Origin of the sequence: Kitasatospora sp. NPDC056731, from assembly GCF_040687675.1 — a bacterium.
In the GTDB taxonomy this organism is placed as follows: domain Bacteria; phylum Actinomycetota; class Actinomycetes; order Streptomycetales; family Streptomycetaceae; genus Kitasatospora.
Genome location: NZ_JBFBNR010000057.1, coordinates 1 through 44686, shown reverse-complemented (window position 1 = coordinate 44686; position 44686 = coordinate 1). Strand labels below are relative to the sequence as shown.

The window sequence follows — 44686 nt, the reverse complement described above, 5'->3', positions numbered from 1 at the left end:
AGTACGGCCCAGTACGAGGACGCTTCGCCGGCACGCCCAGCCGGGCGCCCAACGCCGCGCGCTGATCCGCCGCGAATTGTCAGACACGCCCTAGGCGAAGACCCCCCCTTCGAGTCACGCGCCGGCGCCCCGCGCGCCGGCCTGCCACCCCGGGCCCCGCACGCGGGCCCGGGAGGAAGGCGGCACGTCCATGATCCGCTGGAACGCCGACCAGCACGCCCTGCGCGAGGGCCTGGCCCGCTTCGGCGACGACCTGAGCGCCGGCCACATCGAAGGCGACGAACAGGCCGCCTTCTCCCACGACAAGTGGCGCCTCGTCCAGAAGACCGGAATCCTGTCCCTGCCCTTCGAGGAACGCTACGGCGGGCTGGGCCAGTCCCTGCTCACCACCATGTACGTCCTGGAGGGCCTGGGGCAGACCTGCCGCGACGGCGGCCTCAACTTCTCCGTCACCACCTCCCTCGCCTCCACCGGCGTCCCCCTCCAGGCCTTCGGCTCACCCGCCCTCAAAGAGGCCTACCTGCCGCGCATCGCCTCCGGCGAGGCCATCGGCGCCCACGCCATCACCGAGTCCGAGGGCGGCTCGGACGCCATGCAGATGCGCACCCGCGCGATCCGCGACGGCGACCACTTCGTCCTCAACGGCGCCAAGACCTTCGTCAGCAACGGCCCCGTCGCCGACGTCATCGTCGTCTACGCCCGCACCCACCCCCAGGGCGGGGCGCTCGGCGTCACCGCGTTCCTCCTGGACCGCGACATGCCCGGCATCAGCACCGGAAACCCCATCAAGAAGATGGGCCTGCGCACCTCACCGCTGTCCGAGGTCTACCTCGACGACGTCAAGGTGCCCGCCTCCCGGGTCCTGGGCCGCGTCGGCGGCGGCTTCCTCGTCCTGGACCACGTCATGAAACGCGAGATCCTCTACTCCTTCATCGTCAACACCGGCGAGATGCAGCACCGCCTGGCCCGCTGCCTCGACTACGCCAAGACCCGCATGTCCTTCGGCAAGCCCATCGGCTCCTACCAGTCGGTCGCCAACAAGATCGTCGACACCAAGATCCGCCTGGAGACCGCCCGCAAGTGGCTCTACGACACGGCCCAGCGCCTGGAGGCCGGCGAGAACGTCACCGTCGACATGGCGATCGCCAAACTCCTCACCAGCGAATCCAACCTCGCCACCTCGCTGGCCGCCGTCCAGGTCTTCGGCGGCAACGGCTACATGTCGGAGTACGGGCTGGAGAAGGACGTGCGCAACGCCGTCGCCGGCACCATCTACTCCGGCAGCAACGAGATCCAGTACAACCGCATCGCCGCCATGCTCGGACTCGGCAAGTGAGCGCCCCCGCCCCGCCCCGCCCGCTGCCGCCCGCGCGGCCCCGCCACCTCAAGGTGTGCGGGGCCCGCACCCGCGCCGACCTCACCCTCCTCGCCGAATCCGGCCCCACCCTGGTGGGCCTGTGGCACGGCGTGCCCGGCGGCCCCGCCGAACTCTCCGAACAACACCTCGCCCACCTCGCCGCCACCGCCATCCGCCTGGGCCTGGAACCCGTCCTGGTCACCTTCCTCGACGACGCCGACCAACTCGCCCGCCTCGCCCGCGCCACCGGCATCCGCTGGATCCAGCTCCACGCCTACCAGAACCCCGCCCTCGTCACCGAACTGCGCCACCACCTGCCCTACGCCGTCCTCGTCAAAGTCCTCCACCTCTCCCGCGGCCGCTGCCTGGAACGCCCCTTCATCGGCGCCTTCGAACGCGCCGGCTGCGACCTGTTCCTCCTGGACACCGTCACCGACGACGGCCGCGTCGGCTCCACCGGCCACCCCCTGGCCCCCGCCGACGTCCACACCCTGCTGCCCCGCCTCACCATCCCCTTCCTCCTCGCCGGCGGCCTGAACGCCGCCAACCGCGACACCTACCGCACCGTCACCGACCACCCCCTGTACGCCGGCGCCGACATCGACACCGCCGCCCGCAACCGGGCCGGCGACTTCACCCACGAAGCCGTCACCGCCCTCGCCCACGCCTGGCACCCCCGCCCCAAGGAGGCTCACGTATGAGCGCCCCGCGGTTCCTCGACGCCCTGCTGGCCGCGAGACGCCCCCTGATCATGGAAGTCAAACTCCGCGACCCGCACGGCACCGACCTGCTGGGCCCGCGCACCGTCACCGACCTCGTCACCCGCTACGAACAGGCCGGCGCGCCCTGCCTGTCCGTGGTCACCGGCCGCTGGTTCGGCGGCACCCCCCGCCTGCTGCGCGAGGTCACCGACGCCACCGACCTGCCCGTCCTGCAGAAGGACTTCCTCACCCGCCCCGCCCAACTGGAGGCCGCCGCCGCCCTCGGCGCCTCCGCCGTCCTGCTCACCGCCGCCCTGCTGCCCGCCACCTCCCTGCACCGCCTGGTCACCACCGCCCTCGCCCTGGGCCTGACCCCGTTCGTCGAGATCACCGGCGAACACGAACTCGCCCACCTGCCCCAGCCCGAACACTGCGTCATCGCCGTCAACAACAAGGACATCCGCACCCGCGAACGCGACCGCGGCGACCTCGGACGCAGCCTGCGCCTGCTGCCCGCCCTGCACGCCACCGGCACCCGCGCCCCCGTCTCCGCCTCCGCCATCACCGAACCCGCCGACGCCGCCCGCCTCCTGGACGCCGGCTACGCGGGACTGCTCATCGGCACCACCCTGATGCGCCAGAGCGACCTCACCGGCTGGCTCACCGACCTCGACACCGCCCGCGCCGGGACCGCCACCCGCGCCGGGACCGCAGATCGCGCCGCCACCGCCCGCGCCGGGGCCGCCGTATGAACCCCCGCCCGAACCCGCGGCCCAACCCCCGGCTCGCCACCCGCTCCCTCGTCCTGGACGCCGGCGGCATCCCCGTCTCCGCCCTCGTCGCCGAACCCCAGGACCGCGCCCCCAAAGCCGTCCTCCTCGCCATCCACGGCCGCGGCATGCGCGCCGCCTACTTCGCCGGCCCCGCCCACCCCGACACCAGCCTGCTCACCCTGGCCGCCGACCTCGGCTACACCGTCCTGGCCCTGGACCGCCCCGGCCACGGCGCCTCCGCCCACCGCCTGCCCGACGGCCAGCTCATCGCCGACCAGGCCGCCACCCTGCACGCCGCCCTCACCGACTACGCCCGCGCCCACCCCGTCGGCGCCGGCGTCCAGCTCCTCGCCCACTCCTTCGGCGGCAAGATCGCCCTCCACCTCGCCGCCCACTGGCCCGCCGACCCCCACCTGCCCCTGCTCGGCGCCGACATCTCCGGCCTCGCCCAGCACTACGCCCCCGGCGCGTGGGAACGCCCCGACGACCTCGCCGGCGGCGGCCGCCTCAACTGGGGCCCCCTCGGCCTCTACCCGCCCGGCACCTTCCACGCCGCCCGCACCCTGCTCACCCCCGTCCCCGCCCTCGAATCCCGCGAACTGGCCACCTGGCCCGCCCGCTACAGCGCCCTGGCCGCCCGCGTACGCGTGCCCGTGCGCCTCACCCTCGCCGACCACGAGGCCTGGTGGCGCCTGGAACCCTCCCACCGCACCGCCCTCACCGCCGCCTTCCCCCCGGGCCTGGCCCACCTCGTCACCGCCCACCGCGCCGGCCACAACCTCTCCCTGGGCCACGCCGCCCGCCCCTACCACCTGCGCGCCCTCGCCTTCACCGACGAATGCCTCACCCGCCCCCGGCCCCAGCCCGCCACAGCCGCCCCCGAACCGGCCCTGGCCGCCGCCGGCTGACCGCAGGGTGGGCGATCACCCGCCCTGCGGGCGACATCCGAGCTACTGTGGATGTCATGACTGCGGCCTACGAGGACGTGCCCTTCAGTGAACTGCTGCACCACCCCGCCGCGACCGCGCGCCGGCTGGACGCCGTCCGCGCGCTACGACTGCGGCGGCGCGACGCGGGGGACCTGGCCCTGATGCGCGTCGAGCAGATGGAACGCGACGCCTCCGTCGTGGACTTCACCTCGCGCCTGCTGGCGGCGCTGGTACGGACCGGGAACACCGCCGCCCTGCGCCAGGCGCTGCCCGAGGCCCTGCCGTGGAGCACGTTCCTGCCCGCCGAGGACATCGACACCCTGCTCGGCGAGCTCGTGGACACCGCCCGCGGCGCGGTGGCCCTGGACAACCTCGCCCCCATCGCGCTGCTGCTCACCCAGTGGCGCCACAGCGCCGAGGTCCACGCCGACCCCGCCCTGCTCGCCCTGATCACCCGCGAGCCCGACGGCGACCTCGGGCCGGCCGCCATGCCCGAGGCCGCCGAGTGAGCCCCAAGCGCGGCGACCGCGCCGCGCCGCCCCCGAGCGGCGACGAGTACGACCTGCGCTGCGCCACCACCGAGGCCGCCGACGGCTGGGAACACCTGGCCCGTCAGGCAGCGGGAAACCTGCGCCGCGCCTTCGAGAGGATCCGCGCCACCCCTCGCGCCGCCGACCGCCCCGACCGCCAGCACCGTCTCAAGGGCAAGCTCGGCACCGGTGTCTTCAAGGGCCAGGAACTGGAACGCTGGCAGTACGAGGTCACCGGCGCCGGACGCATCTGGTACCTGCTGGACGACGCCGACCGAACCGCGTGGATCACCTACGCCGGCACCGGCCACCCCAAGGCCACGGACTGACCACCCGCCACACCCCGGCCGCGCGAGCCACTTCGCCATCGCCCGCGCCCATCGGTACGCCGCCAGGGCGCGTGAAGCGTATTGCCTTGGCGCCACGACGGCCTGACGTCTCGCCATGGAACAGTGGATCGTCATCGATCGTCTCCGTGGTGAACCTGACCGCCAACGGCACCTGCTGATCCGGCCGCCGTTGCGCAGCGGACGGCTGCATGAGAAGTCGGAGGGGCCGACTTCTCATGCAGGGTGGGACGACGCGACCGCGACCACCTGTGCAACAGCCGCCCCGGACATGGCCGGCCTGGAAGGGAGACGTACCCGCCGGCGGCTGGTCGTCCCTGAACAGCGGCAGCGTCTCCAAGATCAGCCGGGTCTGACAGCAGGCCCCGGCCCGTCCGGCCCTCCTGCCCGGCGCGCCGTCGCGGCGGGCAGGAGGGCCCCACGGGGGCTGAACCTGCAGACCCTGCCCTCGTCGGAGACGACTTGGCCATCTTCGTGATCAGGGCCTTCTTGCGAGAGATCGCGGCCTGGTTCGACAGCCCCCAGATCCAGCCGCCGGCCTGGTGCCGATCGACGGCTGGCGGACTGACTCAGACAGTCACCTCGGCCGACCGCGCCCGAACCTGCTGGAGGGTCTCGTCGGCGCTTCTCTGCCCGGCCCAGCCCTCGGTGAGGGCGGCGCCGGCGGTGCGGCATTCGCCGTGGAACGTGGCGTATCCGCCGCCGCCCGGCAGCATGAAGTGCGCCTTGAACGCGCTTCGCTCCAAGTTGGTGGTCCCGTGGAACTGAGTGCCCATGAAGTCCGCACGCGCGAACCGGCAGTCACTGAGGTCGAAGTCGATCAGAGTGGCGGCGGAAAGGCTGAGATCGACTCCGTCCCAGAACTGTTCGCGCGGCGGGGAATCCGGCGCCGCCCCGGGGTCGTGAGGGCGGAGGTGGTCGGTGAGGAGCTGCTGCGCGGTCCGCCGCAGCCTCAGTTCGGCCACCTGCTCCGCGGTGAGCGCGGCTTCATCGCCGGCCTCGAACGCCAGCGGCGCCCTCAGGAATCCGCAGACCGCGTCGACGATTCCGGCCCGCTGGTCGGCGCGGGCCTGGCCGAGCGCGTCGAGCACGTGCAGTCCGGACAGCCGCACCGCCGGGTCGGCGTCGGCGAGCTGGTGGGCGTAGGGCGCCACGGACTCGTCCGTCACCAGCCGGCCCGGCCCGTTGTCCTCGGGACGCAGCACCCAGCCGAAGGGCCATTGCTGAGGGCTGAACGACTCTTCCGCGTCGTCGGACTCCGAAGCGTCGTCTTCGTCGGCGACAGTGTCCGCGGTCGCGCCGGTGAGATCCACGTTCGGCTGGTCGAGATGGACCTGATCGCCGAACCAGGCGTCGCCGAACTCCGCATCCGCCCCGAACCGTGCCTTCCAGAACCAGGCCGGACCGTGGAATCGCGCGCCGCGAAAGGACACCCGATCCCGGAAGCAGGTGCCGTCGCTGCCCTCGTACCAGGTCTGGTAGTCCTCTTGAAGCACGGCGCTCGGCCAGTCGGGATCGGCCTCGTTCGGCTCGCGCCAGGGGATCTGCACGCCGAACGGATCCGGCTTGCCAGAGGACAGGTCGCAGTCCTCGTCGAACTCTTCGAATCGGGAGTCGTCCTCCTGGACGGACTCCTCACCACGGCCGAACCAGGCCAGATGGTCGAACCGGGCGCCGGCGAAGCCGGCGGGGGAGTGGAACCGCGCCAGCCCGAAGTGGGCGTCTGCGCCGAACCTGACGTCGGCGAACGACGCCTCGCCTTCGAACACGGCCCGCGCGAAGATCGCGTCGTCGCGGAAGTGGGCGCCGTCGAAGACGCAGCGACCGCGGAAGTGGGCGTCCGCGAAGACCGTCGGGCCGAAGGAGCAGCCGCTGAAGTCGACGTCCGGCAGTACGGCGCCTTCCAGGGCGAAGGCGAGGTGGTCTCCGCCCCGCGCCAGCGCGACAAGAAGCGCGACAGCACTGTCGGCAGCTTCCACAACGGTGCCGCGCAGGTAGCGGCACACGGCGTCGGCGGCAGGCTGGCGCAGCGCGGGATGTGCCTGGGCGAGTACCTCAAGCTCCTGCAAGCCGGCGTGGTGCGCGTCGGCGCCCGGTCCCGCCAAGCAGTCGGCTATCCGCTGGAACTCCCCGGAGGCGTCCGGTTCCGTCGGTGATCCCATGCCGTCAGACCCTAGCGCAGCACCGCGTTGATCCTTCGGGGGTTCATGTGGCTTCGAGCGGGGAGCCGTCGTAGGTCCAGCGGTAGGCCTAGTCGGTGCCGAATTCGCCTGCGCGGATGGCGGTGACGAAGGCCTGCCAGGCGGGGGTGGAGAAGAGGAGGGCCGGGCCGTCGGGGTCCTTGGAGTCGCGCACGGGCTGCACGTCGGTGAAGCCGTCGGCGACCTCGATGCACGCGCCGCCGCCTCCGCTGTACGTGCTCTTGCGCCAGGTGGTGTCCATCGCGGTTGTCTCCTGTGGGCGGAGTGGGAAGTCGATGGGAGCGACTTCCCACTCTGGCGCCAGGTAGGCCTAGTTGATGTCGAGTTCGCCGGTACGGATGGCGGTGACGAAGGACTGCCAGGCGGCGGAGGAGAAGAGGAGGGCCGGGCCGAAAGGGTCTTTGGAGTCACGGACCGGCATCACGCCGGTAAAACCGTCAGCGACCTCCACGCAGGTTCCTCCGTTGCCGCCGCTGTACGAACTCTTTCGCCAGCGAGCGTCAGTCAGATTGACGTCCATTCCAGATCCCTCCGTACCGCGCGGATCATGGCCACTGAGTCGGCCTGGTTCATGGCCTCGACCACGAGGCGATCGTAGCTCCTGGTCAGCGCCAAAACTGACTGGATGTCCCGGTCGATGTAACCGCGCTGCTCGATCTCGCCGTAGCTGAGAACTTTGCGGTTCGGCATGGTAAGGAGTTGCACCACGCGCGTGAACGGCCGGTTCTCGCCCAGAGAGTACGGCGCCACCTGGATGACCACGTTGGGCCGATCGGCCAACTGTTCAAGGTGGAGCAGCTGCTCGATCATGACGTCCCGGCCGCCGACGAGTCGCCTCAGGCAGCTTTCGTCCAGCACCGCGTGCAGGACCGGAGGTGGAGTCCGCTCCAGGATGTGCTGTCGGGCAAGCCGGAAGTTGATACGTTCATCGGCCTGTTCCGGGAGTGCGGCGCCCTGCCTCGCGTATCCCGTCTCAATCGCGGTTGCGTACGCGCGAGTCTGCAGGAGCCCTGGGATGACGTTGATCTCGAAGATTCTGATCTGCTCCGCTCGGGCCTCGTAGTTGGTGTACTCCGGGAAGCCCTCCAACAACGCGGTGTGCTTGAGCTGCCAGTACATCAGGACCAGCGTGCCGCCGGTCCTGAGCTCCTGGTCGGCGAGCTCCGCCAGCTGCAGGCTCGGGGGCCGGTGTGCAAGTTCGACGTAGGACAGGTGCGATGCGGTGCACCCGACCTTCTTCGCCAGTTGGACCTGGGTGAGCCCAACTGCTTCGCGTGACCTGCGGAGTTGAACTCCGAAGGCGGCCCACGGGGACGAGGTCGGGTCGATGGTCTTCTTGTTCATGGAGCTTCCCCAACTCACGGCTGGCCTGACTGCAAGTCGCATATCACTTCCGATGCTAGGTGACTCCGGGCCATCATGTGCACAGAACGTGAAACGCTGATTGCGGAAGGTTATTTCCATGGCCGATGCCCAAGTTCCCCGCCTCCACGGCTACGGCGTGCGCTGGGACGCCGGGGCCCGCCTCTACCGGGTCCGCAACGAGGTCACCCGGGAGTGGTTGCGCCAACCGGACGGTGAGCTCAGCGGGTTCAGGTCCTTCTCCGACGCCTGGGGCACGTGGCGCGTCTTCGAGGTCCACAAGCGGCCGGGGGAGTGAGCGCCGGACGCATGACGGCTGAACTACTCGCCCGCCTCCTGTGGTTGGCGGGCTTCTCCCTCGTACTCCTCGCCGCCCTCAGAAGGTGAACCGCCCGATGCGCGACCCCCGCCTGCTCGCCAAGCCGCCGGTGTGCCGGCTCGGCTGCCTCGTCCTCGTGCGCAACCCGCGCGGTGACGTCCTGCTCGTGGACCCGGATTACATGGACGGGCTGATCCTGCCCGGCGGCGCAGCGCAGCCGAACGAGCCCCCGCACCTCGCCGCCGCCCGCAACCTGCACGCCGAGACCGGGCTCGACCTGCGCCTCGCCGACGTCCTCGCGGTCGACTTCACCCCCGCCGACCGGTACCTGGAACGCCTCAACCTGGTCTTCGACGGCGGCACCGTGCATGACGACACCCGCCTCGCCGTCCCGCCCCGGCACCGCAGCGGCCTGTTCGGCGCCCGCTTCGTCCCCGCCCACGAACTCCCGGACGTCATGGCGCCCTCCCAACTCGCCCGCGTCAGCGAGGCGTTGGCGGGCCGCGCGCTGCCCGTCCTCCTCCACGGCCAGCGCGCGACCTGAGGACCGCGCCGCCCTGGTTCACCGCGCGCCGGCGGACTCCAGGATCGCGGACAGCCGCGCCAGGCATTCGTCGACGAAGCCGGGATAGGTGCCCCAGTAGTACGACAGCCCGCCGATCCCGACGCCGGCCGCCCACGCCCGGGCCCGCAGCCACGTCACGTCGTCGAGGCCGAGGGCGTCCCAGTACGCCTGGCGGGCCGGGGAGGGAAGGTCCCACACCGTGGCGTGCTCGGCGTCGGGAAAGCCGACCGACAGGCATCCGAAGTCGATGACCGCGTGCAGCCTGCCCTGCCGGACCAGCAGGTTGGAGGGTTTCAGGTCGCCGTGCAGCCACACCTGGCGCCCGGACGGCCCGGGCAGGTCGAGCGCGCTCTTCCACAGGTGCAGCAGGTGCTCGATGTCGAGGTCCAGGCCCGGGATCGTCCGGCACTTCTCGAAGCATGCGCTGATCGACTCGTTGCTGTCCCGCAGGTCGCCCCCGCGGTACCAGTCGAGCGCGCCGTGGCGGGCGGCCCCCATGAGCGGGACGCGGTGCAGGCCCTGGACGACCGCCGCCAGGTCGGCCCCGAAGGCGGGCCAGTCGGTGACCGACCCCGGGCCGGGCTCCTCGCCGTCGATCCAGCGGTACACCGACCAGGGGAGCGGGAACACGGCACTCGCTGTCCCGGCGTGCACCGGCTCCGGGACGCGGCACGGCAGGTGCGGTGCCAGCCGCGGCAGCCACGTCTGCTCCTTCCGCACGGACTCCGCGCTCTGCGCGGTGCGCGGCAGCCGCACGAGCAGGTCGTCGCCGAGCCGGTACATCGTGTTGTCCGTGCCCGCGCCGGCCGGCGAGACGGACAGGCCGGCCCAGTGCGGCCGCTGCTCCCGGAGCAGGGAGCGGACGACCGCCTGGTCCGCGAAGATCTCGTTCTCGTGAAGGGCCACGGTGCGAGCCTTCCGGCCGGGCGCCACCGCCGCCAGCGATTTTCCCGAGACCGCTGCTGTCCGGGTCCCGTCGAAGAGCAGGACGCCGCCGGCCGGGACCGGCACCGGGACGGCCTGGCCGGAGAGGCCGGAGAGGCCGGAGAGTTCGGGGTGCTCGTCCATCCAGGTGCCGCCGCCGTCGGGCTGTGGGACGCCTGCGTAGGGGGCGCGGTGGGAGCCGGGGGCGATCCAGGTGCAGCCGGTCTCCACGGTGGCGTCCTCGAAGTACCCGACGGCGGTGAGCAGACCGCGGGTGGGCTGGGATGCCGGCCCGCCCGTACGCCCCGGGTCAGAGGAGCCCGAGGCGGTCCAGGGCGAGGTAGGCGGCGGCGGTGTCGGTCATCTGGCCCCTGCGCAACACGGTGGAGCGGAACTCGGGCAGGGGCAGGGTGACCACGTCGATGAACTCGGTGCGCTCCGGGGTCGGCTCGGTGACCTTGGCGCAGCCGGTGGCGTAGAAGGCGAAGCGCAGGGCGGTGGAGTAGGCGTCGTGCCAGTACGGTCCGGCCGCGTGGACCTCGCCCTGGTAGCCGGTCTCCTCCAGCAGTTCGCGGGCGACGGCCTCGGCTGCCTCTTCTCCGGGTTCGATGAAGCCACCGGGTAGTTCGTACAGCACGCGGTCGGGGCCGGGCCGGTACTGGCGGGCGAGGACGACGTGCTGGTCGGGAGTGAGGGCGAGCACGGCGCCGGTTGGGCGCTCGCGTTTGAGGTAGAACTCCTCCGTCCGTCCGTCGGGCAGCTCGAAGTCGACGCGTTCCACGGACCGGCCGAACTTGCTGAACATGGTGGTGCGTTCGATCTCGCGCCATGACGCGGCGGGGTGGGTCATGGCTGGACTGTACGGCTCCGGCCTGACTCCGGGCGCTCGTTGGAGCCGCCCAGGCCTCCGCGCTCGCTGCCGCCGTCGGCTCCGCCCGCCTGGCCTCCGCCCTCACCGACATGCGCAACAGCGAAAAAGGGGGCGCGCGCGGAGCCGGGCGCCGACCCGGCTCCGCGCGCAGGGGGGCCGCGGCTCAGGCGGCGGTCAGGCGGGCGGTCCTGCGGTGTTCCGTCATGCCGGAGACCAGCTGGTCGCGGATGCGGGCGGGGACCTGGGGGGCGAAGCGGGCCAGGTAGTGGGCCAGGTGGGCCTCGTCGTCGACGAGGAAGGGCAGGTCGAAGACGAGGAGCTTGCGCACCGCCAGCAGCGGCACGGGCGCGCGCAGCGGCCTGAAGGAGCGGTTCCACAGGCCGCCCTCCTCGCAGACGGGGTGGAACTGGCCGATCATCAGGCCCTGTTCGACGAACTCGTCCTTGGCCTTGCGCTGCGCCTCGTCCAGCGCGGTGGAGTCGGCGCGGTCCAGGCCCGGCAGCACCAGCAGGACGGTCAGCAGCTCCCGGTCCGACTCCTCCGTCAGGTCGGCCAGCAGCCGCTCGTACCAGGCGCGCAGCTCGCCGACGAGTGCGGGCAGGTCGCCGCCCGCGCGGGTGTCGGCGACGGCGATGTGGAACAGGCCGCGGCGCAGCGAGGGCTGGGTGTAGGGGCAGACGGGGCCGCTGCGCCCGAGGTCGGGGTGGGCGGTGGTGAGGAAGCGCCGGCTCCAGGCGAGGATCTCGGCGGCCTCGGGGTGGTGGTCGGCGGCGCCGGCGTCGATCTGCTCGGCGGAGTAGACGCGCAGCGCGGTGTCGAGGGTGTGGGTGGTCATCGGGGGCCCCGCCACACGGGGGTCAGGCGGGGGCCGCCGGCGGGCAGGGCGATGGCCTCGCCGAAGCGGGTGAAGCCGCCGGCGCCGCAGACCCGGGCGCCGCCGGGGGAGCTGGTCTCGGCGTAGGCGGCCTGGCCGTCGTGGTCGACGCGGGCCAGGAAGGCGCGCAGGAGGGCGGTGCCGGTGCCGGTGTGGCGGGCGTCGGGGTGGGCGCCGACGAACGCCAGGTAGTGGTGGGGGCGGTGGCGCGGGTGGCGGCGGGCCTGGAGGCGGGTGATGGCGGCCAGGCGGCGGGCGGATTCGGGGTGGGCGTCGGCGTCGACGGCCGCGTCCAGGGCGCGGGCGGCCGCCTGGTCCTGCTCCCCGGGGTGTTCCCACACGCCGGGGGGCAGGAAGAGCAGCGCGCCGACGGGGGCGTGGTCGTCGGGGTGCTGGGCGGTCAGGGCGCCCTGGTGGGCCAGGCACTGGTCGACGTGGACGCGGAAGAAGGCGGGCAGGATGCGGGCGCGGTGGGCGTCGTCGGGGAAGGCCCAGCGGGTGAGCGGGTCGTCGTGGAAGGCGGCGGCGAGCACCCGGGCGAGGGCGGGGGCCTCCTCGGGTCGGGCGGGGCGGACCGCGGGGGCCGCGAGGGCGGCGCCCGGCGGGACGGTGGCGGTGGTCAACGGACACTCCTCGGCAGACAGGGGGCGGGCGGCGGGGCGGTCGTACGGGGGGTGCACTCGTACAGCGGGGCGACGGGCGGGTCAGGGCCGGGCGGTGGCGAGCGAGGTCAGTCGCGCGTGCAGGGCGGGCAGGTGGTCCTCCGCCTCGGGCTTGATCAGGACGCTGCGCAGCACCGAGGCCCCGTCGGCGTCCGCCGCCGCTGCCGGGTGGCGGCGGGTGAAGTCGGCGGCGTCCACCCGCAGCAGGCTCAGGTAGAGCGGGTCCTGCTCGTCGGCCATGCCCTGGCGCAGCACGTGCCGGCTGGCGGCGTCGACGGCGGACATCGGCGTCCCGCCGGGGGTGGGGTGGTAGGTGACGATGTCCAGTTGCGGGCGCTGGTGGAGGGTCAGGTGCGGGCTGTCCTCGATCAGGTCCGCCCAGGCCAGGGCCGCGCGCCGCCCGCCGGCCAGGACGGCGCCCAGGCCCTGGGGGGTGAGCGGCAGCAGTTGCAGGGTCAGCCACAGGGCGGCGGCCGCGGCGCCGGCGCGCGAGCATTCCAGGCTGATCTCGCCCAGGTGCAGTTCGGCGTCGGTGAAGTAGGTGTAGGGGGAGTCGTGGGCGAAGTGGCGGCCGATGTCGGGGTCGGCGAACAGCACCGCGCCGCAGCCGTAGGGCTGCAGGCCGTGCTTGTGCGGGTCGACGGTGACGGAGTCGCAGCCGGCGATGGCCCGCCACGGCGCCGGGTCCAGGCGCAGGGCGGCGGCCTGGGCGTCGTCGGTGGCCAGCAGGGCGAAGAACCCGCCGTAGGCGGCGTCCACGTGCACCCGCACCCCGTGGCGGCGGGCCAGTGCCAGCACCTCGTGCACCGGGTCGACGGCGCCGAGCCCGGTGGTGCCGGCGGTGACGACCACCGTGCCGACGCGGCCGGTGGCGAGCAGGTCGGCCAGCGCGTCGACGTCCATGCGCCCGTCCGCGTCGGCGGCCACCGCGTGACCCTCGACGCCCAGGACGTGGCACATGCGGCTGTGCGTGTAGTGGGACTGCGCGCTGTAGGCGACGCCGCGCCCGGGGTGGCTCTGGCGGGCCACGTACAGGGCTTCCAGGTTGGCGATGGTGCCGCTGCTGGTGAGGTGGCCGACGTGGCGGGGCAGGCCGAACATGGCGGCGAGCTGGGCGACGCACTCGCGTTCCATGTCGTTGGTGGCGGGCCCGCCCTCGTAGGCGTGGTTGTTGGGGTTGAAGCGCATCGCCGTCAGGTAGCCGACGACGGCGGCCGGGTGCGGCGGCTTGACCATCTGCCCGGCGTAACGGGGGTGGAAGAACGGATAGTTGTGCTCCAGGCGCTTGGCGAAGCGCTCGAACGCGGCGGCGAAGTCCGCGTCGTCCACCTGGTGCGAGGGGTGCGGGCTGTACGGCCCGAACCGCTCTCCCCACTGCTCGGCGACCTCGGCCGCCCTCGGCAGCCAGTACCGCAGGTCCACGCTCCGGCCCTTCCCTTCGAGGGATCCTCCAGTGTTCTGCGAGCCACGGTGGCCGCCCGCCGCAAGCGGCCCGCAACACCCGCAGCTCACCGCGCGCCCCGCCCGCAACCCGCCTCGCGCGCTCCACCGGGCCTCAGCCGGACCCCAACCGGGCGCAAGGATCCGCTGCTGCAATCACCCCCGGAACCCGCCCCCGCCCCACCCGCCGGGGCCGCACGGGCACACCGCCACACCGGGCCGGCAGCAGGAGGACGCGCGATGGTGACCAGACGCAGGATGATCGGCGCCGCCCTGGCGACCGGGGGAGGGGTCCTGCTCATGCGCACCACCCTGCGCCCGGCCGCCTCCGTGGAGACCGCCGCCGCCGCGGCCGCCCACACCCACCCGGGCGCCACCGCCCCCGCCGCCGAGGCCGACCCGGGCCCCGACGCCGGCCCCGCCCTGGCACCGAAGTTCACCGCCGCGATGCCCCTGCCCCCGGTGCTCGCCCCCGTCTCGACCGACGGCGCCGCCGACACCTACGCCGTCACCATGCTCAAGTCCTACGCCCGCATCCTGCCCGGGCACCGCACCGACGTCCTCACCTACAACGGCGCCTTCCCCGGCCCCGTCATCCGCGCCCGCTCCGGACGCCCGGTCGTGGTGCGCCAGACCAACCTGCTGGACGACCCCGTCTCCGTCCACCTGCACGGCGCCCGCGTCCCCGTCGCCTCCGACGGCGGCCCCATGAACCTCCTGGACACCGGCGCCACCCGCACCTACACCTACCCCAACGACCAGCCCCACGCGAGCCTGTGGTTCCACGACCACGCCCACCACCTGGAGTCCGAGCACGTCTACCGGGGCCTGGCCGGCACCTACCTGATCACCGACGCCACCGAAGCCGCCCTGCCGCTGCCCGCCGGCCGCTACGACCTGCCCATCGCCCTGCGCGACGCCCGCTTCGACCCCCAGGGCCGCCTCGTCTACCGCATGGACGACCCCCTCAACCGCACCACCATCCTCGCCAACGGCCGCCCCTGGCCCAAGGTCGAGGTCGCCGCCCGCAAGTACCGGCTGCGCCTGCTCAACTCCTCCAACCTGCGCTTCTTCTCCCTGCGCCTGGCCGACGGCGGCCCCCTCACCCAGATCGGCTCCGACGGCGGCCTGCTGGAACGCCCCCACGTCACCGACACCGTCGACCTCTCCCCCGGGGAGCGCGCCGACGTCGTCGTCGACTTCTCCCGCTACCCGGTCGGCTCCAGCATCGTCCTCACCAACTCCATGCCCCCCGGCCCCGCCGAACACGTCGGCCAGGTCCTGCGCTTCGACATCACCCGCGCCGCCGACGACCCCAGCCGCGTCCCCGCCCAGCTGCGCACCCTGCCCGCCCTGGGCGCGGCGGCCCGCGAGCGCACCGTCGTCCTGGAGTACCAGGAGAAGCCCGGCGCCGCCCCGCTGGGACTGATCGACGGCAAGGTGTACGACCCGGCGCGGGTGGACGCCTCGGTGGCGTTCGGCACCTCGGAGATCTGGACGGTCGTCAACGCCAACAAGGACGTCCCGCACAACTTCCACCTGCACCTGGTGCAGTTCCGGGTGCTGGCGCGCAACGGCGCCGCGCCCGGCCCGGCGGAGTCCGGCCTGAAGGACACCGTGCGCCTGCTGCCGGGGGAGAGCGTGCGACTGCAGGCCCTCTTCGACTCCTACCGCGGCCGCTACCCCTACCACTGCCACCTGCTGGACCACTCCGCGATGGGCATGATGGCGCAGCTGGAGATCACCTGACCACCTTCTATCTGCCCCCCCGCCGGGCCGCCCGCCCCCCGCAGGCGGCCCGGGGGCCCGGCCGTCAGCCGGCGTGGATGCCCTGGCCCGGCGCCAGGATCCCCGCCGGATCCCACCGCCGCTTGGCCCGCTCCACCCGCTCCCACAGACCGCCGTAGTGGCGCCGCCAGTCCGCCCCCGTCATCCCCGGCACCGCCCCGATCAGGTAGCGCTTGCCGCCCAGCTCCACCGCCCGGTCGTACAGCCGCCGGTTGCGCTCCAGCATCGCCGCCGTGTCCGCCCCCGGCGCCGGGAACGCCAGCAGGTCGAAGTGCCAGCCCACCGGCTCCTGCGGCAGCACCGCCAGCGGCGCCCCCACCCGCGCCCGCGCGTACGGGTAGAACAGCAGCAGCCCCGCCCCCAGGTCCTCCGCCGTCAGCAGCGCGGTCGCCTCCCGCATGAACACCCCCACCGTCGAGGCCGGCAGGAACAGGCTCAGCCACGGCTTCGGCAGCCCCCAGAACCCGGCCGCCCGCAGGTACCCCGCGAACGCGTCCACCCGGAACGCGTACTCGCGCCAGCTCTGCTCCACCACCGTCGTCTCGCCCGCCACCCCGTGCAGCCCCGCCAGCAGCGCCTCCCGGTCCACCGCCCGCCCGGCGTCCCCGTAGGCCACCAGCTCCGCCGTGTAGCGCCACCGCTGCCCGTCCGCGCTGCGCACCACGTTGCCGACCTGGAGGTCGAAGCGGCCCTGGGCCAGCACCTTCTCCTGGTCCGCGCGGTAGAGGTCCGCGTCGTCGTAGGCCAGGGTGAATACGGTGGCGCGCTCGCGCGCCGGCACCAGGGCGAGCGTGGCCCGCACGATGATCCCCACCTGCCCGCCGCCGGCCAGCACCGCCTCGAACAGCTCCCGGTTGTGCTCGCGCGAGGCCGTCACCAGCTCGCCGGTGCCGGTCACCACGTCCAGCGACCGCACGGTGTCCGCCTGCAGCCCGTGGCGCTGCACCGCCCCGCCGATGCCGCCCACGCTCAGCGTCCCGCCCACCGACAGGTGCAGGTAGTCCGTCAGGCACGGCGGCATCCAGCCCGCCGCCAGCGCCGCGTCCGTCAGCTGCGCCCAGGTGGCGCCCGCCTCCACCACGGCCCGCCCGGGTTCGACGGAGAGGATCCGCGACAGCCCGCGCGCGTCGATCGCGATGCCGCCGCGGGGGTTGGCCTGGCCGTAGCTGGAGTGCGACTCCAGCCCGCTGTCGCCGCCGACCGCCTGGTCGCCGCTCTGCCCGTTGACCGCCACCGGGATGCGGTGGCGGCGGGCGAAGGCCACCACCTTCTGGACGTCGCGCACCGAGGCCGGGCGCAGCACCGCGCGGGGCGAGGCGGTGACCAGGTGCCCGAAGTCGGAGGAGAACCGTTCCACGTCGGCGCCCCGCAGGGCCACCGTGCCGTCCAGGGCGGGCAGTTGATCCACGTTCTCGCCCGGCTCGGCGGCCCAGGCGCGGGCGGCGGTGTTCCAGCCGACGACGGCGGCGCCGGCGCCGGCGATCAGTGCGCGGCGGGACAGACCTGAACTGCTCATATCAGCGTTTCTCCGATCAGTCGTCAAATAGGGATTGTTGTACCGCAACCACCCCGCGACCACCTACCTCCCCGCACGCCCCTCCTGCTCCAGCCCCGCCAGCGCGGCCGCGATGTACTCCGGCATCCGCATCTGGTAGGCCGGGGCGCCGGCGGGGATGTGCGCGCAGGCGGCCCGCGCCTCCTCCAGCAACGCCCGCCGCGCCTCGGGCAGATGGGCCACCCGCGGCGAGTCGGCCGCCGTCCACAGCACGTAGGCGAGCTTGTAGGCGTACACGGGCGGGCTGACCGGGAACAGCGCCCGGTACACCCACAGCCCCTCCGGGGCGTCCAGGATCCACTCGTTGTGGCTCAGCAGCCGCACCCGCGCCTTGAGCACCAGGTCCCTGTGCGCCGTGTCCCTGTGCACCGTCATCCTCGCGTCCCCCTTCGTCCGTTCACTGTTCACCGCCCACCGCCTCCGGCGCCGTACGGCCCGTGCGCAGCACGGCGCGCGCCCCGGCCGCCCTGGGCAGGGGGCCGGCGCGTGGCCGAAGGAGTGGATGCGGACGAGTCTGCGGGCTGCGCCCGCCGCCCGGCAAGGTGTGATCCGGGTGCTCTGCGTCCTACCGAAACCCCCCGCTGAACTGGCACAATGGGGCTCGGTACACGCCGGGATCCCCGGCCGCGAGGCCCCTGCCGTGCGGGGCTAGCCTGGTCGCATGTTCGTACTTGAGCTGACGTACACCGCCCCGCTGGAGCGCATCGACGCCGCCCTGCCGCAGCACGTCGAGTGGCTGCGCGGGCACTACGAGGCCGGCACCTTCCTCGCCTCGGGCCGCAAGGTGCCGCGCGAGGGCGGGGTGATCATCGCGCTGGGCGAGGACCGCGCCGCGGTCGAGGAGCTGACCCGCACCGACCCCTTCGCCCGCGAGGGCCTGGTCGCCTACACGGTGACCGAGTTCCTCGCCACCACCACCGCCCCCGCCCTGGACGCCTACCGCCAGCAGCTGCCCGCCTGAACCCCGGCCCCTGAACCCCGGCCCCGCCGTGCCCCGCCCCGCCTCGCGGTTCGGGGCACGGTCGCGTTCTGGCTACGATCGGTGGCACGGGGCAAGGACGCGTACGGGAAGTTGGCGGGAGAAGACGGATGGCACACGCACGGGCCGGGCAGTTGGCACAGCCGGATGACCTGGTGGATGTGGCGCGGCTGGTGACGGCGTACTACGCGCTGAACCCGGACCCTCAGGAGGTCGGCCAGCGGGTGGCGTTCGGCACCTCGGGCCACCGCGGGTCCTCGCTGGACGCCGCGTTCAACGAGGACCACATCGCCGCGACCACGCAGGCGATCTGCGAGTACCGGGCCCAACAGGGCATCGCAGGACCGCTGTTCCTGGGCGCCGACACGCACGCGCTCTCGGAGCCGGCGAAGGTGACGGCGGTGGAGGTGCTGGCCGCCAACGGCGTGCAGGTGCTGCTGGACGCGGCCGACGGCTACACCCCCACGCCCGCGGTCTCGCACGCGATCCTGGCCCACAACCGGCGCAGCCCCCGGGCGCTGGCGGACGGCATCGTGGTCACCCCCTCGCACAACCCGCCGCGCGACGGCGGCTTCAAGTACAACCCGCCCAGCGGCGGCCCGGCCGGCTCGCAGGCCACCGGTTGGATCCAGGACCGCGCCAACGAGCTGATCCGCGAGGGCCTGCGCGGCGTCAAGCGCGTCCCGTACGCGCGGGCGCTGGCGGCGGCGACCACCGGGCGCCACGACTACCTGGGCACCTACGTCGATGACCTGCCTGCCGTCCTCGACCTGGACGCGGTGCGCGCGGCCGGGCTGCGCATCGGCGCGGACCCGCTGGGCGGGGCGTCGGTGGCGTACTGGGCGCGCATCGCCGAGACGCACCGCCTGGACCTGACGGTGGTCAACCCGGTCACCGACCCGACCTGGCGGTTCATGACGCTGGACTGGGACGGCAAGATTCGCATGGACTGCTCCTCGCCGTCCGCGATGGCCTCCCTGATCGGGCGCCGCGACGAGTACGCCATCGCCACCGGCAACGACGCGGACGCCGACCGGCACGGCATCGTCACCCCCGACGGCGGCCTGATGAACCCCAACCACTACCTGGCGGTGGCCGTCGACTACCTGTACCGCCACCGCGCGGACTGGCCCGCCGACGCCGCGGTCGGCAAGACGCTGGTGTCCTCCTCGATGCTGGACCGGGTCGCCGCCGACCTCAAGCGCGAACTGGTCGAGGTGCCGGTGGGCTTCAAGTGGTTCGTCGACGGGCTCGCGGAGGGCTCGATCGCCTTCGGCGGCGAGGAGTCGGCCGGCGCCTCGTTCCTGCGCCGCGACGGCGGGGTGTGGACCACCGACAAGGACGGCATCCTGCTGGCCCTGCTGGCCTCCGAGATCACCGCCGTCACCGGCGCCACCCCCAGCGCCTACTACCGGGAGCTGACCGAGCGCCACGGCGCCCCCGCCTACGCCCGCGTGGACGCCCCGGCCGACCGCGAGCAGAAGGCCCGCCTGGCCCGGCTCTCCCCGCAGCAGGTCACCGCGGGCGAACTGGCCGGCGAGGCGGTGACCGCGGTGCTGGCCGAGGCGCCCGGCAACGGCGCGCCGATCGGCGGCATCAAGGTGTGCACCGACAACGCCTGGTTCGCGGCCCGCCCCTCGGGCACCGAGGACGTCTACAAGATCTACGCCGAGTCCTTCCTCGGCACCGGCCACCTGGCCCGGGTGCAGGAGGAGGCCCGCGCCCTGGTCGGCGAGGTCCTCGGCGCCTGATCCCCGCGCCCGCGGGTGCCCCGGACCGGTTCCCCGGCCCGGGGCACCCGCGTTTTCCGGGCCCTCGCCCTCACGGCGCTGTCCCGCGCGCCGCTTAGCTCCGCCGCCCCTTAGCCCTTTCGCCGCGTGCTCAGCCGAACGGGCCCTGCTCGGTGAAGCGCCGCAGCGACCGGGCGAACGCCTCGGCCTCCCCGGGCGGCCAGGAGGCGAGCGCCTCCTCGATGCCGCCGGCCAGGCGCCCGCGCATCACCGCCACGGTGCGCTCGCCCGCGCCGGTCAGGGTCAGCAGGGTGGCGCGCTGATCGTGCGGGTCGGCCTCGCGGCGCAGCAGCCCGGCCTCCTCCAGGCGGGTGGCACGGCGGCTGACCCCGGAGCGGTCCAGGCCGATCTCGGCGGCCAGGTCGGCGGCGCTGCGCGCCCCGGTGCGGGCCAGGCCGGAGAGCACGGGGTAGGTGACCTCGTCCACCGCCTCGCCCAGGCCCTCGGTCAGGCGCCGGTAGAGCGCGGCGCGGGCGGGGCGGCGCAGCAGGACGGCCAGGGCCTGGGCGACGGCGTCCCCGAGGCCGGGGGCGGCCTCCGGGTCGGTCTTGGTCTCGGGGTCGGGGATTTCGGGGGAGTGGTCCACCCCCCGATCATAGCGTGCGCGGCGCACGCGTTCCTGGGGTACGCTCATCCCATGAAGCGTGCGCCACGCACGCATTGCCGGATTCCGAGAAGGGAACCCCCATGCCCGCCACCGCCCCCCGCACCACCATCGCCGCCGCCCTCGACGACCTGCTCTTCACCCCCGGCCTCGACCTGGAGACCGCCGTCGAGCGCCACTTCACCCCCGACTACCGCCAGCGCACCGACGGCCGCTGGGACGACCGCGCCGCCTTCACCGACCACATCCGCCACCTGCGCGCCGTGGTCGCCTCCGGCCGCGTCCAGGTCCACGAGGAACTCCACGACGGCGACCGCACCGCCACCCGGCACACCGTCGACGTCCTCAAGACCGACGGCACCCGGGTCTCCATGGAGGTCTACCTCTTCGGCCGGTACGCCCCCTGCGGACGCCTGCGTCGCATCGAGGAGACCACCCTGCTGCTCGCCGGAGCCGAGGCCGACCGCAACCTCGGCTCCGCCCGCTGAGACCCCCGCCCGCTGAGAGCCCCGCCTGTTCGAGGATCAGGGCCGCGACGGTGCCGGCGCCGGCACCGTCGCCACCTCCTCCTCCGCCGCCCCCGCCGCCCCCGGCGCACCCGCCCGCGCGTCCCGCGTGGTCGCCGCCGCCGTCACCGCCGCCACCAGCGCCAGCCCCGCCGCCGCGAACGGGAACCACCGCCCGCCCAGCGCCGCGATCGCCGCACTGCCCGCCACGCCTCCGGCCGCCGTCCCCAGGTACAGCGCACTGCTGTTCAGCGAGATCAGCAGTGGCGCGTTCCCCGGATCGATCGACGCCAGCCGGTGCGGCAGCGCCACCGACACCGCCCACCCCGCCAGCGGCACCACCGCCGCGTACACCAGCGCCCCCGGCATGCTGCGCCCCAGCCAGGGCAGCGCGGCGAACGCGCCCGCCGCCACCGTCGAGCCGGTCAGCAGCACCCGCCGCACCCCGACCCGGTCCACCAGGCGCCCGCCCAGCCAGCTGCCCGCCACCGACATCACGCCCGCCGTCAGCAGTACCAGGCTCAGCCGGTCCGCGTCGCCTCCGGTCGCCCCCGAGACGGCGGTGGCCAGGTAGATGTAGACGCACTGGAAGGCCAGGAAGAACGCCAGCGTGGTGGCCGCCGCCCCCAGCACCCGCCGCTGCCCCAGCGGGGCCAGGCGCGCCCGCAGCCCCGGCGCCGCCACCGGCGCCGGCAGGTCGCGCAGCAGCAGCGCCAGCCCCGCCAGCGCCGCCACGCCCAGCGCGGTGACCAGCCACATCGTCATCCGCCAGTCGCCGCGCCCCACCCAGGTGCCCAGCGGCACGCCCAGTGCGGTGGCCACCGTCATCCCGCCCAGTACGGTGGCCAGCGCCCGTCCGCGCCGCTCGGGGGCGACCAGGGTGGTGGCCACCGCGTTGGCGGTCGGCGTGTACAGCGCGGCCCCGGCGGCCGCCAGGACCCGGGTGGCCAGCAGCAGCCCGTAGCTGGGGGCGAGCGCGCTGAGCGCGTTGGCCGCGCTGAACACCGCGAGCGCGGTCAGCAGCAGCCGCCGGCGCGGCCAGCGGGCGGTGAGCGCGGCCAGCGCCGGGGCCAGCAGCGCGTAGCCGAGCGCGAAGACGGTGACCAGCTGGCCCGCGGCCGGCACGGACACCCCCAGGTCGGCGGCGATCGGGCCGAGGATGCCGGCGACGACCATCGAGTCGGTGCCCATGGCGAAGGTGCCGAGGGCGAGCAGGAGCAGGCGTACGGGCATGGCAAAGCCCCCCGATTGTTTGACGATAGGGCAACAGTTTGACGCTCGTCAAACACTAGGGATGGGTGGATGATTGTCAAACCAATGTCCACCCGACGAGGATCACGTGCCATGACCGAAGACGAGCGGCTGCCCCAGCCCACCACCGCCGACATCGACCTCGTCACGGTCCTGCACGCCCTCGGCGACCCCGTCCGGATGACCCTGCTGCTCAGCTACGCCGACGGCGCCGAACACTCCTGCGCCCCCCGCGACCTGGGCCTGGAGCACCTCCACAAGTCGACCGTCTCCCACCACATGCGCGTCCTGCGCGAGGCCGGCGTCACCACCACCCGCGTCGCCGGGCGCAACCGCTTCGTCAGCCTGCGCCGCACCGACCTCGACACCCGCTTCCCCGGCCTGCTCGACGCCCTCCTCACCGCCGCGCCTGCCGCCCCTGCCGCGCCTGCCTCGCCCGCTGGGCCCGCCGTCTCCGGCTGAGGCCTGCGCCCCGGGGCCTATGCCCACGGTCGTACCCGCCGCCCGGCGCTCCTGCGCCGGCCCGACGCGCCCGCAGGGCCCGACCCGCCACCGTGGGCCCATGACCACCCCGCACACCGCTGCCACTCCGCACCCCGTGACCACCCCGTACGCCGCGACCGCCCCGCGCATCGGCCGCCGCAGCGCCCTGGCCGCCCTGGCCGCCACCGCCCTGCTCACCGCCGCGGGCACCGCCCCCGCCCGCGCCGCCACCCGCGCCGCCGCCCCGCCCTCACCCCTGGGCCGGCCCCCGCGCCTGGTGCTGCCCGCCCCCACCGGGCCCCACCCCGTCGGCACCACCACCCTGCACCTGGTCGACCCCGCCCGCCCCGACCGCTGGGCCCCCACCCCGCGCCCGCGCGAGCTGCGCACCCGCCTCTGGTACCCCGCCGCCTGCGTCGCCGGCCACCCCCGCGCCCCCTGGATGAGCCCCGCCGAGACCGCCCACCTGGAGACCGCCTACTTCCAGGTCCCCGCCGCCGGCCTGGACTGGCCAACCACCCACGCCCACACCGACGCCCCCGCCGAGACCGGGTGCCGCCACCCCGTCGTCCTCAACTCCCACGGCTCCGGCGGCGACTCCGCCTTCAACACCGCCCTCGCCGAGGAACTCGCCTCCCACGGCCACGTCGTCGCCGCCGTCGACCACACCTTCGACGCCGGCGAGATCGAATTCCCCGGCCACCGCCTGGAAGTACGCGACAAGGCCGCCGTCCAGGCCATGACCGACGCCGACATCGTCGCCTACCGCGCCGCCGACGTCCGCCTCGTCCTCGACCGCCTCACCGACCTCGCCGCCGGCGCCGACCCCGACGCCGACCACCGCCCCCTGCCCGCCGGCCTCGCCCAGGCCCTCGACCCGGACGCCGTCGCCATGTTCGGCCACTCCATGGGCGGCGCCACCACCGCCCAGGCCCTCCACGACGACCCCCGCATCCGCGCCGGAGCCGTCCTCGACGGCCCCCTCTTCGGCACCTGCGCCACCGCCGACCAGCCGCGCCCCCTGCTGCTCATGGCCTCCACCTGGGCCAGCCCCGCCCGCGACGCCATGTGGGACACCCTGTGGCCCCACCTGACGGGCTGGCGCCGCCGGCTCACCCTCACCCGCTCCGGCCACCTGTCCTACACCGACCTCCAACTCCTCGTCCCCCAGGGGCAGGACGTGATCGCCTGGCCCGCCGACCAGCTGGAGCACTTCCTCGGCACCGGCGACCCGCTGCGCGCCGTCACCGCCCAACGCGCCTACCTCACCGCCTACTTCCAGCTCCACCTGCGCCGCCGCCCCACCACCCTCTTCGACGCCCCCTCCCCGCGCTACCCCGAGATCACCCTCGACGCCTGAAACCCGCCTGAACCCGCCAGGACCCACCGCCCGCGGGGTGCCGGGTCGGTGGGTCCTGGAGTGGGAAGTCGGCCTGTCCGACTTCTCGCGGCGGCGCCGTGCCGGGGCGTCCGTCGACAGGAGATCGGCAGGAGGTCAGTAGAAGGCCGGCAGGGGATCAGTAGGGGATTGGGCGGTTCTCGCGGGCCCACAGCTGTTCGGCCTCGCTCTGGGGCGGGGGCGGGGAGATTCCGTCCATCATCCACAGGTCCCGGGGCGTCTCGTCGATGTGGAACTCGCAGTACAGGCCGCGCCCGGTGGTGTGGGGCGCGAGGAGGGCGGCGAGGGCCTCCCGGGTGCGCTTGCGCAGGTCGGGGTCCTCGGTGTGCCGGGCGATGTGCTCGACCACGATCCGCACCGCGTCGTGCGCGGGCTGGTCGCCCACGTGGAAGGAGTCGGCGCCGATCTCGTGGAAGAGCGTCATCACGTAGAACTTCGGCAGTCCGAAGCGGGTGTAGAACCCGGTGATGTCGGCGGCGAGCTGCTGCTTCTGCCCGGGGGTGTAGGTGCCGGGAGGGTGGTAGACGTGCCACAGCGGCATGGGTGTTCTCCTCGGTGTCGGCCGGCGGTGGCCGGCGGGTTTCGGCGGTTTCGGCGGGGTGCGGTTCAGCGGCGGATGGGGATGGTGAGGCCCTCCACCGGGCCGGGGAGCGCGGACTTGAGCGCCCGGGTGAGGTCGTCGACGAGGACTTCGCGATCGCCGCGCTCGACGCCGTCCAGGACGATGCGGGCCACCTCGGCGGCCGGGATCTTGTCGACGGGCAGGGCCGCCACCATCTCGGTGTCCGCGAAGCCCAGGTGTACGCCGACGACCTGGGTGTGCTGGGCGGCGAGCTCCAGGCGCAGGGAGTTGGTCAGGGACCACAGGGCGGCCTTGGAGGCGCCGTAGGCGCCGGCGCCCGCGCCCCAGGACAGCGCGGAGTGGATGTCGACCAGCGCCCCGCCGCCACGGGCCGCCAGCACCGGCGCGAAGGCCCGGGCGATGCGCAGCGGGCCCAGGACGTTGGTGTCGAAGGTCTCCTGGACCTGCCGCAGGTCGGCGGTGAGCAGCGCTCCCGGGTACAGGACGCCGGCGTTGTTGAAGACGAGGTCGACGTCCTGGACGCGCTCGGCCAGGGCGGCCACCGAGGCGTCGTCGGTGACGTCCAGGGCGAGGACCTCCACCCGTGCGTCCTCGCTGGGCACGGGGGTGCGGGCGGTGGCGTAGACCTTCTTCGCGCCGCGCGCCAGCAGTTCCCCGACGAACGCCCGGCCGAGGCCGCGCAGGCCTCCGGTGACCAGGGCGGTGGAGCTGTCGATCACGGTCATGTGCGTGTTCCTCGCTCTCGGAAGGCGGTGCCCGCAGCCGGGGCACCGCAACGTTTAGATTATTACCATCATCTAAACTGGATGGGGAAGCCCGGATGGGAAAGTAGGACCACCACCACCGCAGGACGAGGAAAGGAACGCAGGCATGCCCCGCGTGTCACGGGCCGAGGCCGAACGCCACCGCCAGGAGGTGATCGACCACACCGCCAGACTGATCCGGGAGCAGGGCTCCGACCAGGTCAGCGTCCCCCAGGCGATGGCCGCCGCAGGCCTGACGCACGGCGGCTTCTACCGGCACTTCGCCTCCAAGGACGACCTCGTCGCCCAAGCCCTCACCGCCGCCTTCACCGAACGCCGCGAAGCCATGGACCGCCTCGCCGACCACCCGCCCACCGGCGACCCCACCCCCGACCCGGCCGCTCCCCAACACCCCACCCCCCGCGCCGAGTTCCTCGCCCGCTACCTCTCCACCCTCCACCGCGACAACCCCGGCCAGGGCTGCGCCGCCGCAGCCCTGGCCGCCGACGCGGCCCGCGCCGAACCCGGCTCCCCGCTGCGCACCGCCTTCACCGCCGGACTGCGCGACCTGGCCGACGGCTTCCAGCACCTGCCCGACGCCGCCGAACGCGAGAGCGCCCTCGCCGACCTGTCCACCATGGTCGGCGCGCTCCTCCTGGCACGCGCCAGCGAGGACCCGGCCCTGTCCGACGAACTCCTCGCCGCCGCCCGCCACCGCCTGACCACCCCCGCCGCCCCCGCCGGCCCCGCCGCCCCCACCACCCCCACCGGCCCCGCCGGCCCCGCGTAGGGCCGGGGCCGTCGCGCCGCCCCCGGCCCGCCCGCTCGGGCCCGGGGCTGCCGGCCGCTGCCGCGGCGGCGCTTGCCCCGGCGCCGCGACCCGTGGTCGGATGACGGCAGCATCGCGTGCCGGTGGCGGACAGCGTCAGGCATGGAGGTGCGGAACCGAAGGGGCCGCCTCCCGTGGCTTCCCATGACGGCGACCGCGTGGTCGCCCTGAGTCTTCAACTCTCCCGAGCACACCAGGAACTGCGCCGCCAGGTCGGCCGGATCAGGGCCGGGATCGGACAGCGCCGCCCGGACGGCGACACGCTGCGCACCCACTGCCTGGCCTTCTGTGCCGCGCTGACGGCACACCACCAGGGCGAGGACGAGGGCATGTTCGCCCAGCTGGTGCGCGAACGCCCGCAGCTCGCCGGGACGGTCGCCAAACTCGTCGAGGACCACGAGATGATCGCCGGCATCCTGACCAGGGTGCGCGAACTCGCCGACCGCGCCGCCGAATCGGCCGAATCAGCCGAACCGCCCGGCGAAGGACTGGAAGCGGTCGGGCGCGAACTCGACGGCCTCACGGCGATCATGGAATCCCACTTCGCCTACGAGGAACGGACGATCAGCGAGGCCCTCGACGGCGCGACGCCCGACAGCAGTTGGCCCGACAAGGTGTTCCGCTTCGGCTGACGGGCGAGCCCCCGCCCGGCGGGGCAGCGGAATCCCGTTGCGAGGTGAGGGCCGGCGCTGTAGACATGCCGCGATGACGATTTTTCATTGCGCCGCCTGCGGCGAGGCCCTCACGGCCGACCTTGAGCCCCTCCCGGCGGTTCCGGCCCGGCACCTGTTCGAGGGCGAGCTCGTCAACGGCCGCCGACAGGCCCCGCCCACCATGCCCCGCGGTCACTACGCCGTCGATCCGCAGCCGTACGGGCCGCCGTTCGTCCCGGCCGAGGACCAGGACAGCTGTCCCCCCGCCTACCCCGGCGGCCCGTGCATCAGCGACTTCGACGGAATGGTCGTCGTCTCGGCCGGGCCCCGGAACACCTTCGTCCTGCACCCCGACGACGGGACCGGCCTCACCGGGCACGCGACAACGAGCGGCCCACCCGGCTGCTGCGGAGCCCCCGGCGACGGCCCGCCCAACCGCGCCTGCCGCTGCGGCGCCGTGGTCGGAGGCGAGATGTCGGACTGCTACACCCCCTACGAACTCCACCTGCTGCCCGACGCCGTCCGCCCCGCTGCCCACACCCCCGCCCGCTGACGCACGCGGTCACCCGGACCCGACAGCTCCTTCATCCCACCCAGGAGTTGCCACTACCGGTCGTCGAACTCGCCCGCGCTGACGGCGGCGACGAAGGCCCGCCAGGCGGCGGAGGGGAAACGGAGGACGGGCCCGTCGGGGTCCTTGGAGTCCCGGACGGGCATGAGGCCGGTGAAGCCGTCGGCGACCTCGACGCAGCCGTTTGACCCGCCGCTGTACGTGCTCTTGCGCCAGCTGGTGCCCATCGCGGTTGCCTCCTGCGGGTGGAGTGGGAAGTCGATGGGGATGACTTCCCACTCCGGCGCCGGGTTAGGCTTCCCGGCCGCCGCCCCCGGGCAGGGGCGGCGGCGCGCGGGGTGGTGAGCTGGGGTGCGGGGTTGGCAACTCGCGCTGGTCGGGGCGTGCGTGCGCGTAGTGTCGGAAACATGGCGAGCGATCATCTTGGGGATCGGGTCAAGCGGCTGCGGCGCTTGGCCGATCTGACGCAGGAGGGCCTGGCTGAGAAGTCGGGCGTGTCGGTGGATGTGGTTCGGAAACTTGAGCAGCTGCGGAAGCATTCGGCGCGGCTTCCGACACTTCACGCGCTGGCCAAGGGGCTTGGCGTTGAACTGACTGCGCTTCTGGGCGATCCACCGGCGGTGCCGTCGACAGGTGATGCGGACCCGCCTGGCCTGGTCGCGGTGCGGCGGGCGATCATGCCGCCCTTGTTCACGCCGCTGCCGGTGGCAGACGGCGTGGAGAAGTTGTCGATTCCGCTGCTGCGTGGCGAGATCGCAGAGGCCTGGACCCTTTATCACGCGGCCGACTTCGGCAGGGTCATGGAGACATTGCCGGCGATAATCGCGGATGCCCGCCTCGCCGCGGCCGTGGGCCGCGGCGAGGACCGCCTGGCCGGTAACCATGCGCTAGGCAAGGCTCTCCAACTGGGCGGGCATCTCGCGATCCGTCTCGGGAAGACGGATCTCGGCCTGTCCAGTCTCGAACGGGCAATAGCGGCAGCGGACTCGGCGGAAGACCCGCTGCTGGGGGCGATGATCTGCAACTCGGTGGCCTGGGCGTACCAGCGTCAGAACCGGCTCGGCGACGCGCAGACGCTGGCCATCCACGCAGCGGACGGAGTGGAGAGCGAGCACTCGTCGAAGGCGGAGGGACTCAAGGTGTGGGGCGGACTGATCATGTCCGCAGCGACCAGCACGGCCCGGAGCGGCGACTATGACGGGGCATCCGAGATGATGCTGACCGCAGAGCAGGCGACCAGACGCCTTTCAAAGCTTCCTACCTCGGCCGACGGTCGTATGGTCAGCGTGTTCAACAGCTCCTCGGTGCGCATCGAGCGGGTTCGGCTCGCGGTCCAATTCGCCCGGCCGGAGGAAGCCTTGGGGCTCGCGAAGGGAATCCGGCTCAGCAACGACACCCCGGTGTCCTGGCGGACCTGGCTGCTCCTGGACGTAGCGCGCGCGTATGCGGATATGGGGGACGCGGCGGGAGCGGTGGCGACCTTGGAGAAGCTCCAGCGAGTAGCGCCGGGCTGGATGCGGCACCACACCCTCGCCGTGGCCATCGTCTCCGATCTGTGGGCGGGGCCGGCGCGTCCGCCCGGCCTGAGGCGGCTTGCCCGTTCTCTGGGGCTGGCTGACTAGATCCCAAAACTAGGACGTTCCGTCCCTGTTGATGGCGTGGCGGCCACGAGAACCTCTCCGTACGAATACAGAGAGGAGTCAAAAGATGACTGTTGGTATCAAGCTCCACGGCTACGGGGTCCGCTGGGACCCGGAGGGCCGGTGTTACCGGGTGCGGAACGAGACGACGGGGGAGTGGCTGCGCAGCGGTACCTCGGGTGAGCTGGCCGCCTTCTCCTCGTTCTCCGCCGCCTTCAGTGCGTGGCGGGGGTTCGAGGTGCGGCGGCAGGTGGGGGCGTGATGGGGGAGAAGGTCTACCGCGCCACTGTCGACCAGCGGCGGCAGGCGGCCGACGTCCTGGACGACCTGACGACCGCCCTCGCCCTGGGCGGGGTGAAGTTGCCGTCCGTCGAGGTGGATTGGGAGCACGGCCGCAGGACGGGCTGCTACCTCATCGGCCTCGGCTGCGCCCGTCCGTCCGAACTCCTGCGGGTCGTCGACCTGTTGCGCAAGGGCCTGCGTTACGAGCGTCTGACGCGTGACGGCTGAACTCCTGGTCCGCCTGCTGTGGTGGGCGGGCTTCTCCCTCGTACTCCTTGCCGCCCTCAGGAAGTGAACCCCCGATGCGTGACCCCCGTCTGCTCGCCAAGCCGCCGGTGTGCCGGCTCGGCTGCCTCGTCCTCGTGCGCAACCCGCGCGGCGACGTCCTGCTCGTGGACCCCGACTACATGGACGGCCTCATCCTCCCGGGCGGAGCCGCGAAGCCCAACGAGCCCCCGCACCTCGCGGCCGCCCGTCACCTCCACGCCGAGACCGGGCTCGACCTGCGTCTCGCCGACGTCCTCGCGGTCGACTTCACCCCCGCCGACCGTTACCTGGAGCGCCTCAACCTGGTCTTCGACGGCGGCACGGTGCGCGATGACACCCGCCTGACCGTCCCGCCCCGGCACCGCAGCGGCCTGTTCGGCGCCCGCTTCGTCCCCGCCCATGAACTCCCCGACGTCATGGCCCCCGCCCAGGCCGCCCGCGCTGCCGAAGCGCTCGCCAACCGCGCCGTCCCCCTCCTCCTGCACGGCCAACGCACCACCTGCGACGAGAACCGGCCCCCGCCGCGCTAGACCGCCCGGCGGCAGCTACCCCGCCGACACCCGATGGGCGCTCAGCTGACGCCCCGCAGGACACACAGGGTTCCCTGCGGCGCGTGGAACGTCTGCCGCACCTCCCACGCGCCGCTCTGCCCCGCCTTGACGTTCACCGCCGTGTCGCCGAGGGCGAGCACCGTGGCCTTCGCCGAGGTGAAGTAGACGACGATCCGGTAATCCGCGTCCCGGCCGCCGGGGTTCACCGCGGTGCCGGCTGCGCGCCAGCCGTCCTTGGTCGCCTCGCAGGTGCCGATGGCGACCTGCTTGCGCTTCTCCTGGTCGTTGGCGACGGACGACGGCGGCGGCAGTGTCGGCTGCTCCAGCACGGCGATCTCACCGCTGTTCGCAGCCTCCCCCGAGGGCGCCGCCGTAGCGGCCTGTACGTCCTGGCTGCCGCCGTTGTGGGGCTGGCGGCAGCCGGACAGGGCGGTGAGGGCGAGCAGTGTGATGCCGACGGCGGCACCCGTTCGGGCCTTGGGCTTCGTTTCGTGCATCTCTTACTTCCTTGGGCTGTGGGTGGCGCCAGGAACGATCACACCGGTGTCACCGCGGAGGGGCCCGGCTTGTCTTACCGTGCCGGCGCAGGCGGTGCGGGCTCGGCGGGCCTGGCGGTGGCGGGGGTTCATCCGTTCGGCTGAGGATCGCTCCGTCGCCCGCCCCTCGCCCACGAGCCGGACGGACGACGGACGGGCGACGGACGGGCGCAGAACGGCGGCGGTCCCCGGAGCCTGTGCTCCGGGGACCGCCGCCGTCAGCCGTCGTTGCTAGCAGCGACGACGGTTGCGGCGCGTCACCAATGCCAGCCCGCCGCCGAGGAGCAGGAGACTCCCCGCCAGCCCGGCCAGGTGGGTGTTCGCTCCGGTGCTCGGCAGGTGGCCGTGCGGCGGCTTCGCGGTCACCGTCGCGCTGGACGGCGGGGAGGTCACCGGCGGACCGGTGGGCGGAGTGCCCGTCGCCGTCGCCGTGTTGGTGACCTTCCCGCTGTCGACATCCGTCTGCGTGACGGTGTAGTTGGCGGTGCAGGTCACGGACGTGCCGGGTGCGAGCGAGGCCGCGCCGGCCGGGCAGGTCACCACGGGCGGAGTGCCGCTGCCCGAGAAGGCCGTCTCGTTCACCGTCACATTGGTCAGCGTGGCGCTCCCGGTGTTGGTCACCAGGAAGCTGTAGTCGACGACCTGCCCGACGGCCGAAACCGTGGTCGGCGAGGCCGACTTGACCACGGTGAGCGCCGGGGCCGGGGTGTTCGGGACGCTGGTCGAGGACGGCGGGGACGTCACCGGCGGACCGGTGGGCGGAGTGCCCGTAGCCGTCGCCGTGTTGGTGACCTTCCCACTGTCGACATCCGCCTGCGTGACGGTGTAGGGGGCGGTGCAGGTCACGGACGTATTGGGGGCGAGGGAGGCGGCGCCGGCCGGGCAGGTGATCGTGGGCGGGGTGCCGTTGCCGGAGAACGCGGTCTCGTTCACGGTGACGTTGGTCAGGGTGACGTTGCCGGTGTTGGTCACCAGGAAGGAGTAGTGCAGCACCTGGCCGACGCCGGTCAGTTCGGTCGCATCCACCGACTTCACGATGGTGAGCGCCGGGTTGGGGGTTGCCGTGACGGTTGCGTTGGAGGGCGGTGAGGTGACCGGCGGGCCGGTGGGCGGTGTGCCGGTGGCCGTCGCGGTGTTGGTGATCGAGCCTGCGTTGATGTCGGCCTGCGTGACGGTGTAGGGGGCGGTGCAGGTCACGGACGTATTGGGGGCGAGGGAGGCGGCGCCGGCCGGGCAGGTGATCACGGGCGGGGTGCCGTTGCCGGAGAACGCGGTCTCGTTCACGGTGACGTTGGTCAGGGTGACGTTGCCGGTGTTGGTCACCAGGAAGCTGTAGTCCACGACCTGCCCGACGGCCGTGACCGTGGTCGGGGACGCGGTCTTCATGATCGTGAGTGCGGGCGTCGCGGGGACGGGTGTGTTGGTGAAGGTGCAGACCACCAGCGGGCTGTTCTTGCCCTCCACCGTGGGTGGGAACGGCAGGTTGAAGGTGGTCGCGCCGGTGCCCGAGGCGACCGGGGCGTTGCCGTTGGCCGTGTCGACGCAGTCGTAGGCGGTGGTGTAGTTGGCGAGGCTGCCGGAGGCGGCGGTCTCGGTCAGTGTGTAGGTGGTTCCCGACACGGCGATGACCGGGCCGGAGGGGGGTGTCTGGATGCCGGTGCTGGTGCCGGTCGTGGTGGCGGTGTTGCCCTGGGTGATGCCGCCGCCGGTGATCGCCAGGTTGAACTGGTCGTTCGACGTGGTCGACGAGGCGAACCGGCCGACGATGTTCTTCTGCAGGGCCAGGGTCGGGTTGGTGGAGCAGGCGCCGAGGTCCACGGACAGGAACGCGTTGTTGGAGTACGGCGTGGGCCCGGCCGTGATCACGCCGGTGTTCGGGTTGAGCTGCTCCAGGAAGGTGGTGGTCCCCGAGGCGAACTCGATGTAGAGCATTCCGGCGTTGTCGAAGGCCGCCCCGTTGAACGAGTTGCTGTCCGGGTTGGGCAGGGTGCTCAGCACCGTGTCGGTCAGCGGTACGCCGGTGGCCGACCCGGTGGTGGGGATCGGCCCGGCGACCCGGCCGATGGCGGCGTCGGTGCCGACGGAGGAGAGGGCGTAGAGGTTGCCGCCCGCGTCGAAGGTGATGTCGCCGTTGGGGCCGGAGGCGCCGGTGACGGGCAGGTCGAAGGTGGCGATCACGCCGGGGATCGCGGTGTTGGTGGTGGTGTTGAAGCCGTAGAGGGTGGCCACGCCGGGCGTGGTCGCCGTGCCGGGCTCGAAGCTGGCGTAGTAGTAGACGCCGTTGACCGGGTCCACCGCGCCGGAGACGAAGGAGTCGGTGGTGGCGCCGGCGGTTCCCATGTACGTGGTCCAGGTCTGGGTGGCCGCGTTGTAGCCGTACACGTTGACGGACCCGGCGACGGTCGGGGTCTGGTCGACCACGTAGGCGGCGGTGCCGCCGTCGGTGATCCCGAGGGCGTTGGTGAAGCCCGACCCGGCGGGGAGCGTGCTGACCGTCGTCGCGGTCACGCTGGATCCGCCGACGCTGCCGGCGGCCAGGGCCAGCAGGGTGCCGTTCGCGGCGGTGGAGGAGCCGCGCTGGATGGCGTAGATCGTGTTGCCCGTGCAGTCCAGGGGGTCGCCGGGTGCCCGGGGCAGGCGGCCGAGCGGGGTGGCGCTCGGCGGGGCGGCCGCGCTGCTCGGCCCGGCCGGACCGGCCGCTGCGGATGGCGCGGCCTCCGGGGACGGGGCTCCTGGAGCGCTGCTCCGGCCGGTGGGCGTCGCGGCCGGTGAGGGGTCGGCCTGCGTTGTCGTGGCGCCGGTGCCGGGGTCCTTCCACTCCAGCACGACGAGGCCGTTGCCGCCGTCGCCGCTGTGGCCGCCGCCGCTCTTGGCCGCGTCGGCGCTGGTGTTGGTGCTGGTGTCGGTGCTGTTGACGCCCGCGATGGACGGCGCGAAGCCGCCGAAGGCCGCCCCGGTGACGTACTGGCGCTCGGTCACGTGAGGGGCGAGGCCTTGCGACCCGTCTTCAGGACCGGCCCCGGCCCCGGCCGTGCCGCCGTCGGCTGCCAGCAGGGTGTCCGCGGGGGTGTGCGACTGGCCCGACCGGATGGTGGAGGCGCCACCGCTGCGGGCCGCCGGGGAGTCCGGGCCGTCGGGACGCGACCGCCCGCCCTGGCCCGGCACCACCGTCAGCCGCTGTCCGGCCGTCACCTCCAGCAGCGCGGTCGCGTAGGCGCCGGCGGCGCCCGGCCGGTTCGCGTGGTCGCGGTCGGCTGCGGCGGTGTCGCCGTCGGCGGCCGCACCCGCGCCCCAGGCCTTCGCCCTGATCGAGGAGACCCCGGTGGGGACGGTGAAGTCCTGGTCGCTTCCGGTGTAGGCGAAGGACAGGCAGTCGGTGTAGCCGGCATCGGCCGGGCACGTCTGAGCCGCGTGCGCGGCGGGGGCGGCCAGCAGAGGGACGAGCGGCGCCGGCGCCAGCATCAGCACGGCTGCCAGCATTCCCGTCCAGCCGCGCCGTGTCGAGCCCGCCCTCCTCGACGGTCGGGCCAGGGCTCTTCCTGGTGCCTCGAAGGCTCGGGCCAAGCCCCAGTGGCGTCTGATTTCGGGCATCGGGGACTCCCCAGGGTGCTCGCGGGACTCTTGGATGACGGCATGAATGCGGCCGTAAGGTGACGAACTGACTATGTCGTCCGTGTTATCCGGGCTGATCCGGCGCGCGGGAGAAGTCATCCCGGCGGCCCATGCGAGCGAGCTGACAATCTGACGGACGGACCGCCGAGTACGGCTGTCGGAGTGACGGCCGACGCCACGGCGGTCACGGCGGTCACGGCGTCTCGCCTGCAAGCGGGGCCCGGCGCGGGGTCTTCCCCCTCGCGCGCTGCCCGCAAACGGACGGCCGGGCGCGGCAGGTCGGCGGAGCCGCCGTCCACGCGAAGCCCGTCGAACGCCTGCGGGAATCTGAACTAGCCTGTTGCTGAGCAGAGTTGACCCGGCAAGCCGCCGGGCTCACTGGCGAACTGACGGACAGTCGGCTTCAGGGTCTGGTGGCGAAGGCGGCGATGTCCGCCAGCGGCGGCCGGTAGCCGTGGGTGGTGTCCACGTGCAGGTGCGGTACCGGCAGGGACGGCGGGGTGAAGTCGTCCAGCAGGTTGCCCGGGCCGGGCGGGGCGGCGAGGAGCGCGCGGTCGGCGTGCGCGGCGCGGCGCGGGTGCGTCGTCAGGCGGGCCCGGATCCGGGCGCGGGCCACTGCCGGGTCCACCCGGCAGTGCACGATCCGCAGTTCGGCGTGCTCGGCCAGCGGGGTCAGGCCGGGTCGCCACAGCCGGTCCTGGAACGCGGCCTCCGCCACCACGCTCACCCCCGCGCGCACCAGGACCTCCAGGACGTCGAAGAACGCCGCGCGCACCGCCTCGTCGGGGTTCCCGGCCCGGGTGCCCGCGTGCACCAGGCCCTCCTTCAGCTCGTCCCGGCACACCGCCGGGCAGCCGAGGGCCTGTGCCAGCGCGTGGGCCAGCGTCGTCTTCCCGCTGCCCGGCCCGCCGCTCACCACGATCAGCACCTGTGGACCCCTTTCGTCAGGTCAGGCCACGTCAGGCCACGTCAGGCCAGGTCAGGCCAGCTCAGGCCAGGGCGCGGAGCAGGCGGTCGGCGAGGGTGGGGTAGGGGCGGCAGTCCAGGACGGGCAGGTGGTGGGTGCGGGCCTGGTCGGCGAGCCAGTGGGAGTAGCGGGCGCTGACGGCGGCGCGGCGTTCCTGCGGGCCGCAGTCGGGCTCCCGCCGGGCGTAGTTGGCGCTGATGCCGGCCGCGTCGCCCTCGTGCAGGAACACGGCGCGCACGACGCGGCCCTGCCCGGCGGCCTCGGCGGCGGCGCGGGCGGCGGCGGCCGGGGTGAGGTAGTCGCCTTCGACGATCGCGGGCACGTCGACGGTGAGGCGGTTGCGCACCACGCCGAGCAGGGCGTCGTCCAGGGCGCGGGCGGTGGCGATCTGCAGTTCCAGGACGCGGTCGGCGGGCAGCGCGTCGGGGTCGTCGAGGCCGTCGAAGTGGTGCAGGCCGGGGTGGCCCTCGGCGGTGGTGGCGGCGTGCAGGGCGGCGACGACGTCGTCGAACTCGACCACGAACGCGCCGCTGTGCCGGGCGAGTTCGGCGGCGGCGCGGCTCTTTCCGAGGCCGGAGGCGCCGCCGAGCAGCAGGACGTCCCAGGTGGGGGCGCTGCCGTTGCCGTCCCCGTTGGCGCTCCCGCCGCCGTTGGTGTCGTTGCTGTGCATCCGGGCACGGTACCCGCCGCGCGGGGTGGGGCGGTAAGCGGTTTCGGTGGCGGGCGGGCTCTGAGGGGTGAGGGAGGTGTGGGCCTTCCCCGCCTGGCCCCCGGCGCCCGACAGCCGGCCCCGGCCCGGTCCCGTCCGTCACCCGCGCCGCGCCCGCCCCCGGCGCGGCGCGGGTGACGGGAAGCGGGTCGCGGGAGGCGGAAGCGGGCGTCAGGCGTCAGGCGTCGCGCGGCGGGCCGAAGTCGGCGGCGAGCACGGCGAGCCTGGCCAGCAGGGCGTCGGCGAGCGGGAAGGCGGCGTCGCTGGCCAGCCAGCGGCTCAGCGCGGTCACATAGCAGTCGAGGACGAGGACGAGGACGAGGTCGGCGACGGCGGCCGGGTCGAGGTCGGGGGCGGATCCGTGTCCGGTTCAGTCGTCGTGCAGCGGGCGGCGCACCACCCAGGGCAGGACGAACCACAGCCCGGCGAAGATCAGCGCGACGACGGAGGTGATGGCCAGAGCCGTGGCGGTCCCGAGCACGACGTCCAGGACGAGCAGCACGGCGCCGGTGAGCGCGCAGGCCAGCAGCACCAAGCCCAACTGGGCGATGTGGACGGAGACCTTGACGATCCGCGCCTTGCCGGGGTGGCGGAACAGCCCGCGGTGCAGTGCCACTGGGGTGGCGAACACGGCCGAGGAGATGACGGCCAGCAGCAGGGTGGTGACGTAGACGTCCTGCTGGCCGTCGGTGAGGGTGGCGAAGCGCGGGGTGAAGGCGACCCCGAGCAGGAACGCGAACACGATCTGCACGCCGGTCTGCAGCACCCGCAGCTCCTGGAGCAGTTCCACCAGCCGCCGGTCGGCCCGGGCCCCCGGGCTCTCCGGGCCGGACGGGGACGGGGCGACGGGCGGCCCGGGTTCGGGCTGGGGCGGCGGCGGGGTGCTGGTCATGCGTCACCTTGATGTCGGAGGATGCCCCGGCTTTCAGGTCGGGGAGGAGCTCGGTTTTCCGCGTGGCGGGTCGGGAGCGGCCGTTTTGCCGCTCACCGGGCCGGTGTCCACCGCCCCGGTCCAAGCACCTTTGTCAGACCGTCAGGCTATGTTGCCGGTCATGGCGATCACGGCGCAGGACACGGACGGGTGTACCGGGCATACCCGGTACACCTACCGGCTGCGCCTGTCGGCTACTGCTCAGGCCGGCCTACTGGGCGAGTGGGGGCGGTGCCGGTGGGTTTGGAACGAGTGCGTCGCCAAGTCCCGTCAGGCCCACGTCCGCAACCGGGCGTTGCCCGAGGGCGCGGAGCAGGCGACGTGCGGCCCCGGGCAGCTGGACAGGATGCTGACCGAGGCCCGCGCCGCCACGGTGTGGCTGCGCGAGGGCTCCAGCGTTCCGCAGCAGCAGATCATCCGGGACTTCGCCAAGTCCCGGGCGAAGGCACTCAAGGACGTCAAGGCCCGGCTGCCGATGCGGCAGCGGGCCGGGATGCCAAGCACGCACTGCCGCTGGGACTGCGCACCTATACCTGCACCACGTGCGGAGCCGTGTCCCCCAGGGACAAGAACTCCGCTTACGTGATGCTCAATCGGGCAGGTCTGAACCCGGCTGACGCTGATGGCAGAAGACCTGCCGGGACGCCGTCCCGGAAGGCGGCCTGAGTCACCAATCCACCCGACAGAAGCCGGAATCCCCGGCGTCAGCCGGGGGAGCAGTCAAATTGTGCTGGCCCGCCGTCCGGCGCGGTGCCGTCCGGTGCGGTGCCGTCCGGCGCGGTGCCGTCCAGGCGGTGCTGCCAGGCGGTGAGGAGGGTCTGCAGGGCGGCGGCCTCCTCGGGGGACAGGAGGGCGAGCAGGCGGTGCTCGTTGCGCAGGTGGGCGGTGAACGCCTCGTCGATCAGCCGCAGTCCGGCGTCGGTGAGGGCGACGACGCGCCCGCGCCGGTCGCCCTCGGCGAGGCGGCGGGTGACGAGTCCGGCGCGTTCGAGGCGGTCGATCCGCTTGGTCATCGCGCCGGTGGTGACCATGGTGTGGGCGGCGAGTTCCCCGGGGGCCCGCTCGTAGGGGGCGCCGGTCCGGCGCAGCGCGGCCAGGACGTCGAAGTCGCCCTCGCCGAGGCCGTAGCGGGAGTAGACCAGGGCGAGTTCGCCGGTCAGCCGGGCGGCGAGGCGGTGCAGGCGGCCGATGACGGCCAGCGGGGAGACGTCGAGGTCGGGGCGTTCGCGCCGCCACGCGGCCTGGATCAGCGCCACGTGGTCGGCGTCCGCGCCCGGCAGGGAGGGCGTCCGGGGGTGCTGCTGGTGCTCCATGGGGCCATCCTACCGCCAGTACCTTCCCGGGAAGGTATATTGCCTTCCATGGAAGCCAATCTGCGGTGGGTCCTGCTGACCGCGGTCGCGCCACTCGCCTGGGGCGCCAACTACTACGTCACCCACGCCTACCTGCCCGCCGACCGGCCCCTGTGGGGCGCGGCCCTGCGCGCCCTGCCCGCCGGACTGGTCCTGCTCATCCTGTCCCGCCGCCGCCCGCACGGGCCCTGGTGGTGGCGCAGCGCCCTGCTCGGACTGCTCAACACCGCGGTGTTCTTCGTCCTGCTCTACCTCGCCTCCCAACTGCTGCCCACCAGCACCGCCGCCACCGTCATGGCCGCCTCCCCGCTGGCGATGCTGCTCACCGCCTGGGCACTGGCCGGGCAGCGCCCGCACCGCGCCCACCTGGTCGGCGCGGTGGTGGGCCTGGGCGGGGTGGCGCTGACGCTGCTCGGCGCGGGCGGCGCGGTCAGCAGGGCGGGGCTGGCGGCGTCGGTGGCGGCGATGCTGGTCTCCTGCGTCGGCTACGTGCTGGCCGCCCGCTGGCGCGAGGGCGCGGACCCGCTGGCCGTCACCTCCTGGCAGCTGACCGCCGGCGGCCTGATGCTGCTGCCTCTGGCCGCCGCCGCGGAGGGCGCGCCCCCGGCGATGGACGCCCGCACACTCCCGGCCTTCGGCTACGTCGCCCTGGTGGCCACCGCCCTCGCCTTCGCCCTCTGGTTCGCGGGCCTGCGCCACCTGCCGGCCGGCACGGTCGGGCTGCTCGGCCTGCTCAACCCGCTCGCCGGCGTCCTGCTGGGCGCCGGCCTCGCGGGGGAGGGGCTCGGCGCGCGCCAGGTGTGCGGGCTGGCCCTGGTCCTGGCCGGCGTCCTGCTCGGCCGCCCCCGCGGGCCCGCCCGTCCTGCCGAGGTCTCCGTCGCGGCCGAATCCGTTATCCGCATCAGGAGTTGACGAATCGTCAGCCCATTGGCCGGGTCAGATGGTGATCCAGGGCGGCGCGTGCGGCCTCGGGGGAGCGGTGCCCGATCGCCACCTCCGCAGTCGCCGCCCGGCCCCGGCCCCGCCCCCGTCCGGCTCCTGCCGCCCGCGCCCCCGCTGCGCCGCGCCGGCGCCCGCTGCCCGTAGGCTGGGCGGGCCGTCACCGGCACAGACCGTCACCAGTACTGACAAACATGACAGAAGCGGGCAGGGGCATGCAGTTCGACGACCAGGGCGACCTCGACACCTCGCAGGTGGACGACCGGCGCGGGATCCCGGGCGGGAAGGTCGCCATCGGCGGCGGGGCGGTGGGCCTGATCGTCGTGCTGTTCGCGGTCGTCCTGGGCGTGGACCCCCAGCTGCTGGGCCTGTCCTCCGGCGGCGGCTCCACCACCTCCAACGGCGCGCACACCGCCGGCGAGGTGCAGCAGGCCTGCAAGACCGGCGCGGACGCCAACCGGCGCCAGGACTGCCGGATCGTGGCGGTCACCAACAGCGTGCAGGAGTTCTGGCGCGCCGAACTGCCCAAGCGCACGGGCACCGCGTACCGCAACGCCGAGACGGTGCTGTTCACCGGTCAGGTCTCCACCGCCTGCGGCCCGGCGAGCTCCGCCGTCGGCCCGTTCTACTGCCCCGGCGACCGCAAGGCCTACTTCGACCTCGGCTTCTTCAACGAGCTCTCGGCCCGCTTCGGCGCCAAGGGCGGGCCCTTCGCCGAGTCCTACGTCGTCGCCCACGAGTACGGCCACCACATCCAGAACCTCCTCGGCACCATGCAGAAGGTGGGCAGCGACCGCCAGGGCGCCAACAGCGCCTCCGTGAAGCTGGAACTCCAGGCCGACTGCTACGCCGGAGTGTGGGCGCACCACGCCACCACCACCCCGCAGCCCTCCACCGGGCGGCCGCTGATCGCCTCCCTCACCGACCAGGACATCGCCCAGGGCCTGGACGCGGCCGCGGCCGTCGGCGACGACCGGATCCAGAAGCAGGCCACCGGCCGGGTCAACCCGGAGGGCTGGACCCACGGCTCCTCCGAGCAGCGCAAGACCTGGTTCACCACCGGCTACCGCACCGGCGACCTCGCCCAGTGCGACACCTTCGGCAAGCTCTAGCCCAGCGAGCTCTAGGCCAGCGAGCCGGTGAACCGGCTTCCGGAGTGCGGCGGCGCGCCCCTGTCAGATGTCAGGGACCGCCGCCGCGCCCGCGTTCCTAGGCTGCTGAGCACCGGCCGGACCCCACGTCAGGCCGCTCACCAGCCAAGGGAGAACCATCCATGCGCAGGATCACCCACGCCGTCGCCACCCTCGCCCTCGCGACCGCGGCCCTGACCACCCTGACCACCCTGGGCGCCGGCAGCGCCGGCGCCGCCGACGGCTCCTGGGCGGGCTGTCCGTACGGGGCGGTCTGCGTCTACCCGCAGAACCAGAACCCGGCCTCGGCCCCGAGCGAGGTGTACTGGAGCTACGGCGCGCACAACCTGAGCAACCAGTACGGCAACCACTGGGTCCTCAACAACCAGTCCGGCGGCGCCCACGCCCACCTGTGCAAGGGCTCGGGCGGCGGCAGCTGCGTCTACGACATCCCGGCGCAGAACGGCGTCTGGTACGACCTGGGCCCGATCAACTCGATCACCCTCGACCGCCCCTGACACACCGGAACCACCTCCGAACGGGGGCGCCCGCCGCACGGGGGGCGGCGGGCGCCCCACTCCCTGACACCTCGACAGGTTGATCGACTCTTGAACGGCGGGCCCCGCAACGGGCACCGCCGTTCCGTCATTTGGAGCTTCCTCCAGGTTTCAACTCCCCGTCAGTGTTCATGAAGATAACGAGTAGAGGCGCATCGCCCGCAGTCTGAATTTACTTATTGACGTCATGTACGCGTTCAGGTTTAACTCCCCCCACCCCGCCGCAGAGCCGCGGCGACGTCAGGGAGAGGCACCCCCATGAACGCAGCACTGCGTCGCGTCCTCATCGCCACCACCGGCATCTCACTGGCCCTGTCCATGGCCGCCTGCGGCAAGGCGGGCGGCGACAAGAAGGACGCGGCCGCCTCCGGAGACGGCAAGTCCATCGGGCTGCTCCTACCCGAGAACGCCTCCTCCACCCGCTACGAATCCTTCGACCGCCCCTTCGTCGAGGCCAAGGTCGCCGCCCTGTGCGCGGACTGCAAGGTCCTGTACAACAACGCCGAGGGCAGCGCCGCCAAGCAGAAGCAGCAGTTCGACACCCTCCTCGCCCAGGGCGTGAAGGTGATCATCCTGGACCCCTTCAACGCCAAGTCCACCCAGGGCTGGGTCCAGGAGGCCGCCGCCAAGGGCGTCAAGGTCGTCGCCTACGACCGCCTGGCCACCGGACCGGTCGCCGCCTACGCCTCCTTCGACAACGAGAAGGTCGGCGAACTCCAGGGCCAGGCCCTCGTCGACGCCCTCGGCCCGCAGGCCGCCGACGCCAACGTCGCCATGATCAACGGCGACGAGGCCGACCCCAACGCCGCCGACTTCAAGACCGGCGCCCACAAGATCCTCGACACCAAGGTCAAGAAGATCGTCTACGAGCAGTCCGGCCAGTGGGACGCCACCATCGCCGGCCAGAAGATCGGTGCCGCCGTCACCCAGCTCGGCAAGAACGGCTTCCAGGCCGTCTACTCCGCCAACGACGGCATGGCCGGCGCCATCATCACCCAACTCCAGGGCGCCGGCATCAAGGTCCCCGTCGGCGGCCAGGACGCCGGCCTCGACGCGATCCAGCGCATCGTCAACGGCGACCAGGCCTTCACCATCTACAAGGCCTACCGCCCGCTCGCCGACTCCGCCGCCGAACTGGCCGTCGACCTCCTCAAGGGCAAGGACGTCAAGGCCGTCGCCACCGCCACCGTCGACAGCGCCACCGACAAGGCCATCCCCGCCAAGTTCCTGGACGCCAAGGTCGTCACCAAGGCCAACATCGCCACCACCGTCGTCGCCGACGGCCTCTACAAGGTCTCCGACATCTGCACCGCCGACTACGCCGCCGCCTGCGCCGCCGCCGGCCTCAAGTAGCCCGGCCCGCCCGGCCGCCCAGCCGCCCAGCTCGACCCGGGTCCAAGTCCACCACCGCAGAAGAAGGTTCATGTGACAGGCGCACCCGTCCTCCAGCTGCGCTCGGTCTCCAAGCGCTTCGGTGCCGTCCAGGCCCTCACCGATGTCGGCCTCGACGTCCACCCCGGCGAAGTCCTCGCCCTCGTCGGCGACAACGGCGCCGGCAAGTCCACCCTCGTCAAGACCATCGCCGGCGTTCACCCCGTCGACGAGGGCACCATCACCTGGCACGGCGAGCCCGTGCGCCTGACCCGCCCCCAGGACGCCCAGGCCCTCGGCATCGCCACCGTCTACCAGGACCTCGCCCTGTGCGACAACCTCGACGTCATCGCGAACCTGTTCCTCGGACGCGAGAAACGCCGCCACGGGCTCCTGGACGAGGTCGCCATGGAGCAGCACGCCCGCGAACTCCTCGACACCCTCGCCATCCGCATCCCCGACGTGCGCACCCCCGTCGCCGCGCTCTCCGGCGGCCAGCGCCAGGTCGTCGCCATCGCCCGCGCCCTGGTCGGCGAGCCCGCCCTCGTCATCCTGGACGAGCCCACCGCCGCCCTCGGCGTCGAACAGACCGCCCAGGTCCTCGACCTCGTCGAGCGGCTGCGCGAACGCGGCCTGGCCGTCGTCCTCGTCAGCCACAACATGGCCGACGTGCGGGCCGTCGCCGACACCGTCGCCGTCCTGCGCCTGGGCCGCAACAACGGCGTCTTCCCCGTCGCCGGCACCACTCAGGAGCAGATCGTCTCCGCCATCACCGGAGCCACCGACAACGCCCACGCCCGGCGCCAGGCCCGCCACACCGAGGAGGAGGACGTCGCATGACCACGCCCAGCACCCCCGCCGACACCCCCGCGGCCCCCGGCGCCGACCCCGTGGCCCCCGGTGCCGACCCCCGCCTGCACACCCGGGCCGCCGGCCCCGCCGGCTACCTGGAGGCCGCCCGCCGGCGCCTGGCCGCCGGCGAACTCGGCTCCCTGCCCGTCGTCGTCGGCCTCATCCTGATCGCCGTCATCTTCCAGTCCGTCACCGGCCACTTCCTCCAGGCCGACAACCTCACCAACATCACCCGCTTCATCGCCGGCCCCGGCCTCATCGCCGTCGGCGTCGTCTTCGTCCTCATCCTCGGCGAGATCGACCTCTCCCTGGGCTCCGTCGCCGGCGCCAGCGCCGCCCTCGCCGCCGTCCTCGCCGTGCGCCAGGGCGTCGCCGAATGGCTCGCCGTGCTCGCCGCCCTCGCCGCGGCCACCGCCATGGGCCTGCTGCACGGCCTCTTCTTCGCCCGCGTCGGCGTCCCCGCCTTCGTCGTCACCCTCGCCGGCATGCTCACCTGGAGCGGCCTGCAGGAGTACGTCCTGGGCGACCTCGGCACCGTCAACAACCGCCACGGCGGCCTCATCGCCACCCTCGACACCACCTTCCTCGGCGACGGCGACATCGCCTACGCCTGGGCCCTGGCGGTCCTCGCCCCCGCCCTCTACCTGCTCGCCCACCTGCGCACCGCCCGCCGGCGCACCGCCGCCGGCCTCACCGCCCGCTCCACCGCCGACACCGCCATCCGCACCGGCGCGCTGGCCGTGCTCACCCTCGCCACCGCCTACGCCCTCAACCAGGACCGCGGCCTGCCGCTGCCCCTGGTCGTGCTGGTGGGCGTCGTCGTCCTCACCGACTTCGTCCTGCGCCGCACCTCCTACGGGCGCCAGATCTTCGCGGTCGGCGGCGGCGTGGAGGCCGCCCGGCGCGCCGGCGTCAACGTGGCCCGGGTGCGGATCTCCGTCTTCATGCTGTCCGCGTTCCTGGCCGGCCTGGGCGGGCTGTTCTACGCCTCCCAGCAGGGCTCCGCCGACAAGCAACTGGGCGGCGGCAACGTCCTGATGAGCGCGATCGCCGCCGCCGTCATCGGCGGCACCAGCCTCTTCGGCGGCCGCGGCAAGACCTGGTCCGCGCTGCTGGGCATCCTGGTGATCCAGTCCATCACCACCGGCCTGGACATGGTCCACGCCGCCCAGGCCATCCAGTACATGATCACCGGCGCCGTCCTGCTCGCCGCCGTCGTCCTGGACTCCCTCTCCCGCCGCACCCGCACCACCGCCGCCCGCACCTAGCGAAGCCCGAAAGACCCGGCCCCCCTTCCCCGGCCTGGCGCCCCTCGCGCCCCGCACCATCCGCCGGGCGGCGGTCCTGGTCGCGGTGCTCGCCCCGCTGCTGCTCGTCGGCCTGATGGCGCTCGCCGTGGAC

Annotated in this window: 49 protein-coding genes and 1 pseudogene; 28 read left to right on the top strand and 22 right to left on the bottom strand. The window is 73.4% G+C overall.

Going from position 1 to position 44686, the window contains the following annotated elements:
- Positions 1–190 precede the first annotated feature (190 nt).
- From AB0R04_RS34790 to AB0R04_RS34765, 6 genes are read left to right on the top strand one after another with little or no spacing between them, the layout of a single operon-like run.
- Complete coding sequence (locus tag AB0R04_RS34790) at positions 191–1336, top strand: acyl-CoA dehydrogenase family protein (protein ID WP_063352981.1); 1146 nt, start codon at positions 191–193, stop codon at positions 1334–1336.
- Complete coding sequence (locus AB0R04_RS34785) at positions 1333–2058, top strand: hypothetical protein (protein WP_079136661.1); 726 nt, start codon at positions 1333–1335, stop codon at positions 2056–2058. Before AB0R04_RS34790 ends, AB0R04_RS34785 begins: the two co-directional genes overlap by 4 nt.
- Positions 2055–2810, top strand: coding sequence for an indole-3-glycerol-phosphate synthase (locus AB0R04_RS34780; RefSeq protein ID WP_363377622.1), 756 nt, complete (start codon positions 2055–2057; stop codon positions 2808–2810). Before AB0R04_RS34785 ends, AB0R04_RS34780 begins: the two co-directional genes overlap by 4 nt.
- The gene (locus tag AB0R04_RS34775) at positions 2807–3739 is read left to right on the top strand and encodes an alpha/beta fold hydrolase (protein ID WP_363377621.1); all 933 of its coding nucleotides are present in this window, start codon (positions 2807–2809) and stop codon (positions 3737–3739) included. The genes AB0R04_RS34780 and AB0R04_RS34775 overlap by 4 nt, the downstream gene beginning before the upstream one ends.
- Before the next feature lie 56 nt (positions 3740–3795).
- Entirely contained in the window at positions 3796–4269 is a 474-nt protein-coding gene (locus tag AB0R04_RS34770; protein ID WP_363377619.1) for a hypothetical protein, read from the top strand.
- Entirely contained in the window at positions 4266–4619 is a 354-nt protein-coding gene (locus AB0R04_RS34765) for a hypothetical protein (protein WP_363377616.1), read from the top strand. The genes AB0R04_RS34770 and AB0R04_RS34765 overlap by 4 nt, the downstream gene beginning before the upstream one ends.
- Positions 4620–5206: 587 nt before the next feature.
- On the opposite strand, the gene AB0R04_RS34760 is transcribed toward AB0R04_RS34765, so the two are convergent.
- From AB0R04_RS34760 to AB0R04_RS34745, 4 genes are all read right to left on the bottom strand, one after another.
- The gene (locus AB0R04_RS34760) at positions 5207–6742 is read right to left on the bottom strand and encodes a pentapeptide repeat-containing protein (RefSeq protein ID WP_363377614.1); all 1536 of its coding nucleotides are present in this window, start codon (positions 6740–6742) and stop codon (positions 5207–5209) included.
- A 145-nt stretch (positions 6743–6887) separates the two neighbouring features.
- Entirely contained in the window at positions 6888–7079 is a 192-nt protein-coding gene (locus AB0R04_RS34755) for a DUF397 domain-containing protein (RefSeq protein WP_363377612.1), read from the bottom strand.
- 69 nt (positions 7080–7148) lie between these two features.
- A complete protein-coding gene (locus tag AB0R04_RS34750) occupies positions 7149–7358 on the bottom strand; it encodes a DUF397 domain-containing protein (protein WP_363377610.1) in 210 nt (69 codons plus the stop codon).
- Positions 7343–8182, bottom strand: coding sequence for a helix-turn-helix transcriptional regulator (locus tag AB0R04_RS34745; protein ID WP_363377608.1), 840 nt, complete (start codon positions 8180–8182; stop codon positions 7343–7345). Before AB0R04_RS34745 ends, AB0R04_RS34750 begins: the two co-directional genes overlap by 16 nt.
- Positions 8183–8300: 118 nt before the next feature.
- On the opposite strand from AB0R04_RS34745, the gene AB0R04_RS34740 reads away from it, so the two are divergent.
- The gene (locus tag AB0R04_RS34740; protein ID WP_363377606.1) at positions 8301–8498 is read left to right on the top strand and encodes a hypothetical protein; all 198 of its coding nucleotides are present in this window, start codon (positions 8301–8303) and stop codon (positions 8496–8498) included.
- Positions 8499–8595: 97 nt separating this feature from the next.
- The gene (locus AB0R04_RS34735; RefSeq protein WP_363377604.1) at positions 8596–9063 is read left to right on the top strand and encodes an NUDIX domain-containing protein; all 468 of its coding nucleotides are present in this window, start codon (positions 8596–8598) and stop codon (positions 9061–9063) included.
- Between the two features lie 18 nt (positions 9064–9081).
- Here AB0R04_RS34735 and AB0R04_RS34730 read toward each other — a convergent pair whose 3' ends face one another.
- From AB0R04_RS34730 to AB0R04_RS34710, 5 genes are all read right to left on the bottom strand, one after another.
- Complete coding sequence (locus AB0R04_RS34730) at positions 9082–10275, bottom strand: phosphotransferase (RefSeq protein ID WP_363377625.1); 1194 nt, start codon at positions 10273–10275, stop codon at positions 9082–9084.
- Between the two features lie 43 nt (positions 10276–10318).
- A complete protein-coding gene (locus AB0R04_RS34725; RefSeq protein WP_363377602.1) occupies positions 10319–10858 on the bottom strand; it encodes an NUDIX hydrolase in 540 nt (179 codons plus the stop codon).
- Between the two features lie 184 nt (positions 10859–11042).
- Positions 11043–11714 carry a DUF6875 domain-containing protein gene (locus AB0R04_RS34720; protein WP_363377600.1) on the bottom strand — a complete coding sequence of 224 codons (672 nt, stop codon included), beginning with the start codon at positions 11712–11714 and terminating at the stop codon, positions 11043–11045.
- A complete protein-coding gene (locus AB0R04_RS34715) occupies positions 11711–12376 on the bottom strand; it encodes a GNAT family N-acetyltransferase (RefSeq protein ID WP_063352971.1) in 666 nt (221 codons plus the stop codon). The genes AB0R04_RS34720 and AB0R04_RS34715 overlap by 4 nt, the downstream gene beginning before the upstream one ends.
- 81 nt (positions 12377–12457) lie before the next feature.
- Complete coding sequence (locus tag AB0R04_RS34710; RefSeq protein ID WP_363377598.1) at positions 12458–13837, bottom strand: aminotransferase class I/II-fold pyridoxal phosphate-dependent enzyme; 1380 nt, start codon at positions 13835–13837, stop codon at positions 12458–12460.
- Between the two features lie 258 nt (positions 13838–14095).
- Between AB0R04_RS34710 and AB0R04_RS34705 the strand changes: the two genes are divergently transcribed.
- Positions 14096–15604: a multicopper oxidase domain-containing protein gene (locus tag AB0R04_RS34705; protein WP_363377596.1), complete on the top strand. Its 1509-nt coding sequence runs from the start codon at positions 14096–14098 to the stop codon at positions 15602–15604.
- A gap of 64 nt (positions 15605–15668) precedes the next feature.
- Here AB0R04_RS34705 and AB0R04_RS34700 read toward each other — a convergent pair whose 3' ends face one another.
- Both AB0R04_RS34700 and AB0R04_RS34695 read right to left on the bottom strand, forming a co-directional pair.
- Positions 15669–17159 (bottom strand): FAD-binding protein, encoded by a 1491-nt coding sequence (locus AB0R04_RS34700; protein WP_363377594.1) that lies wholly within the window; start codon positions 17157–17159, stop codon positions 15669–15671.
- Positions 17160–17222: 63 nt separating this feature from the next.
- Positions 17223–17573 carry a hypothetical protein gene (locus tag AB0R04_RS34695; RefSeq protein WP_363377593.1) on the bottom strand — a complete coding sequence of 117 codons (351 nt, stop codon included), beginning with the start codon at positions 17571–17573 and terminating at the stop codon, positions 17223–17225.
- Positions 17574–17859: 286 nt separating this feature from the next.
- On the opposite strand from AB0R04_RS34695, the gene AB0R04_RS34690 reads away from it, so the two are divergent.
- Positions 17860–18159 (top strand): YciI family protein, encoded by a 300-nt coding sequence (locus AB0R04_RS34690; protein WP_063352966.1) that lies wholly within the window; start codon positions 17860–17862, stop codon positions 18157–18159.
- A 128-nt stretch (positions 18160–18287) separates the two neighbouring features.
- Positions 18288–19928 (top strand): phosphoglucomutase (alpha-D-glucose-1,6-bisphosphate-dependent), encoded by a 1641-nt coding sequence (pgm, locus tag AB0R04_RS34685; RefSeq protein WP_363377591.1) that lies wholly within the window; start codon positions 18288–18290, stop codon positions 19926–19928.
- A gap of 130 nt (positions 19929–20058) precedes the next feature.
- Here pgm and AB0R04_RS34680 read toward each other — a convergent pair whose 3' ends face one another.
- Positions 20059–20535, bottom strand: a complete 477-nt coding sequence (locus AB0R04_RS34680) for a MarR family winged helix-turn-helix transcriptional regulator (protein WP_363377624.1) — start codon at positions 20533–20535, stop codon at positions 20059–20061.
- A gap of 119 nt (positions 20536–20654) precedes the next feature.
- On the opposite strand from AB0R04_RS34680, the gene AB0R04_RS34675 reads away from it, so the two are divergent.
- A complete protein-coding gene (locus tag AB0R04_RS34675) occupies positions 20655–21059 on the top strand; it encodes a nuclear transport factor 2 family protein (RefSeq protein ID WP_363377590.1) in 405 nt (134 codons plus the stop codon).
- A gap of 36 nt (positions 21060–21095) precedes the next feature.
- On the opposite strand, the gene AB0R04_RS34670 is transcribed toward AB0R04_RS34675, so the two are convergent.
- Entirely contained in the window at positions 21096–22310 is a 1215-nt protein-coding gene (locus AB0R04_RS34670) for an MFS transporter (protein WP_363377589.1), read from the bottom strand.
- Positions 22311–22421: 111 nt separating this feature from the next.
- Between AB0R04_RS34670 and AB0R04_RS34665 the strand changes: the two genes are divergently transcribed.
- Both AB0R04_RS34665 and AB0R04_RS34660 read left to right on the top strand, forming a co-directional pair.
- Entirely contained in the window at positions 22422–22790 is a 369-nt protein-coding gene (locus tag AB0R04_RS34665; RefSeq protein WP_363377587.1) for a transcriptional regulator, read from the top strand.
- 100 nt (positions 22791–22890) lie between these two features.
- The gene (locus AB0R04_RS34660; protein WP_363377585.1) at positions 22891–24171 is read left to right on the top strand and encodes an alpha/beta hydrolase; all 1281 of its coding nucleotides are present in this window, start codon (positions 22891–22893) and stop codon (positions 24169–24171) included.
- 157 nt (positions 24172–24328) lie between these two features.
- On the opposite strand, the gene AB0R04_RS34655 is transcribed toward AB0R04_RS34660, so the two are convergent.
- Entirely contained in the window at positions 24329–24751 is a 423-nt protein-coding gene (locus tag AB0R04_RS34655; RefSeq protein ID WP_063352960.1) for a tautomerase family protein, read from the bottom strand.
- Between the two features lie 65 nt (positions 24752–24816).
- Entirely contained in the window at positions 24817–25518 is a 702-nt protein-coding gene (locus AB0R04_RS34650) for an SDR family oxidoreductase (RefSeq protein ID WP_363377584.1), read from the bottom strand.
- A gap of 145 nt (positions 25519–25663) precedes the next feature.
- On the opposite strand from AB0R04_RS34650, the gene AB0R04_RS34645 reads away from it, so the two are divergent.
- The 3 genes from AB0R04_RS34645 to AB0R04_RS34635 all read left to right on the top strand — a co-directional run bounded on the left by AB0R04_RS34645 (position 25664) and on the right by AB0R04_RS34635 (position 27571).
- Positions 25664–26326: a TetR/AcrR family transcriptional regulator gene (locus AB0R04_RS34645; protein ID WP_363377582.1), complete on the top strand. Its 663-nt coding sequence runs from the start codon at positions 25664–25666 to the stop codon at positions 26324–26326.
- Positions 26327–26499: 173 nt separating this feature from the next.
- Complete coding sequence (locus AB0R04_RS34640) at positions 26500–26997, top strand: hemerythrin domain-containing protein (protein WP_363377580.1); 498 nt, start codon at positions 26500–26502, stop codon at positions 26995–26997.
- 73 nt (positions 26998–27070) lie between these two features.
- A complete protein-coding gene (locus AB0R04_RS34635) occupies positions 27071–27571 on the top strand; it encodes a hypothetical protein (protein ID WP_363377578.1) in 501 nt (166 codons plus the stop codon).
- Positions 27572–27624: 53 nt separating this feature from the next.
- Here AB0R04_RS34635 and AB0R04_RS34630 read toward each other — a convergent pair whose 3' ends face one another.
- Positions 27625–27816, bottom strand: a complete 192-nt coding sequence (locus AB0R04_RS34630; protein ID WP_363377576.1) for a DUF397 domain-containing protein — start codon at positions 27814–27816, stop codon at positions 27625–27627.
- 180 nt (positions 27817–27996) lie between these two features.
- On the opposite strand from AB0R04_RS34630, the gene AB0R04_RS34625 reads away from it, so the two are divergent.
- From AB0R04_RS34625 to AB0R04_RS34610, 4 genes are all read left to right on the top strand, one after another.
- On the top strand, positions 27997–29211 hold the full coding sequence (locus tag AB0R04_RS34625) for a helix-turn-helix domain-containing protein (protein WP_363377574.1): 1215 nt from the start codon (positions 27997–27999) through the stop codon (positions 29209–29211).
- Positions 29212–29296: 85 nt separating this feature from the next.
- On the top strand, positions 29297–29491 hold the full coding sequence (locus AB0R04_RS34620; protein WP_363377572.1) for a hypothetical protein: 195 nt from the start codon (positions 29297–29299) through the stop codon (positions 29489–29491).
- Positions 29491–29739 (top strand): hypothetical protein, encoded by a 249-nt coding sequence (locus AB0R04_RS34615; RefSeq protein WP_363377570.1) that lies wholly within the window; start codon positions 29491–29493, stop codon positions 29737–29739. Before AB0R04_RS34620 ends, AB0R04_RS34615 begins: the two co-directional genes overlap by 1 nt.
- Before the next feature lie 74 nt (positions 29740–29813).
- Positions 29814–30308, top strand: coding sequence for an NUDIX domain-containing protein (locus tag AB0R04_RS34610; protein WP_363377568.1), 495 nt, complete (start codon positions 29814–29816; stop codon positions 30306–30308).
- Positions 30309–30349: 41 nt separating this feature from the next.
- On the opposite strand, the gene AB0R04_RS34605 is transcribed toward AB0R04_RS34610, so the two are convergent.
- The 5 genes from AB0R04_RS34605 to AB0R04_RS34585 all read right to left on the bottom strand — a co-directional run bounded on the left by AB0R04_RS34605 (position 30350) and on the right by AB0R04_RS34585 (position 37045).
- On the bottom strand, positions 30350–30826 hold the full coding sequence (locus AB0R04_RS34605; RefSeq protein WP_363377566.1) for a hypothetical protein: 477 nt from the start codon (positions 30824–30826) through the stop codon (positions 30350–30352).
- Positions 30827–31096: 270 nt separating this feature from the next.
- Complete coding sequence (locus AB0R04_RS34600) at positions 31097–34345, bottom strand: LPXTG cell wall anchor domain-containing protein (RefSeq protein WP_363377564.1); 3249 nt, start codon at positions 34343–34345, stop codon at positions 31097–31099.
- 535 nt (positions 34346–34880) lie between these two features.
- Positions 34881–35405 carry an AAA family ATPase gene (locus AB0R04_RS34595; protein WP_363377563.1) on the bottom strand — a complete coding sequence of 175 codons (525 nt, stop codon included), beginning with the start codon at positions 35403–35405 and terminating at the stop codon, positions 34881–34883.
- A 61-nt stretch (positions 35406–35466) separates the two neighbouring features.
- On the bottom strand, positions 35467–36114 hold the full coding sequence (locus AB0R04_RS34590) for an AAA family ATPase (protein WP_363377561.1): 648 nt from the start codon (positions 36112–36114) through the stop codon (positions 35467–35469).
- 409 nt (positions 36115–36523) lie between these two features.
- Complete coding sequence (locus AB0R04_RS34585) at positions 36524–37045, bottom strand: DUF6328 family protein (RefSeq protein ID WP_063352945.1); 522 nt, start codon at positions 37043–37045, stop codon at positions 36524–36526.
- A 160-nt stretch (positions 37046–37205) separates the two neighbouring features.
- Here AB0R04_RS34585 and AB0R04_RS34580 point away from each other — a divergent pair.
- Positions 37206–37583 (top strand): annotated as a pseudogene (locus AB0R04_RS34580) (RNA-guided endonuclease TnpB family protein); the annotation flags it as partial.
- Positions 37584–37788: 205 nt separating this feature from the next.
- Here the strand turns inward: AB0R04_RS34580 and AB0R04_RS34575 are convergent.
- The gene (locus AB0R04_RS34575) at positions 37789–38397 is read right to left on the bottom strand and encodes a MarR family transcriptional regulator (protein WP_363377559.1); all 609 of its coding nucleotides are present in this window, start codon (positions 38395–38397) and stop codon (positions 37789–37791) included.
- Between the two features lie 48 nt (positions 38398–38445).
- Here AB0R04_RS34575 and AB0R04_RS34570 point away from each other — a divergent pair, with 48 nt between their 5' ends.
- The 6 genes from AB0R04_RS34570 to AB0R04_RS34545 all read left to right on the top strand — a co-directional run bounded on the left by AB0R04_RS34570 (position 38446) and on the right by AB0R04_RS34545 (position 44553).
- The gene (locus tag AB0R04_RS34570; RefSeq protein WP_363377557.1) at positions 38446–39348 is read left to right on the top strand and encodes an EamA family transporter; all 903 of its coding nucleotides are present in this window, start codon (positions 38446–38448) and stop codon (positions 39346–39348) included.
- 242 nt (positions 39349–39590) lie between these two features.
- Complete coding sequence (locus AB0R04_RS34565) at positions 39591–40487, top strand: neutral zinc metallopeptidase (RefSeq protein WP_363377555.1); 897 nt, start codon at positions 39591–39593, stop codon at positions 40485–40487.
- Positions 40488–40648: 161 nt separating this feature from the next.
- Positions 40649–41023, top strand: coding sequence for a hypothetical protein (locus tag AB0R04_RS34560; RefSeq protein WP_063352941.1), 375 nt, complete (start codon positions 40649–40651; stop codon positions 41021–41023).
- Positions 41024–41320: 297 nt separating this feature from the next.
- Positions 41321–42415: a substrate-binding domain-containing protein gene (locus tag AB0R04_RS34555; protein WP_363377553.1), complete on the top strand. Its 1095-nt coding sequence runs from the start codon at positions 41321–41323 to the stop codon at positions 42413–42415.
- A gap of 72 nt (positions 42416–42487) precedes the next feature.
- Entirely contained in the window at positions 42488–43273 is a 786-nt protein-coding gene (locus AB0R04_RS34550; RefSeq protein WP_363377551.1) for an ATP-binding cassette domain-containing protein, read from the top strand.
- Complete coding sequence (locus tag AB0R04_RS34545) at positions 43270–44553, top strand: sugar ABC transporter permease (RefSeq protein ID WP_363377549.1); 1284 nt, start codon at positions 43270–43272, stop codon at positions 44551–44553. Before AB0R04_RS34550 ends, AB0R04_RS34545 begins: the two co-directional genes overlap by 4 nt.
- Positions 44554–44686: the final 133 nt, after the last annotated feature.

What these genes read in the sequence shown, in the direction of transcription:
- AB0R04_RS34790 (WP_063352981.1), top strand. Translation starts at nt 191, where the DNA reads ATGATCCGCTGGAACGCCGACCAGCACGCCCTGCGCGAGGGCCTGGCC.
- AB0R04_RS34780 (WP_363377622.1), top strand. Translation starts at nt 2,055, where the DNA reads ATGAGCGCCCCGCGGTTCCTCGACGCCCTGCTGGCCGCGAGACGCCCC.
- AB0R04_RS34775 (WP_363377621.1), top strand. Translation starts at nt 2,807, where the DNA reads ATGAACCCCCGCCCGAACCCGCGGCCCAACCCCCGGCTCGCCACCCGC.
- AB0R04_RS34770 (WP_363377619.1), top strand. Translation starts at nt 3,796, where the DNA reads ATGACTGCGGCCTACGAGGACGTGCCCTTCAGTGAACTGCTGCACCAC.
- AB0R04_RS34755 (WP_363377612.1), bottom strand. Translation starts at nt 7,079, where the DNA reads ATGGACACCACCTGGCGCAAGAGCACGTACAGCGGAGGCGGCGGCGCG.
- AB0R04_RS34750 (WP_363377610.1), bottom strand. Translation starts at nt 7,358, where the DNA reads ATGGACGTCAATCTGACTGACGCTCGCTGGCGAAAGAGTTCGTACAGC.
- AB0R04_RS34745 (WP_363377608.1), bottom strand. Translation starts at nt 8,182, where the DNA reads ATGAACAAGAAGACCATCGACCCGACCTCGTCCCCGTGGGCCGCCTTC.
- AB0R04_RS34740 (WP_363377606.1), top strand. Translation starts at nt 8,301, where the DNA reads ATGGCCGATGCCCAAGTTCCCCGCCTCCACGGCTACGGCGTGCGCTGG.
- AB0R04_RS34735 (WP_363377604.1), top strand. Translation starts at nt 8,596, where the DNA reads ATGCGCGACCCCCGCCTGCTCGCCAAGCCGCCGGTGTGCCGGCTCGGC.
- AB0R04_RS34725 (WP_363377602.1), bottom strand. Translation starts at nt 10,858, where the DNA reads ATGACCCACCCCGCCGCGTCATGGCGCGAGATCGAACGCACCACCATG.
- AB0R04_RS34720 (WP_363377600.1), bottom strand. Translation starts at nt 11,714, where the DNA reads ATGACCACCCACACCCTCGACACCGCGCTGCGCGTCTACTCCGCCGAG.
- AB0R04_RS34705 (WP_363377596.1), top strand. Translation starts at nt 14,096, where the DNA reads ATGGTGACCAGACGCAGGATGATCGGCGCCGCCCTGGCGACCGGGGGA.
- AB0R04_RS34700 (WP_363377594.1), bottom strand. Translation starts at nt 17,159, where the DNA reads ATGAGCAGTTCAGGTCTGTCCCGCCGCGCACTGATCGCCGGCGCCGGC.
- AB0R04_RS34695 (WP_363377593.1), bottom strand. Translation starts at nt 17,573, where the DNA reads ATGACGGTGCACAGGGACACGGCGCACAGGGACCTGGTGCTCAAGGCG.
- AB0R04_RS34690 (WP_063352966.1), top strand. Translation starts at nt 17,860, where the DNA reads ATGTTCGTACTTGAGCTGACGTACACCGCCCCGCTGGAGCGCATCGAC.
- pgm (WP_363377591.1), top strand. Translation starts at nt 18,288, where the DNA reads ATGGCACACGCACGGGCCGGGCAGTTGGCACAGCCGGATGACCTGGTG.
- AB0R04_RS34675 (WP_363377590.1), top strand. Translation starts at nt 20,655, where the DNA reads ATGCCCGCCACCGCCCCCCGCACCACCATCGCCGCCGCCCTCGACGAC.
- AB0R04_RS34670 (WP_363377589.1), bottom strand. Translation starts at nt 22,310, where the DNA reads ATGCCCGTACGCCTGCTCCTGCTCGCCCTCGGCACCTTCGCCATGGGC.
- AB0R04_RS34665 (WP_363377587.1), top strand. Translation starts at nt 22,422, where the DNA reads ATGACCGAAGACGAGCGGCTGCCCCAGCCCACCACCGCCGACATCGAC.
- AB0R04_RS34660 (WP_363377585.1), top strand. Translation starts at nt 22,891, where the DNA reads ATGACCACCCCGCACACCGCTGCCACTCCGCACCCCGTGACCACCCCG.
- AB0R04_RS34655 (WP_063352960.1), bottom strand. Translation starts at nt 24,751, where the DNA reads ATGCCGCTGTGGCACGTCTACCACCCTCCCGGCACCTACACCCCCGGG.
- AB0R04_RS34650 (WP_363377584.1), bottom strand. Translation starts at nt 25,518, where the DNA reads ATGACCGTGATCGACAGCTCCACCGCCCTGGTCACCGGAGGCCTGCGC.
- AB0R04_RS34645 (WP_363377582.1), top strand. Translation starts at nt 25,664, where the DNA reads ATGCCCCGCGTGTCACGGGCCGAGGCCGAACGCCACCGCCAGGAGGTG.
- AB0R04_RS34635 (WP_363377578.1), top strand. Translation starts at nt 27,071, where the DNA reads ATGACGATTTTTCATTGCGCCGCCTGCGGCGAGGCCCTCACGGCCGAC.
- AB0R04_RS34630 (WP_363377576.1), bottom strand. Translation starts at nt 27,816, where the DNA reads ATGGGCACCAGCTGGCGCAAGAGCACGTACAGCGGCGGGTCAAACGGC.
- AB0R04_RS34625 (WP_363377574.1), top strand. Translation starts at nt 27,997, where the DNA reads ATGGCGAGCGATCATCTTGGGGATCGGGTCAAGCGGCTGCGGCGCTTG.
- AB0R04_RS34620 (WP_363377572.1), top strand. Translation starts at nt 29,297, where the DNA reads ATGACTGTTGGTATCAAGCTCCACGGCTACGGGGTCCGCTGGGACCCG.
- AB0R04_RS34615 (WP_363377570.1), top strand. Translation starts at nt 29,491, where the DNA reads ATGGGGGAGAAGGTCTACCGCGCCACTGTCGACCAGCGGCGGCAGGCG.
- AB0R04_RS34610 (WP_363377568.1), top strand. Translation starts at nt 29,814, where the DNA reads ATGCGTGACCCCCGTCTGCTCGCCAAGCCGCCGGTGTGCCGGCTCGGC.
- AB0R04_RS34605 (WP_363377566.1), bottom strand. Translation starts at nt 30,826, where the DNA reads ATGCACGAAACGAAGCCCAAGGCCCGAACGGGTGCCGCCGTCGGCATC.
- AB0R04_RS34600 (WP_363377564.1), bottom strand. Translation starts at nt 34,345, where the DNA reads ATGCTGGCAGCCGTGCTGATGCTGGCGCCGGCGCCGCTCGTCCCTCTG.
- AB0R04_RS34590 (WP_363377561.1), bottom strand. Translation starts at nt 36,114, where the DNA reads ATGCACAGCAACGACACCAACGGCGGCGGGAGCGCCAACGGGGACGGC.
- AB0R04_RS34585 (WP_063352945.1), bottom strand. Translation starts at nt 37,045, where the DNA reads ATGACCAGCACCCCGCCGCCGCCCCAGCCCGAACCCGGGCCGCCCGTC.
- AB0R04_RS34575 (WP_363377559.1), bottom strand. Translation starts at nt 38,397, where the DNA reads ATGGAGCACCAGCAGCACCCCCGGACGCCCTCCCTGCCGGGCGCGGAC.
- AB0R04_RS34570 (WP_363377557.1), top strand. Translation starts at nt 38,446, where the DNA reads ATGGAAGCCAATCTGCGGTGGGTCCTGCTGACCGCGGTCGCGCCACTC.
- AB0R04_RS34565 (WP_363377555.1), top strand. Translation starts at nt 39,591, where the DNA reads ATGCAGTTCGACGACCAGGGCGACCTCGACACCTCGCAGGTGGACGAC.
- AB0R04_RS34560 (WP_063352941.1), top strand. Translation starts at nt 40,649, where the DNA reads ATGCGCAGGATCACCCACGCCGTCGCCACCCTCGCCCTCGCGACCGCG.
- AB0R04_RS34555 (WP_363377553.1), top strand. Translation starts at nt 41,321, where the DNA reads ATGAACGCAGCACTGCGTCGCGTCCTCATCGCCACCACCGGCATCTCA.
- AB0R04_RS34545 (WP_363377549.1), top strand. Translation starts at nt 43,270, where the DNA reads ATGACCACGCCCAGCACCCCCGCCGACACCCCCGCGGCCCCCGGCGCC.